The organism is Saccharomonospora sp. NPDC046836, assembly GCF_040645195.1.
Lineage (GTDB): Bacteria > Actinomycetota > Actinomycetes > Mycobacteriales > Pseudonocardiaceae > Prauserella_A.
Map to the genome: position 1 here is coordinate 354,470 of NZ_JBEYXW010000003.1, position 50,946 is coordinate 405,415.

At 68.9% G+C, this 50,946-nt stretch carries 46 protein-coding genes and 2 pseudogenes; 15 read left to right on the plus strand and 33 right to left on the minus strand.

The features are described 5' to 3' along the window. Positions 1–365: 365 nt before the first annotated feature. Positions 366–548 (minus strand): hypothetical protein, encoded by a 183-nt coding sequence (locus ABZ863_RS06420; protein WP_358531703.1) that lies wholly within the window; start codon positions 546–548, stop codon positions 366–368. A gap of 252 nt (positions 549–800) precedes the next feature. Here ABZ863_RS06420 and ABZ863_RS06425 point away from each other — a divergent pair, with 252 nt between their 5' ends. Further along, positions 801–4,505: a multifunctional oxoglutarate decarboxylase/oxoglutarate dehydrogenase thiamine pyrophosphate-binding subunit/dihydrolipoyllysine-residue succinyltransferase subunit gene (locus ABZ863_RS06425; protein ID WP_358531705.1), complete on the plus strand. Its 3,705-nt coding sequence runs from the start codon at positions 801–803 to the stop codon at positions 4,503–4,505. Between the two features lie 123 nt (positions 4,506–4,628). Here the strand turns inward: ABZ863_RS06425 and ABZ863_RS06430 are convergent, their stop codons facing one another. Genes ABZ863_RS06430 through ABZ863_RS06445 form a run of 4 tightly spaced genes read right to left on the minus strand, consistent with a single transcriptional unit; the run spans position 4,629 to position 7,997 of the window. Further along, on the minus strand, positions 4,629–5,519 hold the full coding sequence (locus ABZ863_RS06430; protein WP_358531707.1) for an ABC transporter substrate-binding protein: 891 nt from the start codon (positions 5,517–5,519) through the stop codon (positions 4,629–4,631). Continuing rightward, positions 5,516–6,214, minus strand: a complete 699-nt coding sequence (locus ABZ863_RS06435) for an ABC transporter permease subunit (protein WP_358531708.1) — start codon at positions 6,212–6,214, stop codon at positions 5,516–5,518. Before ABZ863_RS06435 ends, ABZ863_RS06430 begins: the two co-directional genes overlap by 4 nt. After that, positions 6,211–6,900, minus strand: coding sequence for an ABC transporter permease subunit (locus ABZ863_RS06440; RefSeq protein WP_358531710.1), 690 nt, complete (start codon positions 6,898–6,900; stop codon positions 6,211–6,213). Before ABZ863_RS06440 ends, ABZ863_RS06435 begins: the two co-directional genes overlap by 4 nt. Then, positions 6,897–7,997: an ATP-binding cassette domain-containing protein gene (locus ABZ863_RS06445; RefSeq protein WP_358531712.1), complete on the minus strand. Its 1,101-nt coding sequence runs from the start codon at positions 7,995–7,997 to the stop codon at positions 6,897–6,899. The genes ABZ863_RS06440 and ABZ863_RS06445 overlap by 4 nt, the downstream gene beginning before the upstream one ends. Positions 7,998–8,081: 84 nt before the next feature. On the opposite strand from ABZ863_RS06445, the gene ABZ863_RS06450 reads away from it, so the two are divergent. After that, positions 8,082–9,515, plus strand: a complete 1,434-nt coding sequence (locus ABZ863_RS06450; RefSeq protein ID WP_358531714.1) for a bis-aminopropyl spermidine synthase family protein — start codon at positions 8,082–8,084, stop codon at positions 9,513–9,515. On the opposite strand, the gene ABZ863_RS06455 is transcribed toward ABZ863_RS06450, so the two are convergent. Next, positions 9,512–10,678, minus strand: coding sequence for an NADP-dependent malic enzyme (locus ABZ863_RS06455; RefSeq protein ID WP_358531716.1), 1,167 nt, complete (start codon positions 10,676–10,678; stop codon positions 9,512–9,514). The two genes, ABZ863_RS06450 and ABZ863_RS06455, sit on opposite strands and share 4 nt — an antisense overlap. Positions 10,679–10,959: 281 nt before the next feature. Here ABZ863_RS06455 and rfbC point away from each other — a divergent pair, with 281 nt between their 5' ends. From rfbC to ABZ863_RS06470, 3 genes are all read left to right on the plus strand, one after another. Then, complete coding sequence (rfbC, locus tag ABZ863_RS06460; protein WP_358531717.1) at positions 10,960–11,565, plus strand: dTDP-4-dehydrorhamnose 3,5-epimerase; 606 nt, start codon at positions 10,960–10,962, stop codon at positions 11,563–11,565. A 97-nt stretch (positions 11,566–11,662) separates the two neighbouring features. Further along, entirely contained in the window at positions 11,663–12,253 is a 591-nt protein-coding gene (locus ABZ863_RS06465; protein WP_358531719.1) for an acid phosphatase, read from the plus strand. A gap of 14 nt (positions 12,254–12,267) precedes the next feature. Then, positions 12,268–12,759, plus strand: coding sequence for a GNAT family N-acetyltransferase (locus ABZ863_RS06470; protein ID WP_358531721.1), 492 nt, complete (start codon positions 12,268–12,270; stop codon positions 12,757–12,759). Between the two features lie 4 nt (positions 12,760–12,763). On the opposite strand, the gene ABZ863_RS06475 is transcribed toward ABZ863_RS06470, so the two are convergent. Further along, positions 12,764–13,186: a pyridoxamine 5'-phosphate oxidase family protein gene (locus ABZ863_RS06475; protein WP_358531723.1), complete on the minus strand. Its 423-nt coding sequence runs from the start codon at positions 13,184–13,186 to the stop codon at positions 12,764–12,766. An 82-nt stretch (positions 13,187–13,268) separates the two neighbouring features. Here ABZ863_RS06475 and ABZ863_RS06480 point away from each other — a divergent pair, with 82 nt between their 5' ends. After that, a complete protein-coding gene (locus tag ABZ863_RS06480) occupies positions 13,269–14,246 on the plus strand; it encodes an AraC family transcriptional regulator (protein ID WP_358531725.1) in 978 nt (325 codons plus the stop codon). 1 nt (position 14,247) lies between these two features. On the opposite strand, the gene ABZ863_RS06485 is transcribed toward ABZ863_RS06480, so the two are convergent. After that, a complete protein-coding gene (locus ABZ863_RS06485) occupies positions 14,248–14,736 on the minus strand; it encodes a hypothetical protein (RefSeq protein ID WP_358531727.1) in 489 nt (162 codons plus the stop codon). A gap of 336 nt (positions 14,737–15,072) precedes the next feature. Here ABZ863_RS06485 and ABZ863_RS06490 point away from each other — a divergent pair, with 336 nt between their 5' ends. Then, the gene (locus tag ABZ863_RS06490) at positions 15,073–15,999 is read left to right on the plus strand and encodes a diacylglycerol kinase family protein (protein WP_358531729.1); all 927 of its coding nucleotides are present in this window, start codon (positions 15,073–15,075) and stop codon (positions 15,997–15,999) included. A 291-nt stretch (positions 16,000–16,290) separates the two neighbouring features. After that, complete coding sequence (locus tag ABZ863_RS06495; RefSeq protein ID WP_112284299.1) at positions 16,291–16,545, plus strand: WhiB family transcriptional regulator; 255 nt, start codon at positions 16,291–16,293, stop codon at positions 16,543–16,545. A gap of 129 nt (positions 16,546–16,674) precedes the next feature. Here ABZ863_RS06495 and ABZ863_RS06500 read toward each other — a convergent pair whose 3' ends face one another. The 3 genes from ABZ863_RS06500 to ABZ863_RS06510 all read right to left on the minus strand — a co-directional run bounded on the left by ABZ863_RS06500 (position 16,675) and on the right by ABZ863_RS06510 (position 19,420). Further along, a complete protein-coding gene (locus tag ABZ863_RS06500) occupies positions 16,675–18,159 on the minus strand; it encodes a histidine kinase N-terminal domain-containing protein (RefSeq protein ID WP_358531731.1) in 1,485 nt (494 codons plus the stop codon). Between the two features lie 287 nt (positions 18,160–18,446). Next, the gene (gene rsrA / locus ABZ863_RS06505) at positions 18,447–18,788 is read right to left on the minus strand and encodes a mycothiol system anti-sigma-R factor (RefSeq protein WP_358531733.1); all 342 of its coding nucleotides are present in this window, start codon (positions 18,786–18,788) and stop codon (positions 18,447–18,449) included. Then, positions 18,785–19,420, minus strand: a complete 636-nt coding sequence (locus ABZ863_RS06510) for a sigma-70 family RNA polymerase sigma factor (RefSeq protein WP_358531735.1) — start codon at positions 19,418–19,420, stop codon at positions 18,785–18,787. The genes rsrA and ABZ863_RS06510 overlap by 4 nt, the downstream gene beginning before the upstream one ends. Positions 19,421–19,599: 179 nt before the next feature. Between ABZ863_RS06510 and ybaK the strand changes: the two genes are divergently transcribed. Continuing rightward, positions 19,600–20,076: a Cys-tRNA(Pro) deacylase gene (ybaK, locus tag ABZ863_RS06515; protein ID WP_358531737.1), complete on the plus strand. Its 477-nt coding sequence runs from the start codon at positions 19,600–19,602 to the stop codon at positions 20,074–20,076. A gap of 8 nt (positions 20,077–20,084) precedes the next feature. Here the strand turns inward: ybaK and ABZ863_RS06520 are convergent, their stop codons facing one another. Continuing rightward, positions 20,085–20,699 (minus strand): alpha/beta family hydrolase, encoded by a 615-nt coding sequence (locus tag ABZ863_RS06520; RefSeq protein ID WP_358531739.1) that lies wholly within the window; start codon positions 20,697–20,699, stop codon positions 20,085–20,087. Next, entirely contained in the window at positions 20,696–21,487 is a 792-nt protein-coding gene (locus ABZ863_RS06525; protein ID WP_358531741.1) for an SOS response-associated peptidase, read from the minus strand. Before ABZ863_RS06525 ends, ABZ863_RS06520 begins: the two co-directional genes overlap by 4 nt. Positions 21,488–21,602: 115 nt before the next feature. Here ABZ863_RS06525 and rsgA point away from each other — a divergent pair, with 115 nt between their 5' ends. Continuing rightward, entirely contained in the window at positions 21,603–22,610 is a 1,008-nt protein-coding gene (gene rsgA, locus ABZ863_RS06530) for a ribosome small subunit-dependent GTPase A (RefSeq protein WP_358531742.1), read from the plus strand. A 107-nt stretch (positions 22,611–22,717) separates the two neighbouring features. Then, a complete protein-coding gene (locus ABZ863_RS06535) occupies positions 22,718–23,542 on the plus strand; it encodes a hypothetical protein (RefSeq protein ID WP_358531744.1) in 825 nt (274 codons plus the stop codon). Positions 23,543–23,670: 128 nt separating this feature from the next. On the opposite strand, the gene pruA is transcribed toward ABZ863_RS06535, so the two are convergent. The 3 genes from pruA to ABZ863_RS06550 are packed head-to-tail and all read right to left on the minus strand — an operon-like array spanning position 23,671 to position 27,254. After that, positions 23,671–25,299 carry an L-glutamate gamma-semialdehyde dehydrogenase gene (gene pruA, locus ABZ863_RS06540; RefSeq protein ID WP_358531745.1) on the minus strand — a complete coding sequence of 543 codons (1,629 nt, stop codon included), beginning with the start codon at positions 25,297–25,299 and terminating at the stop codon, positions 23,671–23,673. Positions 25,300–25,350: 51 nt separating this feature from the next. Beyond that, positions 25,351–25,851 carry a hypothetical protein gene (locus ABZ863_RS06545; protein WP_358531803.1) on the minus strand — a complete coding sequence of 167 codons (501 nt, stop codon included), beginning with the start codon at positions 25,849–25,851 and terminating at the stop codon, positions 25,351–25,353. Next, the gene (locus ABZ863_RS06550; RefSeq protein WP_358531746.1) at positions 25,848–27,254 is read right to left on the minus strand and encodes a wax ester/triacylglycerol synthase family O-acyltransferase; all 1,407 of its coding nucleotides are present in this window, start codon (positions 27,252–27,254) and stop codon (positions 25,848–25,850) included. Before ABZ863_RS06550 ends, ABZ863_RS06545 begins: the two co-directional genes overlap by 4 nt. A 35-nt stretch (positions 27,255–27,289) precedes the next feature. On the opposite strand from ABZ863_RS06550, the gene ABZ863_RS06555 reads away from it, so the two are divergent. Further along, positions 27,290–28,048 carry an RNA methyltransferase gene (locus ABZ863_RS06555; RefSeq protein ID WP_358531748.1) on the plus strand — a complete coding sequence of 253 codons (759 nt, stop codon included), beginning with the start codon at positions 27,290–27,292 and terminating at the stop codon, positions 28,046–28,048. On the opposite strand, the gene ABZ863_RS06560 is transcribed toward ABZ863_RS06555, so the two are convergent. From ABZ863_RS06560 to ABZ863_RS06580, 5 genes are read right to left on the minus strand one after another with little or no spacing between them, the layout of a single operon-like run. Further along, positions 28,045–28,791: an ESX secretion-associated protein EspG gene (locus ABZ863_RS06560; RefSeq protein ID WP_358531750.1), complete on the minus strand. Its 747-nt coding sequence runs from the start codon at positions 28,789–28,791 to the stop codon at positions 28,045–28,047. The two genes, ABZ863_RS06555 and ABZ863_RS06560, sit on opposite strands and share 4 nt — an antisense overlap. Beyond that, complete coding sequence (locus tag ABZ863_RS06565; RefSeq protein WP_358531751.1) at positions 28,788–30,131, minus strand: hypothetical protein; 1,344 nt, start codon at positions 30,129–30,131, stop codon at positions 28,788–28,790. Before ABZ863_RS06565 ends, ABZ863_RS06560 begins: the two co-directional genes overlap by 4 nt. A gap of 1 nt (position 30,132) precedes the next feature. Continuing rightward, on the minus strand, positions 30,133–30,702 hold the full coding sequence (locus ABZ863_RS06570) for a DUF3558 domain-containing protein (protein WP_358531804.1): 570 nt from the start codon (positions 30,700–30,702) through the stop codon (positions 30,133–30,135). Between the two features lie 56 nt (positions 30,703–30,758). Then, positions 30,759–31,202: a hypothetical protein gene (locus ABZ863_RS06575; RefSeq protein ID WP_358531753.1), complete on the minus strand. Its 444-nt coding sequence runs from the start codon at positions 31,200–31,202 to the stop codon at positions 30,759–30,761. Positions 31,203–31,261: 59 nt separating this feature from the next. Next, positions 31,262–31,663 (minus strand): HAD-IA family hydrolase, encoded by a 402-nt coding sequence (locus ABZ863_RS06580; protein ID WP_358531805.1) that lies wholly within the window; start codon positions 31,661–31,663, stop codon positions 31,262–31,264. 211 nt (positions 31,664–31,874) lie between these two features. Here ABZ863_RS06580 and ABZ863_RS06585 point away from each other — a divergent pair, with 211 nt between their 5' ends. Further along, on the plus strand, positions 31,875–32,324 hold the full coding sequence (locus ABZ863_RS06585) for an Rv3235 family protein (protein ID WP_358531755.1): 450 nt from the start codon (positions 31,875–31,877) through the stop codon (positions 32,322–32,324). On the opposite strand, the gene secA is transcribed toward ABZ863_RS06585, so the two are convergent. The 7 genes and pseudogenes from secA to ABZ863_RS06620 all read right to left on the minus strand — a co-directional run bounded on the left by secA (position 32,321) and on the right by ABZ863_RS06620 (position 42,500). Then, positions 32,321–35,185 carry a preprotein translocase subunit SecA gene (secA, locus tag ABZ863_RS06590; RefSeq protein WP_358531757.1) on the minus strand — a complete coding sequence of 955 codons (2,865 nt, stop codon included), beginning with the start codon at positions 35,183–35,185 and terminating at the stop codon, positions 32,321–32,323. The genes ABZ863_RS06585 and secA overlap by 4 nt on opposite strands. A 207-nt stretch (positions 35,186–35,392) precedes the next feature. Beyond that, on the minus strand, positions 35,393–36,082 hold the full coding sequence (gene raiA, locus ABZ863_RS06595) for a ribosome-associated translation inhibitor RaiA (protein ID WP_358531759.1): 690 nt from the start codon (positions 36,080–36,082) through the stop codon (positions 35,393–35,395). A 459-nt stretch (positions 36,083–36,541) separates the two neighbouring features. Continuing rightward, a complete protein-coding gene (locus ABZ863_RS06600) occupies positions 36,542–37,210 on the minus strand; it encodes a ComF family protein (RefSeq protein WP_358531761.1) in 669 nt (222 codons plus the stop codon). Between the two features lie 38 nt (positions 37,211–37,248). Beyond that, on the minus strand, positions 37,249–39,000 hold the full coding sequence (locus tag ABZ863_RS06605) for an LpqB family beta-propeller domain-containing protein (protein ID WP_358531763.1): 1,752 nt from the start codon (positions 38,998–39,000) through the stop codon (positions 37,249–37,251). Further along, on the minus strand, positions 38,997–40,682 hold the full coding sequence (gene mtrB, locus ABZ863_RS06610) for an MtrAB system histidine kinase MtrB (RefSeq protein WP_358531765.1): 1,686 nt from the start codon (positions 40,680–40,682) through the stop codon (positions 38,997–38,999). The genes ABZ863_RS06605 and mtrB overlap by 4 nt, the downstream gene beginning before the upstream one ends. A gap of 107 nt (positions 40,683–40,789) precedes the next feature. Beyond that, a pseudogene (gene mtrA, locus ABZ863_RS06615) lies at positions 40,790–41,466 on the minus strand (MtrAB system response regulator MtrA). 74 nt (positions 41,467–41,540) lie between these two features. Further along, entirely contained in the window at positions 41,541–42,500 is a 960-nt protein-coding gene (locus ABZ863_RS06620) for a YafY family protein (RefSeq protein ID WP_358531807.1), read from the minus strand. Positions 42,501–42,589: 89 nt separating this feature from the next. On the opposite strand from ABZ863_RS06620, the gene ABZ863_RS06625 reads away from it, so the two are divergent. Further along, positions 42,590–43,951, plus strand: a complete 1,362-nt coding sequence (locus tag ABZ863_RS06625; protein ID WP_358531766.1) for an FAD-binding oxidoreductase — start codon at positions 42,590–42,592, stop codon at positions 43,949–43,951. Here ABZ863_RS06625 and ABZ863_RS06630 read toward each other — a convergent pair. Both ABZ863_RS06630 and ahcY read right to left on the minus strand, forming a co-directional pair. After that, positions 43,917–44,585 carry a dTMP kinase gene (locus ABZ863_RS06630; RefSeq protein WP_358531768.1) on the minus strand — a complete coding sequence of 223 codons (669 nt, stop codon included), beginning with the start codon at positions 44,583–44,585 and terminating at the stop codon, positions 43,917–43,919. The genes ABZ863_RS06625 and ABZ863_RS06630 overlap by 35 nt on opposite strands. A 141-nt stretch (positions 44,586–44,726) precedes the next feature. Then, positions 44,727–46,241, minus strand: a complete 1,515-nt coding sequence (gene ahcY / locus ABZ863_RS06635; RefSeq protein ID WP_358531770.1) for an adenosylhomocysteinase — start codon at positions 46,239–46,241, stop codon at positions 44,727–44,729. 107 nt (positions 46,242–46,348) lie between these two features. Here ahcY and ABZ863_RS06640 point away from each other — a divergent pair, with 107 nt between their 5' ends. Continuing rightward, complete coding sequence (locus ABZ863_RS06640; protein WP_358531772.1) at positions 46,349–48,661, plus strand: hypothetical protein; 2,313 nt, start codon at positions 46,349–46,351, stop codon at positions 48,659–48,661. Here ABZ863_RS06640 and ABZ863_RS06645 read toward each other — a convergent pair whose 3' ends face one another. The 3 genes and pseudogenes from ABZ863_RS06645 to ABZ863_RS06655 form a co-directional block, all read right to left on the minus strand. Next, on the minus strand, positions 48,662–49,450 hold the full coding sequence (locus tag ABZ863_RS06645) for a hypothetical protein (RefSeq protein WP_358531774.1): 789 nt from the start codon (positions 49,448–49,450) through the stop codon (positions 48,662–48,664). It abuts the gene before it with no gap. 251 nt (positions 49,451–49,701) lie between these two features. Then, positions 49,702–50,637 (minus strand): cation diffusion facilitator family transporter, encoded by a 936-nt coding sequence (locus ABZ863_RS06650; protein ID WP_358531776.1) that lies wholly within the window; start codon positions 50,635–50,637, stop codon positions 49,702–49,704. A gap of 54 nt (positions 50,638–50,691) precedes the next feature. Next, positions 50,692–50,946: pseudogene (locus ABZ863_RS06655) on the minus strand (mannose-6-phosphate isomerase, class I); the annotation flags it as partial.

A 50,946-nucleotide genomic window follows, 5' to 3' on the forward strand; every position in this document is an offset into this window, starting at 1 on the left:
GCCCAGGCACGCGAGTCCCCCGGCGCAGCACGCGAGTCGCCCGCCCAGGCACGCGAGTCCCCCGGCGCAGCACGCGAGTCCCCGCCCAGGAGCGCGACCTGCCCGCTCCCACACGGCCCGCGCGAAGGGAAACCCGAGGGAGCCTGCGCGACACAGGCACCAGACAGCCTTTGCGCCACCGTCTCGCAGCACGCAACTCACCGTGTACATCGTGATCGTGAGCGGCACTGAGCCTCCGTCGTCGTACCGGTGACCCGAGCACACTCCACGCGGACGTGTCCCTGCGCATCGCCGACTCGCACACGATCTAGCCGAGTCAGCTTGCCCAGAGCAATCGTCGATCGTCGGACGCGGCTCTGATCAGGTCACGGAGCCGCGGCCCGGCCTACCGCGCGGGAAGCGAAGCCGTCGATTGTGTTGTCAGGCGCGCCGATCCCGTTGACCAGACCATCGGCCGAGGTGATCGCGAGCAGGTGAGCCACCGAGTACCCAACCGACGGGATCGTCGGCCACCGGACGAGCATCCCCGCACCCGGGCCGTAGTTCATCCAGACCACCGCTGACGACCCCTGCGCATCACACCTGCCCCCAAAACCCGGCCAGCGTAGCCTGACCGAAGACCCCCAGCGAGTCGCATACACCCCGCGGAGACAATCTTGCCGGATCGATCCAGTGAGAAATCCCAAACCGCTGGCCGCCGCGTTGGCCTACTTCGATGACGTCGCGCAAGGCGAGGGGGTTAGCCTGGTATGCGCGTAATCGGACAACCAGATCGAGACGGATAGAGGCGAGTCCAAGCCGTGTCCAGCAGCAGCCCTGCGTCACAGTTCGGCCCCAACGAGTGGCTCGTCGAGGAAATGTATGACCAGTTCCTCGCCGACCCCTCCTCAGTAGACGCCGCGTGGCATGACTTCTTTGCCGATTTCAAGCCCACGCAGACCCAGTCGAAGCCGGACACCGCGACTGCAGAGCGTATCCCAGCAGCAAACGGACAGGCTGCCACCAAGCCCGCGCCCGCCCGTGCCCCGAAGCCTGCCCCGCCGGCTGCTCCCAAGGTCGAGCCGAAGCAGGCTCCGGCAGCCACGGCACCGGTCCCGACGCCCGCGCCGGTGAAGCCCGCCCCCGCCAAGGCCCCTCAGGCCCCCGCCGAAGCGACCGAACCCGAACGCAAGCAGCTGCGTGGCGCCGCCGCCGCGATCGCGAAGAACATGGACGCCTCGCTGACCGTCCCGACCGCCACCAGCGTGCGCGCCGTCCCGGCCAAGCTGATGGCCGACAACCGCATCGTGATCAACAACCACCTCAAGCGCACGCGCGGTGGGAAGATCTCCTTCACGCACCTGATCGGCTACGCCATGGTGCGGGCCCTGCGTGACTTCCCGAACCTGAACCGGCACTACGCGCTGGTCGACGGGAAGCCGTACTCGATCACGCCGGAGCACGTCAACCTCGGCCTCGCCATCGACATGAAGGGCAAGGACGGCCAGCGCACCCTGGTTGTCGCGTCCATCAAGAACACGGAGAACATGACGTTTCTCCAGTTCTGGCAGGCCTACGAGGAGATCGTCAAGAAGGCCCGCAACAACAAGCTCACCGCCGACGACTTCGCCGGCACCACGATCTCGCTGACCAACCCGGGCGGCATCGGTACGAACCACTCGGTGCCGCGGCTGCAGGCCGGGCAGGGCGCGATCATCGGCGTCGGCGCGATGCAGTACCCGGCGCACTTCGAGGGCACCAGCGAGAAGACCCTCACGGACCTGGGCGTCAGCAAGATCATGACGCTGACCTCGACCTACGACCACCGCATCATCCAGGGTGCCGAGTCGGGCGAGTTCCTCAAGTTCATCCACGAGCTGCTGCTCGGCGGCGACGGCTTCTACGACGACATCTTCACCTCGCTGCGACTGCCCTACGAGCCGATCCGCTGGGTCGAGGACATCCCCGAGGGCTCGGTCGACAAGACCGCCCGCGTCATCGAGCTCATCGACGCCTACCGGATGCGCGGCCACCTGATGGCCGACACCGACCCGCTGAACTACCGCCAGCGCCGGCACGACGACCTCGACATTCTCTCCCACGGTCTCACCCTGTGGGACCTCGAGCGTGAGTTCGCGGTCGGCGGGTTCGCCGGCAAGGAGCGGATGAAGCTGCGCGACGTGCTTGGCGTCCTGCGCGACTCCTACTGCCGTACGGTCGGTGTCGAGTACACCCACATCCTGGACCCCGATGAGCGGCGCTGGATCCAGGACCGCGTCGAGGTGCCTCACGAGAAGCCCGTGGCCTCGGTGCAGAAGTACGTGCTGTCCAAGCTCAACGCTGCCGAGGCGTTCGAGACCTTCCTGCAGACGAAGTACGTCGGCCAGAAGCGGTTCTCGCTCGAGGGCGGCGAGACGGTGATCCCGCTGCTGGACACGGTGCTGGACAAGGCGGCCGAGCACGATCTGGACGAGGTCGTCATCGGTATGCCGCACCGGGGCAGACTCAACGTGCTCGCCAACATCGTCGGCAAGCCGATCTCGCAGATCTTCCAGGAGTTCGAGGGCAACCTCGACCCGGGCCAGGCCCACGGTTCCGGCGACGTGAAGTACCACCTCGGCGCCGAGGGCAAGTACTTCCGGATGTTCGGCGACGGGGAGACGAAGGTCTCGCTGACCGCGAACCCGTCGCACCTGGAGACCGTCGACCCGGTCCTCGAGGGCATCGTGCGCGCCAAGCAGGACCTGCTCGACAAGGGCGACGCGGCCGGTGGCTTCACGGTGCTGCCCGTGCTGCTGCACGGTGACGCCGCGTTCGCAGGCCAGGGCGTGGTCGCCGAGACGCTGAACCTCGCGCTGCTGCGCGGCTACCGCACCGGCGGCACCGTGCACGTCGTCATCAACAACCAGGTCGGCTTCACCACCGCACCCGAGCACGCCCGCTCGTCGCAGTACGCCACCGACGTCGCGAAGATGATCGGCGCGCCGATCTTCCACGTCAACGGCGACGACCCGGAGGCCGCTTACTGGGTCGCCAGGCTGGCCGTGGACTACCGGCAGGCGTTCAACAAGGACGTCGTGATCGACATGATCTGCTACCGGCGCCGCGGCCACAACGAGGGCGACGACCCGTCGATGACCCAGCCGGCTATGTACGACATCATCGACACCAAGCGCAGCGTCCGGAAGACCTACACCGAGTCACTCATCGGCCGCGGCGATATCTCGATGGAAGAGGCCGAGGCCGCCCTGCGCGACTTCTCCAGCCAACTGGAGCACGTGTTCAACGAGGTGCGGGAGCTGGAGAAGCACCCGATCGCCCCGAGCCCCTCGGTCGAGGGGGAGCAGCAGGTCCCCGCGAAGGTGCCGACCGCCGTCACCCGCGAGGTCATCGAGCACATCGGCAACGCCTTCGTCGAGCTGCCCGATGGCTTCACCCCGCACCCGCGCGTCAAGCCGGTGCTGGAACGGCGGCACAAGATGTCCCGCGAGGGTGGCATCGACTGGGCGTTCGGCGAACTGCTGGCATTCGGCTCCCTGGCGATGGAGAACAAGCTGGTGCGGCTGTCCGGGCAGGACTCGCGGCGCGGCACGTTCACCCAGCGGCACTCGGTGCTGATCGACCGCAAGAACGGCCAGGAGTACTCGCCGCTTCAGCACCTCGCCGGCGAACAGGGCCGCGTGATGATCTACGACTCGGCGCTGTCCGAGTACGCGGCAGTGGGCTTCGAGTACGGCTACTCGGTGGCCAACTCGGACGCGCTCGTCATGTGGGAGGCGCAGTTCGGCGACTTCGTCAACGGCGCGCAGACCGTCACCGACGAGTACATCTCCTCCGGCGAGGCCAAGTGGGGCCAGGTCTCCGACGTCGTGCTGCTGCTGCCGCACGGCCACGAGGGGCAGGGCCCCGACCACACCTCCGGCCGGATCGAGCGGTTCCTCCAGCTGTGCGCCGAGGGCTCGATGACCGTCGCGGTGCCCTCCACCCCGGCGAACTACTTCCACCTGCTGAGGCGGCACGCACTCGACGGCGTCAACCGTCCGCTGGTGGTGTTCACCCCGAAGTCGATGCTGCGGAACAAGGCGGCCACCTCGAAGGTCGAGGACTTCGTCGGGCAGACCAAGTTCCTCTCGGTCATCGACGACAGCACAATCGACCCGGCGAAGGCTCGCAAGGTGCTGCTGACCTCGGGCAAGCTCTACTGGGAGCTGGTAGCCGAGCGCACCAAGCGGCAGGCCGAGGACGTCGCGATCGTCCGTATCGAGCAGTACTACCCGCTGCCGAAGCGGAAGCTGCTCGCGGCGCTCGAGCGCTACACCAACGCCACGGAGATCGCCTGGGTGCAGGAGGAGCCGGAGAACCAGGGTGCGTGGCCGTTCTTCGGGCTGAACCTGCCGCGGAAGTTCCCGGAGGCATTGGCCGGCCTGCAGGTCGTGGCTCGCCGTCCGATGGCTGCCCCGTCGGCAGGCTCGTCCAAGGTCCACGAGGTCGAGCAGAGGGCCCTCATCGCGAAGGCCTTCGAATAAGCCTGACTGAGTAAGCCCCCAAGGCCACCTTGGTTGCGTTGAATGCGCCCACCCGTCTCCCACCACCACCCAAACGGAGACGCTGCGCGCCGCTGCGTTCGCAAAAGGTGGCCTTGGGGGCTTCTAGGCGAGGTCGTTTTCGCGGAGGAAGCCCTCCGCGATGTCGATGGGGTTGCGCTTCTCCTCGGTGAACTCGACATTGAGGTCGGTCAGCTTCTCCGTGGTCAGCACCGCGGACACGGCGTTCAGTGCCCGCACCTCCCGCTCGGTGAGCGTTCCCCTGGCCACGAACGGCACGATGTTCTGCGCCGGGAACATGTTCTTGTCGTCTTCCAGCGCCACGAAGCCGTTGCTGCGAATCGTGGACGACGTGCTGAACAGGTCCGCCACCTGCACCTCGTCCGAGCGCAGCGCCTCGACGGTCACCGGGCCTCCGGTGTCGGTGGTCCGGATCTCCTTGAACTCACAGCCGTAGAGCTGCTTGATCCGTTCCTTCCACCGCTCGCCCCACTGACCAGGCCCGCCGAAGATCAGCTCGCCACACCCCGGCGCGAGGTCGGAGATGGTGCGTATTCCCTGGTCGGCGAGTTCCCGCCGGACCACCAGCATGTCGGTGTTCTCAGCCGGCGCCTGTTCGAGCACCTCGAAGTGCGCGGGCAGCGTCTGCCGCAGCTCGGCGTACACCTCATTCGGGGTGGTCGCGCCGGTGTTCTCGTTGAAGTAGCGCAGCAGGTTGCCACTGTACTCGGGCACGAGCGACAGCGAGCGGTCCTCCAGCGCCTTCACCACGACCTCGCGCCCACCGACCGGGGGCCGCACGGTGACGTTGTCGGCACCGGCGTTGCGTAGTGCCCCGGCGTAGATCTGGGCCAGCAGCAGGCTCTCGCCGACGTCGGAAGCGCCGATGACGATCTCGCCGGTGGGCCCGCCCTCGGCACCGCCTTCCAGCGGGTTCCCACACGCGGTCGCGAACAGACCCACCACTGCCAGCAAGCCGAGCAGTCGCCGCCTCATGCGGCCACCTCCTTCGTGCCCCCGCGGACGTCTGCCTGCGCCAGCCGCACCCCGCGGGGTGTCAGCACGCGCTGGGCCGTGGCGAGGAGGACGTCGAGCACGATCGCGAGCAGCGCCGTCAGCACCGCACCGGCAGCCACCTCGCCGTAGTCGAGAATGGCCAGCCCGTCGAGCAGGAACCGGCCGAGCCCGCCCAGCCCGACATAGGCGGCAACCGCGGCCGTCGCGACGAGCTGCAGCACGGCGTTGCGGACGCCTCCGATCACCAGCGGCAGCGAGATCGGTACCTCGACCTGCCACAGCCGCTGCCAGCCACGCATGCCCACGCCGACGGCGGCATCGACGACGTAGCGGTCCACCGCCTGCAGCCCGGCATAGGTGCCGGCGAGGATGGGCGGTACCGCCAGCACGATCAGCCCGATGATCGCCGCGACAGTGCTGTCGGTGAACAGCAGGAACAAAAACGTCACCAGGCCCAGCGTTGGCAGTGCGCGCACGGCGTTGCCCGCACCGACGAGCAGCAGCCCACCACTCCCCGTGTGCCCGACGAACAGGCCGACCGGTATCGCGATCGCCGCGGCGATCACCAAGGCGAGCGCGACGTAGCCGAGGTGCTCCAGCAGCCGGGTCGGGACACCGTCCGGACCCTGCCAGTTGGCGGAGTCGGAGAACCAGTTGACGATTTCGGTGATCATGCGGTCACCTGCACCTTCACCGGAGCCGCCGCACGATCCCATGGCGTCAGCACCCGCCGCAGCAGCACGAGCAGCATGTCCACCACGAGTGCGAGCAGCAGGGTCAGCACGATGCCGATGACGATCGGCGAGAAGTACTCCCGCTGGAACCCGTCGGTGAACAGCACCCCGAGTCCCCCGACCCCGATCAGCGCACCCACGCTGACGAGGCTGATGTTGCTCACCGAGGCGACGCGGACGCCCGCAGCCAGCACGGGTACGGCCAGCGGTAGCTCGACCGTGAAGAACCGGCGCGCGGGGCGGTAACCCATCGCTGTCGCGGAGGCGACCACATGCGACGGAACGGCATCCAGCGCGTCGAGCACCGGCCGCAGTAGCAACGCCGCCGTGTAGAGCGTGAGCGCGACGACAACGTTGATGCTGTCGAGGATCTTCGTGCCGATGATGCTGGGAATGACGACGAACAGCGCGAGCGAGGGAACCGTGTAGACGAGGTTGCCCAGCACCAGCACCACACCGCGTAACGACTGCCTGGTTCTGGTGAGCCAGCCGATTCCGATCGCGAGCACCACGCCGAGCACGAGCGGCACCAGCGCGAGGTAGCAATGCTCGGCCACAGTGGTCAGCAGCTGCTCGCGGTTGTTGGCACTGCTGAGGTAACGGCCGAGCTCGTCAAGAAAGCTCATGAGCCGCCCACACTCTGGGGATGGTTCTCGATCACGTCGAGCACCTGGCGTGCGGTCATGACACCGATCGCCCGCCCTGCCTCGTCCACGACCACGCCGAGTCCGGCAGGCGAGGACAGCGCCGCGTCCAGCGCCCCGCGGATCGGGTTGCCCTGGTGGTGGAGAGAGCCGCCCGCCACCAGATCGGACTCCCGCAGCTCTCCGTCCACTGTGGAAGAAGGTGGTAGCCAGCCGCGCGGTTCGCCGACTTCGTTGACCGCGAGGCGCCACTGCCCTTCGTCCACCGCATCGGGCACGCTGCCGACGCGGACCGTCGGCACCTTGTCGATCGGGACCTCCGCGGCGGAGACAAAGGACAGTCCGCGGTACCCCCGGTCGCGGCCGACGAAGCCGGAAACGAAGTCGTCAACCGGATGCCGCAGTACCTCCGACGGCGTGCCGTACTGGGCGAGCCGCCCGCCGACGCGCAGCACCGCCACCTTGTCGCCCAGCCGCACCGCCTCGTCGATGTCGTGCGTGACGAACACGATCGTCTTGCCCAGCTGCGACTGCAACCGAAGCAGCTCGTCCTGCAAACCCTCGCGCACCACCGGATCGACGGCGGAGAACGGTTCGTCCATCAGCAGCACCGGCGAGTCTGCCGCGAGTGCCCTGGCGACGCCGACGCGCTGCTGCTGCCCGCCGGAGAGCTGCGCGGGATAACGGGCGCCGAGCTCCGCGGGCAGGCCGACGATCTCCAACAGTTCGGCCGCTCTGGTGCGTGCCTTCCTACGGTCCCAACCGGACAGCAGCGGTACGGTTGCGACGTTACTCAGCACTGTCCGATGTGGAAACAAACCGGCGTGCTGGATGACGTAGCCGATTCCCCGGCGCAGCAGGGCCGCATCGGAATCACGGACGTCCTTGCCGTCCAGCAGAATCGTGCCGGATGTGGGCTCGACCATTCGGTTGATCATGCGTAGCGACGTGGTCTTGCCGCAGCCGGACGGACCTACGAGGACGGTGATGGTGCCGTCCTCGACCGTCAGGCTCAGGCCGTCGACGGCGATCGTGCCATCCGGGTACTTCTTCGTGACGTCGCGGAACTCGATTCCCATGCCGCTCCCCTCTGGACGGGCTCGCCCGACCGTAGCCGAGATCTGCCGCAGGAGCACGGTGTTCCAGCATCTAGGCTGCCTTTTGTGGAAGAACTCATCAGCCACGCCTCGGGCGTACAGGCGCGGCCACTGCAGCACGCGATCGCACTCCTGAGCGCGGGCTGGCAGGAGTTCGACGACCTCGTCCGCACGACCACCGCACCGCGCCGCGACATCGAGGAACTGCTGACCGCGCTGGGCGCGGACATCGAGCACGCCGGCACCACCGTGCGCCTGCGACCGGAGTCGACGCAACGGTACCGGGAGCTGGCAGGCGGTCCGGCTGAGCCGGCTTCGGACTTACTGGCCACGATGACGAAGTACGTCCGCGAGGTGCCGCCGCCGCTGCCCGCGCTGGATCATGTGCAGGCGACCCCGCAGACGGTCGTCGACCGCGCGCGCTGGCTCGACGAGCAGTACGACCTGCGCACGGCGCGCCTGACCTTCGTCGGCGACCACGATCTGACGTCGCTGGCGGTACGGCGGCTGCGCCCCGAGGCACAGCTCACCGTCGTGGACGTCGACGACCGGATCCTGGAGTACCTCGACCGGCTCAGCGGTCGCACGATCCACACCGTGCACGCGGACCTGCGGTTCGGGCTGCCACTGGCTGTGGCAGGCAATGCCGACGTGGTGTTCAGCGACCCGCCCTACACCGCCGACGGCATGGGACTGTTCGCCGCCCGCGGCATCGAGTGCCTTGCCGACCCGCCGAACGGCAGGCTGCTGCTCGCCTACGGCTACAGCCCGCGCCATCCCGCACTCGGGCACCAGGTGCAGCGCGCGCTGCTCGGGCTGGGGCTCACGTTCGAGGCCATCCTGCCCGGATTCCATCGCTATGCCGGAGCGCAGGCCATCGGCAGCGCAGCCGACCTGTACGTGTGCCAGCCGACAGCACGTGCCCGCAAAGGCCGCAAGGGCAAGGAAAAACAGACGATCTACACCCACGGCCCACAGTCGGTCGAGGCACGGGAGACTCCCACTGCGCTGCGCGAGGCGCTGGTGGCGATAGCAGCCGAGGGTGGGCGGACAGTCGAGGTGCAGGGTCCTGACTGGACCAGGCCGCGCACGGCACCGGCCGACACCGCGGTCGCACTCGACCTCAGTGCCGACCCCGGGCCGTGGCTGGTGCGCGTCCTGCTGGCGGTGAACGCCGAGCGGGTCGCGCTGCTGGTGCCCAACTCCCATCCCGATCTCGGCAACGCCGCTGCGCAGCAGGCGCTGCACGGGTTACTGGGCGAGAAGTACCGGCTGCGCCTGCTGCGCAGCACACCCGACAACAAGCATGCCGTGGTCGTCGCCGACGCGGTACCGGCCGGGAACGCGGCCGTGCACGCGGTATGGACCCGCGCACACGGCCGCATCGGCAACCTCGTCCCTGACGCTCCAGGCGACATCGCGGACCTGCGGCTGATCGATCTGCCCCGGCACCGCATCGCCGAGATCCGCAAGCAGCTGACCGGTGAGCAGGGCGTTTAGCGAGTAACCCCGTCCGACTCAGCAGCCTTCGCGACGGCCGCAGCCACCTCGACCGCGACCCGGGGGTCGAGCGGGCTCGGCACGATGTGGTCGGCAGCCAGCTTGTCGGCGGCCACCGAGGCGATCGCGTCGGCCGCGGCGAGCTTCATGTTCTCCGTGATCGACCGCGCACCGGCGTCGAGCGCCCCGCGGAACACACCCGGGAACGCCAGCACGTTGTTGATCTGGTTCGGGAAGTCGCTGCGCCCGGTCGCCACGATGGCGGCATACTTCGCCGCGACATCCGGGTGCACCTCGGGGTCCGGATTGGACAGTGCGAACACGATCGCGTCGCCGGCCATCGTCGGCAGCAGGCGCTCGTCGATGGTGGCGCTGGACAACCCGATGAACACGTCCGCACCAGCCAGCGCATCAGCAAGGCCGCCACGCAGGCCCGCCGAGTTCGTGGTGGCAGCCAACTGTTCCTTGATCGGGTTCAGCCCGTCGCGTCCCGCGTGGATGATGCCCTTGGAGTCGAGCACCGTGACGTCACCGACCCCCGCGGCCTGCAGGATCCGCGTGCAGGCGACACCCGCTGCCCCGGCGCCCGAGATCACGACGCGCTGGTCGCCGATCGCCTTGTCCAGCACCATGTTGGCGCCGCGGAGCGCGGCGAGCACCACGATGGCGGTGCCGTGCTGGTCGTCGTGCATGACCGGGCAGTCCAGCACCGCCTTGAGCTTGTCCTCGAGCTCGAAGCACCGCGGCGCCGCGATGTCCTCCAGGTTCACCGCACCGAACGATGGGCGCAGCCGCACGAGCGTCTCGACGATCTCGTCGACGTCGGTGGTGTCGAGGACCAGCGGGATCGAGTCCAGCCCGCCGAATGTCTTGAACAGCACCGACTTGCCTTCCATCACCGGCAGCGATGCACTAGCGCCGATGTCACCGAGACCGAGTACCGCCGTGCCGTCGCTGACCACCGCGACCAGCCGGTCGGCCCAGGTGTAGCGCTTCGCGAGCGCGGCGTCGTCCGCAATGGCACGGCTGACCTGCGCTACCCCCGGCGTGTACGCGATGGACAGGTCACGTGCCTGTGTGATGGGTCGGGTGGCGGTCACCGAGAGCTTGCCGCCCTCGTGACCGCCGAAGATCTCCTCGTCGCTCAGCTGAGCTTGAGACACATCAATCTCCCAGTGCTGGAAGTTCGGGGATCGCCGGCACGGGATCCCCGTTGTCAGGGCTCCTCTGCCATGCGAAGCGGCGCGGTAGCGCGGCTGGCCGGCGAGGTGTCCGTCAAGGCCCGTGGTCAAGGCTGCTGCCGCGGACGCGGCGGTCCGACCAGTGTGACAGGCTCCGGCCCCATCGTGCCGCCCTGGTGCGGTTCATCTCACAGTTTCCGCTGGTCACAGGGCTAATAGCAAGACGTCCGTCCGGCTTGGGATGGACTGGCTAAGCTGCCGCCATGGACGTGCGCGAGCTGGCCGTACGAGACGCCTACGAGTTCACCCCCCGCCTCTTCCCCGACCAACGGGGGCTGTTCAGCGCACCGTTTCAGGAGCGGGCCTTCCTGGAGGCCGTCGGGCATCGGCTGACGGTCGCGCAGACCAACCACAGCGTGTCCCGGCGCGGCACGATCCGGGGCATCCATTTCGCCGACATACCGCCCGGCCAGGCCAAGTACGTCTACTGCCCGCGGGGCGCGCTGCTCGACGTCGTCGTGGACCTGCGCGTCGGCTCGCCCACGTTCGGCCAGTGGGACGCGGTCCGGCTGGACAGCCGGGACTTCCGGGCGGTGTACGTACCCGAGGGCCTCGGCCACGGCTTCATCGCACTCGAGGACGACACCGCCATGGCGTACCTGTGCTCGACGGGGTACAACCCGGCCGGCGAGCACGGCATCACGCCCCTGGACCCGGACCTGAGCCTGCCGTGGCCCGCCGAGCTGGAGTTCACACTGTCCGAGAAGGACTCCACAGCGCCGACACTGGCAGAGGCGCAGGCCAGCGGCCTCCTGCCGAACTACGCCGACTGCGTGGCGTACTACCGCAAGCTACGCACGTCCGGCTGATCCTTCGGCCACAACGCGTGAGCCGGGTTCCGTTCGGTCACGGACGAGCACATTACCTTCCAGTAACCGAGGCGCCGCCCGGCTATATTCGACAACCGTGGATCAGCATGCGCTCCTGCTCCTTCGCCACGGCCAGACCGAGTGGTCCGCGACAGGCAGGCACACCGGCCGCACCGACCTGCCGCTCACCGCGATCGGCGAGCGGCAGGCGCATGCCGCGGGGCGCACCTATGCGCTCATGCACCGCGACGGCACGCCGACGCTGGTACTGAGCAGCCCGCGGGTGCGCGCGCTGCGGACGGCCGAGCTCGCGGGGCTGCACGTCGACGAGGCCACCGAGGAGCTGGCCGAATGGGACTACGGCGACTACGAGGGCCTGACCACCAAGCAGATCCGCCAGACCGTCCCCGGCTGGACGATCTGGTCCCACGCGGTACCGGGCGGGGAGTCCGCCGCCCAGGTGAGCGCACGTGCCGACGAACTCCTCACCCGCGTCCGCGGCGCCCTGGCCAACGGCAACGTCGTGCTCGTCGGCCATGGGCACTTCAGCCGTGTGCTCATCGCCCGCTGGCTCGGTCTCGCAGCCACGGCGGGTGTGCATTTCGCGGTCGACCCCGCCAGTGTCACCGTGCTCGGCGACGAGCGCGGGCAACCGCAGATACTGCACCTCAACGTCCCACCGTCCTGAAACAGGAGTTCCCCTTGGACCACCGGATCCGCCGCGTCCGCGAGACCGACGTCGACGCCGTTGTGCGACTCGTCCACGACCTGGCCGAGTACGAGAAGGCGCCTCAGGAATGCCACCTCATCCCTGAGCAACTGCACAGCGCGCTCTTCGGCGAGTCACCCGCACTGTTCGGGCACGTCGCCGAGGTGGACGGCGAGATCGCGGGGTTCACACTGTGGTTCCGGAACTTCTCCACCTGGCGCGGCGTGCACGGCATCTACCTCGAGGACCTCTACGTGCGCCCGGAACTACGTGGTTCCGGCCTCGGCAAGGCCCTGCTGGCCGCGCTGGCGGAGGAATGCGTGCACAACGGGTACGCGCGGCTGGAATGGTCGGTGCTGAACTGGAATCCCGCCGTGGGCTTCTACAAGTCCCTCGGCGCCCAGCCGATGGACGAATGGACGGTGTACAGGCTGACCGACGAGCCACTGCGGGCACTGGCCACCGAAGCAAGCCCGACGATCTGAGAGGTCAGTACGCGTAACGACTCACGGTCTCCGGGTGGATGACGAGACGAACCCAGTCCGCGGCCAGGATCCCGGCGAGGTCGTCGGCGCGGGCCGGGTCGTCGAGGTCCCAGTAGCGCGCGGCCAGGCGGGCGCACAGGTCGTGTGCTCCGTCGGGTTCCACCGTGGTGCGGCCGGCGACGGACAGCCAGCGTTCGCGTTCACCCACCGGGGCGGCGACGACGATCGAGGCGCGGGGGTCGCGGCGTAGGCGCCGCACTTTGAGCGAGTCCGGGGCCGTGAACAGTTGGATCGTGCCCTCGGCAGTGACCTCGAACCACACCGGCCTGGGCTGTGGCGGGAGTGGCCCCGCGGCCACGGACAGGAACCCGTGCAGGGGGCGTCGCAGGAACTCGAGGTCCTTGGTGGTCAGCGTGCCGTTGCTCATGACGCCGATTGAACACGGCCAAAGCGGACGAGCCCATAGGCAAGAAGCTGGATCGCCTGCGTATTCGTCTAACCTCGCTGCGGTGGACGTGTTCAGCGACCTGATCCGCGGGGTGCGAGCCCACGGCTCGTTGTTCGGCAGCTCGACACTGTCCCCGCCCTGGGCACTGAACTTCGTGGACGGCGCGCCGCTGACCCTGTGCACCGTCCTCACAGGGGCGGGCTGGATCGTGCCGGAGCACCGTCCGCCCGAGCCGCTTCGCGCCCGCGAGACGATCGTCGTGCGCGGCCCCGCGACGTTCACCTTCGTCGACGAGGTCGGCACCCGGGCCGAGCCGATCGCGTACGGCGAGCACTGCGCGACGCCCGAGCAGGGCGGGACCCGGCACCGGCGCGGCTGGAACGACCGCGGCGGGGACGCCGGTGACGGCAGTGTCGGCTCTGCTGCGACAACCCTGATCGTCGGCGCCTATCCAGTGCGCGGCGAGATCAGCCGCCGCCTGCTGGACGCGCTGCCCGTCGTGCTGCGGGTGGACGGCGGGGGCACGGCTGACGCCGTCCTGGACCACCTCGCCGCCGAGGTCACCGTCGACACGCCGGGGCAGCAGGTGGTACTCGACCGGCTGCTGGACTGGATGCTGGTCTGCACGCTGCGCGAGTGGTTCGACCGGCCCGGCGGCGAGCCCCCGGCCTGGTGGGCCGCCCAGCGGGACCCGGTGGTCGGCGACGCGCTGCGCCTGCTGCACGCCGAACCGGCGGCACCATGGACGGTCGCCGCGCTGGCCGAGCACACCGGAGTGTCGCGTTCGACGCTGGCCAAGCGGTTCGCCGACCTGGTCGGCGAACCGCCGCTGACCTACCTCACCCGCTGGCGCATGACGCTGGCGGCAGACCTACTGGTCGCTCAGCAGGCCGCAACCGTCGCGGACATTGCCCGCGCCGTGGGTTACGCCGACCCGTTCGGGTTCAGCGCAGCGTTCAAACGGGTCCGAGGCGCCAACCCGAGCGAGTTCCGCCGCACCGCGACCGGTGCCACCGACCACGACCAACGACCCGGCTGACCTAGCCTTCGTCGTGTTCGCGGTGCTCGCGGTCGGCGGCACGCCCCTCGGCGCCGCCGCGCCGGGCGGCCTCCTCCTCCGACTCGCCCTCACGCTGACCCAGCACCCAGGCCCGCGACGGCCTGCGGAACAGCAGGACGACGACGAGCGCGCCCGCGATCATGATGGGCACGCCGTAACCGGGTTGATGGGATGGGCCGGTGGCGTACCAGCCGATGCCGGCGAGCACCAGCCCCACGACGAGCGCAGGCGAACGGGCCCACGTCTTGCCGAGCAGCAGTCCGATCGCACAGGCCAGCACGCCGGCACCCAACACGAGGTAGTAGCCGACCTCGGCGTAGATGTTGTTGCGGCCCTCCGGGGCCTCCCCGAGGTAGGCGACAGCCAGGACGACGCCGATCGCCAGCAGGGCGAGCCCGGGCAGTGCGGTGATCGCGCCTGCGATGCGTACCTCGCGCGGGGCGGGGGAGATCTTGTCGGCGAGCGCCACGGGCTGACCTTCCCGTCTGTGACCGTGCGTGAACACTTTCGATGGTATGCCACCCGGTCGGCCGTTTTCGGGCGGCGGGCGCACGGGCAAAGATCTGGGTTGTCGTCGATGAGCCGGCGGTCGGCCGGGGTGCACTCGTCACGGTGATCGGAAGCGCGCCCGGCCACGCAGTCCGGGCGGCAGGCAGGGCGCCGGCCCGCGCAGTCGGGCCGGTGGCGTGGTCGTTCGGCGGAACGGAGGACAGCCACCCGCAGCAGGACAACGCAGTGACGAGATTCGCACGATTGCTTGGGCCAACCGGGTCGAGGTGGCTGCGAACTCACTTACTCTGCGGTAGTGCGCGCAGTCCTCATCGTGAACCCCCAAGCCACAGCGACGACGCCCGGCGGGCGGGACGTGCTGGCGCACGCGCTGGCCAGCGAGGTGAAACTCGACGTCGTCGAGACGGACTACCGCGGCCACGCGATGGCCATGGCCCGTGCCGCCGCACGCGACGAGTACGACCTGGTGGTCGCGCATGGTGGCGACGGCACGGTCAACGAGGTCGTCAACGGCCTGCTGGCCGACACCGATGGAAAGCCGGGCAAGTACGGGCCCGTGCCGATGCTGGGCGTCGTTCCTGGCGGGTCGGCGAATGTCTTCGCGCGTGCCCTCGGCCTTCCTGCTGACCCGGTAGAGGCGACATACGAGCTGCTGCGCGCGCTCGAAGAGGGGCGCAGCAGGCAGGTCGGCCTCGGGCTGGCAGGCGACCGCTGGTTCACCTTCAACGCGGGCCTCGGCTGGGACGCCGACGTGGTCGGCGAGGTCGAAAAGCGCCGCGGCAAGCACACGGGCCCGTCGCTGTACATGCGGACTGCCCTCGCCTGTTACCTGCGCCCGCCGCACGGCAGGCCACAGCTGACCGTCCAGACACCCGGCGCGGAACCCGCGCAGGTGCGCACGGTGTTCGTGTCCAACACCGACCCGTGGAGCTATCTGGGCGCCCGGCCGGTGCATCTCAACACCGAGTGCTCATTCGACACGGGGCTCGGGCTCTTCGCGTTGCGCGAGATGGGTGCGGTCGCCGTGCTGCGGCACGTCCGGCAGTCTCTGCGCACTCGGAGCAAGCACCGCGGCAAGCAGCTGTTGCGGCACGACGACCTGCCAATCATCGGCGTGACCGCAGAAGAACCGGTAAGCTTGCAGGTCGACGGAGATCTGGTCGGGCGGCAAACCCGCGTGGAGTTCATGAGTGTTCCCCGCGCGCTCACCGTGGCGATCTGAACGGTCGCTGTCGGTCAACAGCACTAACTGATCGCCTCCGGCAAACTCCATGTTGCCGTTCAGCGACGGAGAAGCTCCACTCACCGCACCGTTCCGCGAAAGCTGGGGCCGCGGGGAGCGCAAAGTCGCAGGTCAGGCTAGTCGCTCGGCCGGGTGAGCTGACTCACCGATCTCCAGAAAACCCTTGTCGAACTCGATGCTTCGTGAAAGCATTCACAAGCACCCCAAGAAAACGACCGCCATGACGACTGTGGCGCGGGACGACGCGCCAATAATAAGGAGCTCAAGGAAATGGACTGGCGCCACCGCGCGGCCTGCCGAGACGAGGACCCGGAACTGTTCTTCCCCGTGGGGACCAGCGGTCCTGCTCTGTCGCAGATCACCGCGGCGAAGGCCGTGTGCCACCGTTGCACCGTCGCCTCCGACTGCCTGGCCTGGGCATTGGCCAGCGGTCAGGACGCCGGCGTGTGGGGCGGCATGAGCGAGGACGAGCGGCGCGCGCTCAAGCGTCGCCGCGCGCAAATCGGCACGCGTAGCAACTTCTGATCCCCACGACGATTGCCTTTTGCCTGGTAATGCGCGGAACGCGCTGGGGGCCGAGGCGAAAGGTCTGAGGGCCGGCATCCCGCAAGGGTGCTGGCCCTCATGCTTTTCCAAGCCACTTCACAACACTCGCTAAACGCGACGGCTGAGCGGAATGCGCAAAGCGGCTTCTGTGCCGCCGGATTTGACCGAGCGCAATGACAGCGAGCCGCGCAGCTCCGATTCGACGAGGGTCCGCGCGATCTGCAGGCCGAGACCGTCCGCACGCTCCAGCGAGAATCCGGCGGGTAGGCCCTTGCCGTCGTCACGCACGATGACGTCGAGCCAGCCAGCTGACCTCGCCACCGCGATCTCGCCCCTGCCGGCCCGCCCTGACGGGAACGCGTGCTCCACCGCGTTCTGCACCAACTCCGCGACGACCATCACCAGCGGTGTCGCGATCTCGGCCACCACAACGCCGAAGGAACCGGACCGCGTCAGCTTCACCTGCGATTCGGCCGTTGCCACCTCGCCGACCATCGGCAGCACGTTGTCGAACAGCTTGTCCAGGTCCACTCGCTCATCGACCGACATCGACAGCGCCTCGTGCACCATCGCGATCGAGGACACCCGCCGCACCGATTCGCTCAGCGCCTGCCGGGCCTCTGCGCTCTGCGTGCGCCGGGACTGCAGCCGCAGCAGCGCCGCCACGGTCTGCAGGTTGTTCTTGACCCGGTGGTGGATCTCCCGGATCGTCGCGTCCTTGGACAACAGGGCCCGGTCACGACGCTTCACCTCGGTGACGTCACGGGCAAGCACGAGAGCGCCCGCCGCACGCCCAGCAGGCCGCAACGGCAACGCCCGGAACAGCACGACGGCGCCACGCCGCGACTCCACCTCGGTACGGCTGCCGGGCTTGCCGTCGAGGGCGTCCAGGATGCGGTGCGATACGTCGGTGGCATCGAAGGGGTCGCGGATGAGCGACCTCGTCAGCGGCGCGAGGCGGGTGCCGATCAGATCCGATTCGTAGCCCATGCGGTGATAGGCGGACTGGCCGTTGGGGCTGGCGAAGACCACGGTGCCGCTCTGGTCGAGCCGGATCAGCCCGTCACCGACGCGCGGGCTCGTGTGGACGTCCGTGCCGCCGTCCGGGCTCGGGAACGTGCCGTCGGCGATCATCTGGCACAAATCCGCCGCACTGCCGAGGTAGGCGATCTCCAGCGGGCTCGGCACACGTGGCGACGCGAGGTTGGTCTCGCGGCTCAGCACCGCGATGACCCGGTCGCCGAACGTCACCGGCACCGCCTCCCTGCGCATCGGCAGGTCGCGGTACCAGTGCGGCTCCTCTTCCCGGCAGAGCCTCGCCTCGCGCAGCGCCCTGGCCAGCTGCGGGTGCTCAGCTGTGGTGAACCGGGTACCGACGACATCCTCCGGATGTGCCGTGGGCCCCGTCGTCGGCCGTACCTGGGACACGCAGACGAAGTCGCCGTCGCCTTCGGCCACCGGAACCCACATCAGGAAGTCCGCGAAGGACAGGTCGGCGAGCAGTTGCCATTCGGCGACGACCAGCTGCAGATGGTCGACCGCCTCCCCCGGCAGCCCAGTGTTCTCGGCGAGCAGCTCGGATAGCGTGGACATCGTTTATTCGACCACCGCAGATCGTTCCCGGTCACGGCGCGCCGGGTGGCACGCCGTTCAGCGCCATGTAACCAGAGGCGGCGTCGTCGGCACACCTCAGGCGGGCAGCGTCACGCCCGCATGCCACACTAGGCGGAGCAAGTCATGGAGGAGTGAACATGTCGAAGCGTGCCCGGAAGCGCCGCTCCCGGAAGAAGAACGGCGCGAACCACGGCAAGAAGCCCAACGCCTGACGTGGCGAGCGAACGGCCCCGGGACTCCCGGGGCCGTTTTGCGTTCATGCCTTGTCAGGACAACTGGTCGCGGACCTCCGAGACCTGTTCGATCTCCAGCTGGGCCCTGGCGAACCGCAGACCACCACGCTCCTCGACGGTCTTACGGATCGAGGCCCGCAGCCTGCTCTTGAGCTCGGCTGGCGCATGGTCGCCGCCGCATTTGCGGGCGAGCAGCTGCTTGAGCTGCTCATCGATGCCGTACTCCTCGAGGCACGGCGGGCAGTCCTCGATGTGCTTGCGCAACTCGGCATCACGCTCGGCGCTGCACTCCCTGTCGAGGAGCAGGAAGATCTCGGCGAGTGCCTCGTCGCAGTTCACGTCGTCGGGCTTTCCGCTGCCGCCGCACATGTTCATCGGCCCGCCACCTCCTGCGCTGCGGTGCGGATGAACCCACGCTCCCTGGCGACGTCGGCGAGCAGGCTACGCAGCTGGCTACGACCGCGGTGAAGTCGCGACATCACAGTGCCGATCGGGGTATCCATGATCTCAGCGATTTCCTTGTAGGCGAAGCCCTCGACATCGGCAAGGTACACGGCGAGCCGGAACTCCTCCGGCAGCTGCTGCAGAGCCGCCTTCACGTCGGTGTCAGGCAGGTTGTCCATGGCCTCGACCTCGGCGGAGCGCAGGCCCCTCGAGGTGTGGCTCTCGGCCTGTGCCAGCTGCCAGTCGGTGATCTCCTCCGTCGGCTGCTGGACTGGCTGGCGCTGTCGCTTGCGGTAGCCGTTGATGTAGGTGTTCGTCAGAATGCGGTACAGCCAGGCCTTGAGGTTCGTGCCCTTCTTGAACGACGAGAACGCCGCATACGCCTTGAGGTACGTCTCCTGAACCAGGTCCTCGGCGTCGGCCGGGTTACGGGTCATCCGCAAGGCGGCAGAGTACAGCTGGTCCAGCAGCGGCATGGCCTCGCGTTCGAAACGCTCGGCACGCTGTTGCTCGTTCTCGGTCTCGACCGGGGTGGTGTCCGCGGAGTTCTCCGTGCTCGGCAAACCGTTCCCTTCCAGATCGGCGCGACCGCGCCGGCGGGTGGTACCCGCGCTCGACGGCGCGTGGGTCAGCTCCGAGGATACGCGGCTGCGGCGAACGCTTCTGGTCAGAGTGGTCGGCACACCGGGTGCAACGCCCGAGGCGACGCGCACATTCCGTGCCCCCGCTAATATCCGCCTCTGTGGCTGGTAAAGGCACTCCCGCGACCGTGTTGCTCACCAAGCGGAAGATCGCGCACACCGTGCACACCTACGAGCACGATCCGCGCCATGAGTCCTACGGCACCGAGGCCGCCGAGGCGCTCGGCGTGGAGCCGGCGCGGGTGTTCAAGACGCTCGTCGCCGAGGTCGACGGCACGCTGACCGTCGGTGTGGTGCCGGTGACCGGCCAGCTGGATCTCAAGAAGCTGGCCGCGGCCGCCGGTGGCAAGAAGGCCAGGATGGCGGACGCGGGGGCGGCACAGCGTGCCACCGGCTACGTCCTGGGTGGTATCTCACCGCTCGGCCAGCGCAGCAGGCTGCCCGTCGTGGTGGACGTCTCGGCGGAGCAGTTCGGGACGGTGCTGTGCTCCGGTGGCAGGCGCGGCCTCGAGATCGAGCTCCCCCCTGCCGATCTGGTGCGACTCACCGGCGCGACAGTCGCCGCGATCGCCGGCTAGCGACGCTTTCAGGGCTCGAGCGGCCGCAGCACCCTCGACAGCCACTCGGACGTGGCACGGAACACCTCGTCGAGGCCGGCCTTCAGGCTGTGGTCGCCCGGCACGACCACGATCTCGTGGTGCGGGCCCGGTTCCGGTCTGCCGAACGGGTCCCGCTCCCCCTGCACGACCAGCGTCGGCACGTCGACGCCGTCCAGTTCGGACTGCCGGGTCCGCTCCGGCTTGCCAGGCGGATGCACCGGGAAGGCGAGACAGAGCACCGCGACGGCTTGGCCCTGCGCCGCGGTGCGGCAGGCGACCCTGGCTCCGGACGACCTGCCACCGAACACCAGTGGCAGGTCCGCGAACCAGGTATCGGCGAGCTCGTCGACCACGGCGAGCCAGGCAGCGTCGAGTTGCTTCGCCGGTGCCGGAGCGCGACGGCCTGCCACCCGGTAGGGCTGTTCGACCAGTGCCACGTGCAGGCCGGCCTCGCGTGCCGAGCGGGTGACCGCGACCAGGTCTGCCGCCTCGATACCGCCGCCGGCGCCGTGCCCGAGCAGCAACCCCGCCGACCCTTCCTCGGCGCAGTGCAGCTCAGCCCGTGCCGGGCCGTGCGGAGTGTCGATCTTCTTGCTGGTCACTGGGGATTCGGTAGGTCGAACAGTGCATTGTCCAGGTCGGCCGCCTCCGCCTCGGCCCGTTCGACGAGCTCAGGACCGTTGTTCCGGACACTGTTGACCTTGGTCGACACCGGCCGCAGCTCCAGCGAGTCGGCCCAGTCCAGCGGCGGCGGGGCCAGCAGTTCGGTGGCGTCGGCGCGATCGGGGTCGAGCCAGGCCTGCCAGCGTTGCGGCAGCAGGACCAGCGGCATGCGGTCGTGGATACCGGCAAGCTGGCCCACGGCGTCAGTGGTGATCACCGAGCAGGTGATCAGCGGCGGCGAATCCGGCTCGCCCTTGGGGTCGCGCCAGGTCTCCCAGATGCCGGCGAAGGCGAGCGACGAGCCGTCTCGCGTGGTCATGTAGAAGGGCTCCTTCGGCGCCTTCTTGCCGGTGCCCTCGACCGCCCGCCACTCGTACCAGCCGTCGGCCGGGATGATGCAGCGGCGCCGCACGAGCGCCTTACGGAAGGCCGGCTTCTCCTTCGCGGTCTCCGCACGCGTGTTGATCATCCGGCTGCCGATGGCGGCGTCCTTGGCCCAGAACGGCACGAGCCCCCAGCGCATGACCCGTAGGCTGCGGACCGGCGGCTCCTCCTCGACCACGTTGCCGTCCTCGTCACGAGGATGCCGCTCCACTACGCTGACGATGTTCTTGGTCGGCGCAACGTTGTAGTTCTCCGCGGGCGCCTTGCCTTCGGTGCCGTCAACCGCGTCGAACTCCTTCATCAGCGTGGCCGGGTCCTTGGTGGCGGCGTATCGGCCGCACATGGCATCGGTCTCCCTGTGTTGTGGCTGTCAAGCGTCATCGTGGCACGGTTGCTGGGCCGTGGCGAGCACCATGGGGGATCATCATTGCTGGTAACCACGACAGGAGGGTGACGGTTTGGCCCGCAGCGACTGGCGCAGGCTCGACGAGAGTGACGTCCGGGTGCGCCCCGGCAAGGGAACCCGGCCTCGGAGCAAACGCCGTCCGGCACATGCCGACGCCTCCCCTGCCATGGTCACGGCGAAGGACCGGGGACGCTGGACGTGCGCGGTCGATGCCGATCCGGAGCGTGCCGTCACCGCCATGCGCGCCAGGGAGCTGGGGCGCACACCCATCGTCGTCGGTGACCGGGTCGATCTCGTCGGGGATGTCAGCGGCCGGCCGGACAGCCTGGCCAGGATCGTCCGCGTCGACGAACGCACGAGCGTGTTGCGCCGCACCGCCGACGACACCGATCCCTATGAGCGGGTCGTGGTGGCCAATGCCGAGCAGCTGTTGATCGTGACCTCGCTGGCTGATCCGCCGCCGCGCACCGGCTTCATCGACCGGTGCCTCGTCGCCTGTTACAGCGGCGGCCTGCAACCGGTGTTGTGTCTCACGAAATCCGACCTCGCCGATCCTGGTGAGCTGCTCGCCTCCTACGCCGACCTGGCGGTGCCGGCAATCGTCACCCGCCACGACGAGGAGCCCACCGAGCTGCGAGACCGGCTGGCCGGGCGGGTCTCGGCGCTGGTCGGCCACTCCGGCGTCGGCAAGTCGACGCTGGTCAACCGGCTCCTCCCCGATGCCGGGCTGGCCACCGGCGAGGTCAGCGCGATCGGCAAGGGCAGGCACACGTCGGTCAGTGCCGTGGCGCTGCCGCTGCCCAGCGGCGGCTGGGTGATCGACACGCCGGGCGTGCGCTCGTTCGGGCTCGCACACGTGAACCCGGACGACATCGTGCTGGCGTTTCCCGAGTTCGCCGAGGCCGCCGAGGAGTGCCCGTCGGGCTGCGGGCACCTCGGTCCCCCTGAGGATCCCGACTGCGCGCTCGACGATGTCGTGAAATCCGGCGAGGCGCGGCCGGGACGGCTCGCGTCGCTGCGGCGGCTACTGGCGTCACGTGCGGGCCTTGATGTTTTGTGAAGCCGCCGTGAAGCCCCCGACGCGGCCGTGGAACCCTGGGCGGCGTCCAACCGTCCGACTCATGCGGTCCCGACCCGCCTGACTCAACGAACTACGAGGGGATTTTCATGCGCAAGACGGCCACGGCGGCCAGCGGTTTGGCACTGGTCCTCGCCCTCACCGCGTGCGGCAGCGAAGACAACGCAGGCAGTGACGGCTCGTTCAGCGGAATGTTCAGTGACCCGCAGGCGCTGTTCCAAGCCGCCTCGGAGGGGACGTCGAAGAGCAAGTCGTCCAAGTTCCAGATGGATATGAACATGGCCGGCATGCAGCTGTCGGCCAGCGGTGAGGCGCTCTACGACGGCGCCGACACCGCCATGTCGATGACCATGGACGTGGCAGGCCAGTCCATGGAGATACGGATGGTCGACCAGACCATGTACATGAAGCTGCCCGACGCGATGTCGTCCCAGATGGGCGGCAAGGCGTGGGTGAAGATCTCCGCCGACGGCTCCGACCCCCTGTCGCAGCAGATGGGCAGCTCGTTCGACCAGATGGCGGAGCAGAGCGACCCGGCCAAGACGCTGGAGTACATCCAGAAGGCGGGCAAGATCGTCAACAGTGAGCAGACCAACCTGGACGGCCAGGACGTCACCCACTACACGATCGAGCTGGACTTCGCCAAGATCGCCGACGACATGGGCGCTTCCTCAGGCCTGACCGCGGAGCAGGCGCAGCAGCTGGCGAGCGAGGTCGGCACAGTGCCGATGGAGCTGTGGCTCACCAGCGACAACCTCCCCGTGCAGATCAAGCTGGAGATGTCGAAGGTCATGGAGGCCGCCGGCGCTCCGGGCCAGAGCGGCGAGATGGTCATGAAGTACACCGACTGGGGCGCCCCGGTCAACGTCGAAGCGCCGCCGGCCGACCAGGTCGGCGAGCTGCCCTCCAACTGACGGGCTGACTTTTGTCCCCCAAGGCCACCTTGGTTGCAGCTGTCAAACACCGCGACGCGAAGCGTCTCCGTTTGGGCGGTGGTGGGAGACGGGTGGGCGCAACCAAGGTGGCCTTGGGGGACCTTTTGTTACTCCATGTGGGGGTAGGCAATCGACTCGGGCGCGTCGAACGTCTCCTTGATCGAACGCGGGCTCGTCCAGCGCAGCAGGTTGAACATCGAGCCCGCCTTGTCGTTCGTGCCCGACGCCCGTGATCCGCCGAACGGCTGCTGACCCACAATGGAACCGGTCGGCTTGTCGTTGACGTAGAAGTTGCCAGCGGCGAACCGCAGCGCCCGGTGCGCCTGCCGGATCGCGGTACGGTCGTCGGCGAACACGGCACCGGTCAGCGCGTACGGCGCACTCGTGTCCACCAGCTCCAGCACCTGCTCGTACTCGCCGTCCGGATAGACGTGCACCGCGAGGATCGGACCGAAGTACTCGGTCGAGAGCACCTTGTGCGCCGGATCGTCGGTGACCAGCACGGTCGGCTCGACGAAGTAGCCGACCTTGTCGTCGCACCCACCGCCCACGAGCACCTCCAGCGCTGGATCACCGTCCACGCTCGACAGCAGCTCGCGGTGCCGGCCGAAGGCCTTCGCGTTGATCACCGCGCCGCCGAACAGCGAGAAGTCGGTGATGTCGCCGTAGCGCACGGTCCGTGTCACGTCGACCAGCCGCTCCCGCAGCCCCGCGTTCCACAGCGAGTGCGGCAGGTACGCCCGCGAGACCGCCGAGCACTTCTGTCCCTGGTACTCGAACGCGCCACGGACGAGCGCGGACACCAGCTTGTCCGGGTTCGCCGACGCGTGCGCGACAACGAAGTCCTTGCCGCCGGTCTCGCCGACGATCCGCGGGTAGCAGGCGTAGCTGTCCAGATGCTCGGCGATAGCGCGCCACAGTAGCTTGAAGGTCGCGGCGGAACCGGTGAAATGCAGTCCGGCGAAGCCGGGATCGGCGAGCGCGACCTGGCTGACCGCCTGCCCGTCCCCGGTCACCATGTTGATGACGCCGGGCGGCAGGCCCGCCTCCTCGAACGCCTGCATCGTGTAGTGCGCGGCCAGTTGCTGGGCCGGCGTGGGCTTCCACACAACCGTGTTGCCCATGATCGCTGGCGCGCTGGGCAGGTTGCCCGCAATGGCAGTGAAGTTGAACGGCGTGATGGCAACGACGAACCCGTCCAGCGGCCGGTACTCCATGCGGTTCCACGCACCCGGCACCGAGTTGGGCTGCTCGGCAAGGATCCGCCGCGCGTAGCTCACGTTGAACCGGAGGAAGTCGATCAGCTCGCAGGCCGCGTCGATCTCGGCCTGCTGCACCGACTTCGACTGGCCGAGCATCGTCGCGGCGTTGATCATGTCCCGGTACGGGCCCGCGAGCAGATCGGCGGCTTTGAGGAACACGGCGGCACGCTCGTCGAAGGGCAGCTCGCTCCACGGGCGCGCGGCGGCCTTCGCCGACCGCACCGCCGCGGCGACGTCCTCGGGGGTCGCCTGCGCGCTGACACCCAGGACGTGACCGTGATCGTGCGGCTGCACGACGTCGAACGGCTCACCGCCGGCCAGCCGGCGCCGCCCGCCGATGGTCTGGGTGAGCTCGTGTTCGGCGCCCTGCAGCTCGGCCAGTTTGCGTTGCAGCGAGGCACGCTCGGCAGTGCGCGGCGCGTACGTTCGCACCGGCTCGTTCGCTGGTACCGGAACGGATGTGACGGCGTCCATGGTCAGTCTCGCCTCCCCGTTTCCACATCGTGGGCGGTACTGATCTCATGGTTACATGAGCTCTAGCAGGAAGGGCAGTTCTTGCGGGGCGTACCAGGCCAGCTCGTGATCCTCGACGTCACCGAGGGTGAACTCCGCATCGGGATCTCCGAGGTCGGCAGCGTCGATCACCGCCGATGCCGCCAGCACCGCCTGTTCCGCCTCCGCGGCATCGACGTGGACCGCCGCGATGTCGTCGAGCGCGACGGGACCGGCCACCTTGACGACCGCATGGTCGAGGTCGGGGCGCAGCGTGACGTCATCGACATCGGCGGCCACCACGACCCGCCGGGGCAGCTCCTTCTCCTCGGCCTCGTGCCCCGCGAGCAGACGCAGTGACGCACGCGAGGCATCCAGGAGCGCGGTGTACTCCAGTTCCTCCGTCGAGCCGCTGACGTAGGACTCACGCAGTGCGGGAGTGAGCGCGAAGCCCGTCCCTCCCAACGGACGGAACTTGCCGTCCGTGACGAGTTGTCGCAGCATGCCGACGGTCGCAGGCAGGTAGACCCTCACCACTCAGTCCCCTTCAGTTCCTCCAGAGCTTCTTCGATCATCTCTGCGAGGACGTTGACATCGAACAACGCCTTCCGGTCGCCGTTCAGTCCGAAATAGACACCACCGTGATAGGACGTTACGCCGATCGCGAGCGCCTGGCTGCGCGCGAGTGGCATCACCGGGTAGATCGCCGACATCTTCGCCGGGCCGGCATAGCGGGGCTCCTGCGGGCCGGGCGAGTTGGCGATGAGCACGTTGAAGAAGTGCCCGGAGAACGAGCCGGCGGCACGGGCGGCCAGCGAATGCATGGTCGCCGGCGCGAAACCACCGACCTTGAGCATCGCTCGTGCGGCCACCGTGCGTTCCGAGTCGATCTGCTCGGCCATGGTGTGGGCGACGTGCTGCAGGCGCAGCACGGGATCGGCCTCGCCGACCGGCAGGTCGACCAGGTGCGGCTCGACGCGGTTGTTCACAAGGCCGGCCGTGGAGAACTCGGCGGTGCCGGGTTCGAGCACCGCAAGCGGCACGAGCGCGCGGACCGTCGACCGCGCTGTCAGCGTCTCGTCGCGCGAGGAGAGCCACGCCCGTAACGCGCCCGTGAGCACCGCGAAGACAGCATCGTTGACGGTACAGCCGTGCCGGCTTCTGATCGCACGGTAGTCGGCGAGGTTCGTCCGGATGCCGGCGAACATCCGGCCACCGGAGACAGGGCGGTTCAGCGGGCTGGATGGGGCCGGCCGCGCGGCGGAGAGCAGCGCAGAGGCCACCCCGCCGACGGCGGTCACCGCCTTCCCCGCGGTGGCGACCACGTCCCTGACCGCCGAGCACGCGGTCTCCACGAGTTCCCCCGGCCGCTGTACGGCTTCGCCGATCGCGTCCAGCACCAGTTGGCTGCGGTTGGGCGACCGGCGCGGCATCCACGTGTCGTGGTCGAGCTCGCGCTCGGCGGGGGCGGCGTCGAGGATCAGCTGGCCGATGTCGATGGTGCCGACGCCGTCGACCATCGCCTGGTGGGTCTTGGTGATGAGCGCGACCCGATCTCCCACGAGGCCCTCGACGAAGTAGACCTCCCACAGCGGGCGCTCCAGGTCGAGCGGGCGCGCCATGAGCCTGGCCACGAGCTCGAACAGCTGAGCATCGCTGCCGGGGCCGGGTAGCGCGGAGCGCCGCACGTGGTAGTTCAGGTCGAAGTCGGCGTCGTCGACCCACACCGGTCTGGCGAGATGACCGGGCACGGGCAGTACGCGCTGCCGGTAGCGCGGCAGGTAGCCAAGCCGATGCTGGATCAGCGCCAGGAGCTTGCGGTACTGGAAACGCTCGCTCGGCCGATCGAAGACCGCCACGCTCCCGACATGCATCGGGGTGGCGGGTTCCTCCACGTACAGGAACGAGGCGTCCAGCGCGGAGAGACGGTCGGGCATAAGGAGATCCTGACACAGGTGGGACACTTACCGCCGTGGGTGACGAGACCGCGGTGTCCCCGAAGGACCGCTTCCTGACCGTCTACGGGCGCAAACCGGTGCTCGAGGCACTCGGCGACCCGCAGCTCCAGGTCGACAAAGTGATACTGGCCGACGTTGCCCGCGGCCCTGCCGTGGCCGAGATCCAGCGCGCGGCGAAGGCCGCAGGGGTACCCGTCCAGCGGGCCAGCGCGCATCGGGTGAAGGTTCTGGCGGGTAACGGCAAGCAGGACCAGGGCGTGCTGGCGGATGTCGTCGCGCCGCGGATGCGGCCGTTGAGCAGCGCGCTGGCGGCCCAGCGCCCGCCCTCGCGGGTGCTGGTGCTGGATGGCATCACCACGCCGGCGAATGTCGGCATGATCCTGCGCACGGCAACGGCCGCAGGCGTTGGTGGGGTGGTGGTCCCGCGGCGGGGTGTCGCCGCGCTGGACCCGCTGGTCGTGAAGGCGTCAGCCGGGGTGGCGTTCCGGGCGCCGGTGCTGCGGTGCGGGAGCGCGGTGGAAGCTGTCGAGCAGCTCACCGAGGCCGGCTACGCGGTGTACGCGCTCGGGGCGTCGGGCGCACGGTCGGTGTTCGATGCGGAGCTACCTGCGCGGGCGGCGTTCGTGCTGGGCGGCGAGTCGCAGGGCGTCAGTGCCGAGGTCGCGCAGTACGTCGCCGAATGGCTGGCCATCCCGATGCGGGGCGAGGTCGAGTCGCTGAACGTGTCCGCCGCGGCCGCGGTGCTCTGCTTCGAACTGGTCCGGCGCGGTTAGCGGTCCAGCGATCCGCGCAGCTTCTCCAGCGCCGCGGCGATGGCTGACGGGCCAGCTGGCGCGATGTGCACCTCGGCTTCCAGGCCGGTTCCCGTTGTGTAGTTGAGATACCTGCCCCAGTCAGTGTCCACATAGTGCAGTGGTGAACGCAGCCGGACATAGCGGCCCAGTTCGTCGCGCTCGGCGACGTACAGCTCGCCGCCACCGGTGACCGGGCGCTGCACGACCTTGACGATCTCCTGCACCTCGGCGGGCAGCGCGCGGTCCTTGCCACCGCGTCGCGCGGCTTCTTCCAGGTCGATGACCCGCACCGACCATTCGGTACCGCCACCCGGGACGAGCTCCGGCAACTGCTCGGCGAAGGTGTCGGCGAGCCGGTTGCGGCTCACCGGTGCCAACGCGACCCAGTCGCCGCTGCGGACGGCGAGCAGACCCTGCACCCCGCGGGAAACGGCAAGCACACCCCAGGTGTCCTCGCCATGCGAGATCCAGCCGTAGTACTCGAGCGAGGCGCTGGTGAGAAGGGGCAGCCAGTCGAGGAAGTCGGCATCCACCCGGCCGCGCCCGTCGACAAGGCCGGCCTCCGCGAGGGCCCTGTCGATGCCGGCTTCGGCGGACTGCTTCTCACTTTCCGGAATCCACAGCGGCTCAGGCTGCAGGACGGGGTGCAGCGACCCGAGGCGTTCCCGCTCGACGACGCCGGCTAGCGTGCCGAGGCGGACGTCCACCCTGCCGGGTCTCACTCCCCGATCACCGGCGGCGCGGTCTTGCCAAGATCCCCGATGAACACCTCGTCGGGGTCGTTCTCCTGCAGGTATGCGGCACGCTGGTGTTCTTGGTCCTCGTCGCCCTTGGCGCGGCCGGCCCCGGCCGGGCCGATGCCCCCCATACCGGCACCACGAGCACCCGCGGTGGTGTTCTTGGCCGCCGACTCCGCCGCGGCGGCTGCCGCACCGCCGGGCAAACCGGTTCCGGTGCCCTTCCCGGCGGCAAGCGCCCGGGCGGCACCCTCGCTCGCCGTCCCGCCGCCGGCACCGATACCGCCGGCTGCCACGCCACGGCCGGCACCGGCTCCACCGGATCCTCCAGATCCGCCGGAGCCGCCCGTGCCGTAGAGGCGGCTACCCGCCCGCTCGCCGAGGGTGCTCCCGCGGGAGGTTCCGCTTCCCGTGCTGGTGCCCGGGGTCCGCGTGGTGCCACCGAAGGCGGTCCGCCCAGGACTGTTGGTCTGGCGGGTCGTACTGGTCGAACCGGTACCGCTCGGCGGGACATTGGTCGCCGCGGCGATGCCGGTCGGCGCGGCAGGGGGCGTAGTCCCCACGGCAGGTGGGCCGCCGGCAACGGGCACGCTCGGCGTGACCGCGTTGGCTGGGACTGCCCCGGAGTAACCGGGAGAGCTGACATTCGGCACGGCGCCGGTCACCGAACCAATCGCCGGCGTGGCGGTGCTGGTAGGCCCGACGAAGGTCGACGACCGAGTCGTCTGCGGCTGGGTCGACAGATCACCGGAGATGGCGTTCGGCGTGGACGTCTCGACCGAGATCGACGCGCTGCCCGGCTGCAACACGCCGTAGCTGCGCGGGAAGCCGGAGTTGCTGCTGGTCTGGTTCTCGTAGGAGCCCATGACCGTGATGTTGTTGACAACCGCCCGGTTGTGGGCGTCGACAGCGTCCTGATAGGACTGCAGGTCGTTCGACGCCATGAACGGACCCGCTACCGGAATGGCAGCCTTGAGCCCGGTCGTCCAGGGGTTCGGCTTCTCCGGCACCGGCGGAACGGGCTCGACGGAGTTCGCCGCGACGTGCCACGAACTGGCCTGGTGCATTGTGGAGTTGAAGGTCGAATCCATGTTGGTAGCGGAATCCAACAACGCGGCGCTTAGCGGACCGGCCCCCTGCCGTGCTTTGGCACCAGCGTCGCCACTCCACGCCGACTCCATCGCGTCCTGGATGCCTTTGATGGACTCCGCGCGCTGGCCGTAGGTCTTCTGCAGCTTGACCAGCTCGGCGGCAATCTGCTGCAGCGGTGTCGTACCTCGGCCCTCTTGGAAGTTGTCGTAGATCTCCTTACCACCCATAGCCATGTCAGGACCCCCTCTTCAACGTCTGGATGATCTCCCCTGCCACTGCTTCTACGTCCTCGCATGCGCGTGTCGGCTCGTCGTAGCCGTCCGCTGTAACGGCGAACGACAAGTCATCGGCGATACCCACGACGATGCGGCAGCGTCCCTCGGCACGTGCATCAGTCAAGTCACTGAATGCCGCAGGGTACTGATCAACGGTCGTCGGCTCCCAGAACGAGTATTGGCCCCGTATATGGGCATCGTAGTTGCCCTCCAGCCCGCCTAGGCCGTTCGTTTGGTTACCAGTCTGGATAGTGAACCCGAGCCCAGCAATCCCTTCGGATTGATCCCAGTCACAGCCTGGCCCCGACAACGCTGCCGTGCTGTTGTTTTCCTCGGTTGCAGCTTGGCCTGCTTCGTTGTAACCGATGCTGTGCATGAACTCCTGCTCGACCAGGCGGCACGGTTCGTTCAGATATGCGGCAGCGTCCAGCGGTACGTCCACAGCGGGAACCACACTGTCTGCGGTCGTCGAGCCACTCGCCGTCGGCGAAGCCGTACCGGGTTCAGATTGGGAGCAACCCGCGATCATCGCACCGGCAAATATTGCAAGCGCCGTAACGGCCCGCGCACGGCTGCTGGCTGCTATCAACGCCGCACCGCCGCCTGGAGGGCTTCAGCGTTACCCGAGTCACTCTGATCAATCGCATCCCGGGCCTGTGACAGTCGCTCGATGAAGTCCTCGACGTAGCTCAGCATGGAGGCATTGGACTCGCGCAACGATTGCATCCCGTCGACAACTGCACCTATGAACCGCCCACTCGGGTCATCCTCGGAGGGTGGGACAGCATTATCGATCATGAGCCTGATCGCATGACGATCGGTCTTGATCTCGTCGAGAAGAGCCTCCCACTTACCGATCACGGAGTCGAGCTGTTCGGGATCAAAGGTCCAACGACCCGTGGCAGCGTCGCCAGCAGCCTGGACCCAGTTCTGCGTCCCGTACACCGCCTGCACAGCCTCGACTGCACTCACGCGGTCGGCGAACACATCGTCCAGGCGCTTGTTGGCTGTGAACCCGTCCTCGGCCATCCCCGTCTCCCTCACCGCACTGATCCAGTACCCGAGGGTAGCGGACCACACCACGGCCGTCAGGCGTTCTCGCCGATCAGGCCCTGGAAGAGGGCCTCCAACTCGACCAATGTCTCCGCAACCGAGGTGTGGTGCACACCAACCATGCCCGCCGCCACCGCGCCCGCGACGTTGCGCGCTGCGTCATCGACGAACACGCACGCCGCGGTCGGCAGGCCGAGCCGGTCCGCTGTGAGCCGGTACACCTCCACCGCAGGCTTCGCGACACCGACCTCACCGGAGAAGACCAGCGCATCGAACCAGCCCGACAGCCTCCGCCGCACGGCGCCGCCACTGGCGGCATTGGAGAGCAACGCGGTACGCACACCATGGTCCCGGGCCGCGTCGAGCACATCGAGCAGCCGTGGTGCGTCGGCGTCGGTCAACACGCCGGCATGGTCCAGCACAATTCCCCGCAACAACACCCTGCCAGCTTACGTAGCGCACATCGCGCGATCGGGGTGCCTTATTCGCCGGTTTCACTAATTGGTGGGTCTGTTGAGTCGGATTGGCCTTTTCGTCCCTCTATTTCGAGGGGCGACCGCCCCAATGAAATCGGAAATCATCTGGGGGGTAAGTATGATTACCTATTCGGCTCGGTGTGGATTACTCCCACTGACACCGTATGAACCCGTGGAATGCGGGAAATCGGTTGCGGAAAACGAATTACCGGAAGGTCAGCTGACACTCGACGACCTGCTCGCCGAAATACCGGCACAGCTGGGGGCTACTCCGCCACGCCCGTCGCTCGACAGACGTCGGCTGCACCGCATCCTCACAGCTCTGCTGGAAGTGCATGCCGGACGTAGACCGGCGACCCAGCTCGGCTCCTGGCTCGCGCCCGCCCTGCAACGGCGGCTACGCGATCGCGCACGCACCACCGGCCCTCGCTACACCCTGCACAAGGTGTACCTGTGCCGGCCAACGGACAAGGCACTGGAGGTGTGCGGCACCGCCGACACCGGCGAGCGGGTGCTCGCCGTCGCCGCCCGGTTCGAGCACGATGACAGCAGCTGGCGCTGCACGTCGTTCACGATCCTCGAACCGGGCGGCTGGGGTGCGAAGCCGATGCTGACCGGTTAGCGGCGGGGGGCGCCCTTCTTGTTCTTCTTCGCCTGCTCACGGGCGGCGGCGCGGCGCTCGCGCCGGGTACCGCCGCCGGCGGCCCCGCGCTTCTCCTCGCCCGCATCGGTACCGCGCGACTGGACGCCGCCGCCCTCGGCGGGCCCGGAGTAGGTCAGGGCCTGCTGACCGTCGCCGCCGAGGCCCTTCCCCCGCAATGCAGACGGCACGGCTTGACGCTCGTCGGCGTCCGGCTCCGGCTGCGGCGGGACCGGCCGTGCATGCCGGCCCGTCGGGGCCGCGGCCTGCCCGTTGCCAACGGCGGGCGCCGCGGCGGCCGGGACCGCGGCGGCGGGCTGCTCGGCCTGCTGCGGCTCGGCCTGCTCAGCCTGCTCGACCTGCAGGTTGAACAGGAAGCCGACGGCCTCCTCCCGCAGCGAGTCGAGCATCGCACCGAACATGTCGAAGCCCTCACGCTGGTACTCCACAAGGGGATCGCGCTGCGCCATCGCACGCAGCCCGATGCCTTCCTTGAGGTAGTCCATCTCGTAGAGGTGTTCACGCCACTTGCGGTCCAGCACCGACAGGACGACGCGGCGCTCGAGTTCGCGCATCGCGCCCTCGCCGACCTTGGCGTCGATGTCGGTCTCGCGCTGGGTGTAGGCGTTGTCCGCGTCGTCGAGCAGTGCCTCCCGGAGCCGGTCGGCGTCGAGATCGTCCTCCTCCTCGGCGATGTCCTCCCACCGCGCGCCCACCGGGTACAGCGTCTTGAGCGCCGTCCACAGCTTCTCGTGGTCCCAGTCCTCGGCGTAGCCGTCAGCCGTCGCGCCATCCACATACGCGGTCACCACGTCGCGGATCATGTGCTCGACCTGTTCGCGCAGGTCCTCGCCCTCGAGAACCCGGCGGCGCTCGGCGTAGATCACCTTGCGCTGCTGGTTCAAGACCTCGTCGTACTTGAGGACGTTCTTGCGGATCTCCATGTTCTGCTGCTCGACCTGCGTCTGCGCGCTCTTGATGGCCCGGCTGACCATCTTGTGCTCGATCGGCACGTCGTCGGGCAGCCGCATGGTGGTCATGACCCGCTCCACCATGGCGGCGTTGAAGCGGCGCATCAGCTCGTCGCCAAGCGACAGGTAGAACCGGGACTCGCCGGGGTCACCCTGCCGGCCGGACCGGCCGCGCAGCTGGTTGTCGATACGGCGGGACTCGTGGCGCTCGGTGCCAAGGACGTAGAGGCCACCCGCCTCGCGCACGGCCTCGGCCTCCGCCTCGGACTCGGCGGTGACCTCCTCCAGCACCTTCGACCATGCGGCCTCGTACTCGGCGGAGTTCTCGACCGGGTCCAGACCGCGGTCGCGCAGCACCTCATCGGCGATCATGTCGGGGTTGCCGCCGAGCACGATGTCGGTACCACGACCGGCCATGTTGGTCGCGACGGTCACGGCGCCCTCACGGCCGGCCTTCGCGACGATCAGCGCCTCACGGTGGTGCTGCTTCGCGTTCAGGACCTCATGCGGAACACCCAGCTTGACCAGCAGCTTCGACAGGTACTCGGACTTCTCGACGCTGGTCGTGCCGACGAGGACGGGCTGGCCCTTCTCGTGGCGCTCGGCGATGTCCTCGGCGACGGCCTCGAACTTGGCAGGCTCGGTCTTGTAGATGAGGTCCGCCTGGTCGGCACGGACCATCGGCCGGTTCGTCGGGATCGGCACCACACCCAGCTTGTAGGTCTGGTGGAACTCGGCGGCCTCGGTCTCGGCCGTACCGGTCATGCCCGCGAGCTTGTCGTAGAGGCGGAAGTAGTTCTGCAGCGTGATCGTGGCGAGCGTCTGGTTCTCGGCCTTGATCTCGACGCCTTCTTTGGCCTCGATCGCCTGGTGCATGCCCTCGTTGAAGCGGCGGCCGGCAAGGATGCGGCCGGTGAACTCATCGACGATGAGCACCTCGCCGTTGCGGACGATGTACTCCTTGTCGCGGTGGTAGAGCTCCTTGGCCTTGAGCGAGTTGTTCAGGAACCCGACCAGCGGCGTGTTGGCCGCCTCGTACAGGTTGTCGATGCCCAGCTGGTCCTCGACGAACTCCACGCCCTGCTCGGTGACACCGACGGCGCGCTTGCGCTCGTCCACCTCGTAGTGCACGTCCCGCTTCATCAGCGGCGCCATGCGGGCGAACTCGGTGTACCACCGCGAGGACTGGTCGGCGGGCCCGGAGATGATCAGCGGCGTCCTGGCCTCGTCGATGAGGATGGAGTCCACCTCGTCGACGATCGCGAAGTTGTGGCCACGCTGCACGCAGTCGTCCAGGCTCCACGCCATGTTGTCGCGCAGGTAGTCGAAGCCGAACTCGTTGTTGGTGCCATAGGTGATGTCGGCGTGGTAGGCCTCCCGGCGCGCAGGCGGCGGCATCTCGGACAGAATCGCGCCGACCTCGAGGCCGAGGAACCGGTGGATACGTCCCATCCACTCGGCGTCACGTTTCGCGAGGTAGTCGTTCGTGGTGACGACGTGCACGCCCTTGCCGGAGATCGCGTTGAGGTAGGCAGGCAGAACCGACGTCAGCGTCTTGCCCTCACCGGTCTTCATCTCGGCGACCTGGCCGAGATGCAGCGCAGCGCCACCCATGAGCTGGACGTCGAAGGGCCGCTGACCGAGGACGCGTTTGGCGCCCTCTCGCGCGACGGCGAACGCCTCGGGGAGCAGGTCGTCGAGCGACTCCCCGCCTTCCTGGTTGCGCTTTCGGAACTCGGCTGTCTTCGCCCTGAGCTCGGCGTCCGAGAGGTCCTTGACGTCGTCTTCGAGGGTGTTGATGTGGTCCGCGATGCGGCGCAGCCGCTTCACCATCTTGCCCTCGCCCGCGCGGAGCAGGCGGTTCAGAAGCATCCGGTTCGACCTCGCTAGCTGTATCCGGTGAGTCGTCGCAGCACCCATACAGGGCGCCGGGCAGCTTGACACGCACGGCCCTGGGACCGCAGCACTTCCCATCGTAGAGGCTCCCCGAGCGGGAGGTGGCAGCACTCGGAACAGCCGCATGGCAACGGCCCGCACGCTCTCGCGTACGGGCCGTTGGTCAGCTTGCGCGGCGGGCGGTCAGCCCAGCCGGATCACGCCGTAGTCGAAGCCCTTTCTGCGGTAGACGACACTCGGCTTTCCGCTCGCGGAGTCGTTGAAGAGATAGAAGTCGTGTCCGACCAGCTCCATCTGGTAGAGAGCCTGGTCGAGCGTCATGGGCTCCGCGGAATGGTGCTTCTCGCGCACCACCAGGCCTGGCTCTTGGTCAGCCACGCCGTCGTCCCAGCGCTGCTCGGGAAGCACGATCCCGTCGGCCGATACCGCGGCCATGGGTTCTGCGGGGGCCTCCAGCACGGCGGTGCTCGCCACGAGCTGGCGCCTTCCCATGGCCGGGCCGGACGCTTCGGCGGCCGGTGTTCCCGCAGAGGTCGCCTCCGCGACCGATTCGGGGCAGCGGCGGCCGTAGTGCACCCGGCGCCGATCGTGCATCCGGCGCAGCCGGTTCTCGAGCTTGTTGATCGCGGAATCGAGCGCGGCGTAGAAGTCGCCGGCCGATGCCTCCGCTCGCACGACAGGGCCCTTGCCCTTGCCGGTGATCTCGACGCGCTGGCAGTTCTTCGCCTGCCGCCGGTTGGGCTCGTGGAAAAGTTCGACGTCGTAGCGAATGACTTTCCTGTCGTAGCGCTCGAGACGCGCTAGTTTCGCGCTGACGTGAACCCGATAGTGATCGGGCACCTCCACGTTGCGACCCTTAACGACGATGTCCATACACGACCTCCCTCGCGGAATTTGCGAGTTACTTTCTGGACCACAAGCGCCGGGGGGACTGGGTGGAAAAACGCCGACACGACGTCTCGCGCGGGGTCTTCACGAGTTCAGCATTCCGCCGGCGCTAGGGACATCGGCTCTTCACCTCCCTACGTGCCGGGATAGCTGTTAGCGGAGCACGTTAGCCCGCTGAGCGCGGTTAGAACAGCCCCCGGTGCGGGGGACGTGCGACGGTGAATGGCCGTCACGATCCGCAGTGGACGCGCGGAAACGGCGTCGCAACCGTGCCACGTTCGGAGCAGCGCACCAAGGGTTTTGTCACCCTCCCGGACCGACGGCTCGGTCCTCACCTGTCGCACGGTGACAGTGGGCTGCGTCATATCCGATCAACGCCCGACCCCCGCACGACGGTTCCCGCCCACTCGATCGGATGAAATTTTCCGACAGTGCGGCCCGTGGTCACACGGCGGTGAGCGCGAGCGCGGCCGTCACCTCCAGACCGCCGGCCGTCAGCGTCCGCAGACAGGCGTCGACCGTCGCGCCCGTCGTGACGACGTCGTCGAGCAGCACCACCGGAGTACCGGGCGGGGGCGCACCGGCGGGCCGCAACCTCAGCCGGCCGGCGAGGTTGGCCACCCGCTCGGCACGGGCGAGCCCGACGGCATCCCGGGCTCCCGCGCCCAGTTCCAGCGCCGGAGCGACGGCCACGGCATGGCCGTCGGCTGCCAACTGCGCGGCGCAGTGCCTGGCGAGACGCTCCAGGTGCGAACCGCCGCGGGCGCGTGCCGCTATCCGGCGCGAGGGCACCGGCACCAGCCACCAGGTGCCGGTGCTGTCCGGGCCCGCCCTGGGCAACAACGGTACGGCCGTGGCGAGCAGCTGCCCCAGCGGCGCGGCGAGGTCACGCCTGCCCTGTTCCTTGTAGGCCAGTACGAGCCGCCTTGCAACGCCGTCGTAGCGGGCGAGCGCATGCACTCGCTCGCCCCTGGCGAACAGCCGCGCGCCGTCGAACGCCGCGGCACACGCCGGGCAGCATGGCGAGCCCAGCTCACCACAGCCTGCGCAGGCGGCGGGCAGCAGCAGATCGAGCGCCGCCCGGCCGATCGTGGACAACCCCCAGCCGGTCATGACGCCACGATGCCGGGGACCACCGACAGTTTCGTGGCTCAGCCCGGGTAGAACGGCTTCGCCGCCGCCTGGCTGTGCGCGTGTGGACGCCACACGTCGCCGACGTCGCTCGCCGTCCACAGGCCGGTGGCGTCGGCCACCACGATCGGCCTGCCGGGAGCGGCCGTGATGGCCTGCACCGGCGGAGTCAGGTTCGAGCTGTTGAACTGGTCGAGCCGCAGACCGTCGACGGGGACCCTGGCGACCGGGATCGAGTCGGAGCCGGTCGCCACGATGAGGGTGTCCTGGCCGATCCAGTCGAGATCGACGACGTTGCGTAGCTCGCCCGCCTGCAGGATGCGCGGCGCGCGCAGGGTCACCGACGTGCCGTCGGCCCCGCGCACCACCGAGGCCACCACGACGTGCCCGCCCGCGATCATCGCGACGCGGGTGCCGTCCCTGGACAGCCGGAGCCCGGTGATGGGCCCGACGGTCAGCACCTCGCTGGCGTTCACCGACTGCGGGATCCACCGCCCGTCCGGACCACGGAGGACCCGCACCACGTTGTTGTGGTCGACGGCCGTCCACAACTCGCCGGACGGGCCGCCGCCGGTGCCCGGCCGCCAGCTCGGCCGCGTCATGGTCATCCCGCGCAGGTCGACGACCTGGCTTTCCGCGCCGTAGTCGCCGACGCGTAGCTGGACGAGCGGACCGACGCGCTCGACGACCACGAGCTGGTTGCCGCTGATCGACTGTGCCGCGCTCTCCACGTTGTAGGCCCCGGCACCGGCTGGACCGTCGATCGGTGCTCCCGACCCGAGGGACAGCAGCTTGCCGTTGACGGTCATCAGCCCTGGCAGCTCCGAGCTCGGCGACGACTGCGCCTCGTAGGCCGGGAGGTCACCGGGCCGCCAGTCGATGTGTCCCTGCACGAGCGACGTACCGTCCGAGAGCAGGCGGATCCGGCTCGTCGTGACGCCCTGCAGCGAGCGCACCACCTGCGCCGCGATCAGCTCCTTGTGCTGCTGGCTCTGGTCCTCGACACCCGACAGCGGCACCACGAGCGCACCGTCGTTGGCCCCGGCGACGTTGCTCTCCAGCGTGGCCTCATCGCCGAGCGGGTTGCGGACAGCGCCGGTGAGACTGTTCGACGGCCCCGCGAGCAGCAGGTCCATCACCCGCGCCGGCAGGCCGGACTGCGGCCGGGCGACGACATAACGCAGATCCGGCACCAGCACGCTCGAATCGGGCGCGAAGAAGTAGATCGGCACCCGCAGGTAGTTCTCGGTGAAGTCGCTATAGGTGATCAGGATGCTCTCGGGCGGATCCACGATGCGCCACTGCCCGTCCTGCTGCAGCCGTAGCCGCACGGGTACCTCGACCGGGTCCTCGGACGGAATGAACGCACTGTCCGGGCCGAGCCTGCCGACGTGGGTTCCCCGCACCAGCACGAGCTTCTCGTCCTGGTCTGGCGACTGCTCACTGCTGGGGGGATAGACCGTGCTGAACTCGTCCTGGATGATCGTCAGGCTCTGATCCGGTTTCCAGCGCTTGCGCGAGTCCCCCGACAGGTAGGCGCGGGCTGCCGCATGGTCGTTGCCGGGATCGGCGCTGGCGCTGACGAAGTCGCGCACCACCGACAGCGGGTCGAGGTCGGCGGCGGGGGCAGGCACCTCCTGGCTCGGCTGCGGGCCCACCCGCTCACGCGGGATGGCTTCCGGCTGCGACTGCGCGGGGATGGCGGCGCACCCCGCGAGAGCGAGCAGGCCGGCGAACAGGGCCAGCAACGCCCTGGTCCTGCCCCGGATCACCGGACTTCCTCGTGTTCGACTGCGAGCAACGCGATCTCGGCGTGACCGTTTCCGAGGGGCACCGTGACGACTGCGTCGGTGGGCGGCAGCGGCAACGGGCTGCGGTCAACGGGGTCACCCGCGTGGCGCGGCAGGGTGAGCCGGAAGCAGGAGCCCTTGTCGACCTCACCCCACGCGTCGAGGTGGCCGCCGTGCAGCCGCGCGTCCTCCTGGCTGATCGCCAACCCGAGCCCGGTGCCGCCGGTCCGGCGGTTCCGGGACGGATCGGCACGCCAGAACCGGTTGAACACCAGGTCAGCCTCTCCGGGCCGCAAACCGACCCCGTAGTCGCGGACGGTGATCGCCACCGCGTCCTCATCCGCCGCGAGGCGCAACCTCACCGGTTTGCCCTCGCCATGGTCGACGGCGTTGGCGAGCAGGTTCCGCAGGATCCGCTCGACCCTGCGCGCATCGACCTCGGCCGTCACCTCCTCCTCGGGCAGCTCCAGCTCGATCGGGCTGCCCGCGGTGCCCGCGATGACCCTGACCTGCTCGACCGCTCGGCGCGCGATCGGCCGCACGTCGATCAACTCGGCGGACAGCTCCTCGACACCGGCGTCCAGCTTGCTGATCTCCAGCAGGTCTCGCAGCAGGGTCTCGAAGCGGTCGAGCTCGTCGACCAGCAGCTCGGTGGAGCGGGCAAGGCCGGCGGGGAACTGCTCGCGGGAGGCATGCAGGACGTCGGCCGCCATCCGCACCGTGGTCAGCGGGGTACGCAGCTCGTGCGAGACGTCGGAGGTGAACCGCCGCTGCAGCTGGCCGAACTCCTCCAGCTGGCGGATCTGCCGCTGGATGCTGGCGGCCATCGCGTTGTAGGACATCGCGAGCTTGGAGAGGTCGTCCTCACCGACCACGTCGAGCCGGCGATCCAGGTCCCCTTCGGCGAACCGTTCCGCGGCCGCGGCCGCCCGGCGCACCGGCCGCACGACCTGCCGGGTGACCATGTTCGTGATGCCCGCCAGCAGCAGCAAGAGCACAAGGCCACCGACCAGCAGCGTGTTCTGCACTGTCGCGACCGTGTTCTGCTCGGTGGCCAGCGGGAAGAGCAGATACAACTGCACCGGCCGGGTCGTGGTCGTGACCGGCGCGCCGACGATGAGGTAGGTCGCGCCGTCCGCGGTGTGGATCTGCTTGGCCTCGGAGTTGTTCTCGACGAAGTTGCGCAGCCCCGTGGGCACCTTGTCGTAGGGACCGGCGTAGACGGCGTGCATGGACGCCTGGTCGGGGTCGCCCGCGGCGAGCACCGGCTCGAACGCACCCGCTGCCGAGTTCGCGGCGTCCTGTGTCGCGACGGAGCTGCTGGTGATCTTCTTGATCGCATTGGTGAGCCGGTTGCGCAACGCCTCGTCCTGGCCTGCGTCGCCGGCGAGCTCGGTCTCCGCCGTCTGCACGACGACATGGAGCTGCGCTGTGGCCGCCCGCTCCTTGGTGTCCACCAACCGCTCGGTGATCTGGTTCTGCAGGACCATGCCGAGCACGAAGACAACCGCCGACGACAGCGCGAGCGTCGACACGGTCACCCGGAACTGCACCGAGTGCCGCCACAGCTCGCCGAACGCGACGGCCTTGCGCCGGCCGTACGCCGCCGCGCGGCGGGCCAGCACCATTGCCGACCAGCCGAACCTGGCCAGCCGATCCTTCATGGCTTCGTGCCTGTTCTCGAATGCGCGACACGACCGTGTCGCCGGGACTTGGACTCCGCTAGGTTATCCGTTCCCGCTGGCAGAGCACGCCGCCGCCCGCGCGCCGGTTACGGCGGGCCTGCCTTGTAGCCGACGCCGCGCACCGTCAGCACGACCTCCGGGTGCTCCGGGTCCTTCTCGACCTTGGAGCGCAGGCGCTGGACGTGCACGTTCACCAGGCGGGTGTCGGCAGCGTGCCGGTAACCCCACACCTGCTCGAGGAGCACCTCGCGGGTGAACACCTGGCGTGGCTTGCGCGCGAGCGCGACGAGAAGGTCGAACTCCAGCGGCGTGAGCGGGATGGCCTTGCCGTCCCTGGTGACCTCGTGCCCGGGCACGTCGATGCTGAGGTCGCCGATCGTGAGGCTCTCGGCAGGCTCGGACTCGGTGCGCCGCATCCGCGCCCGCACCCGCGCCACCAGCTCCTTCGGCTTGAAGGGCTTGACAACGTAGTCGTCGGCGCCGGATTCGAGTCCGAGGACGATGTCCACGGTGTCGCTCTTGGCGGTCAGCATGACGATCGGGACGCCGGACTCCGCCCTGATGGCCTTGCAGACATCGATGCCGTTCATGCCGGGCAGCATCAGGTCGAGCAGGACCAGGTCGGGCTTCAGCTCACGCAGCGCGGGCAACGCACGTGAACCATCGGCCACCACCGCGGTGTCGAACCCTCGCCGCGGAGCACGATGGTCAGCATCTCAGCCAGAGCGGGGTCGTCGTCGACGACCAACACACGTGCCTTCATGAGCACATATTCGCACTGGCGCCGCCGTCCGCGCGCGGGACCCGGCTTTGCCCGCCACGACTAGTCCGATCGGACTATTCGTACGGGGTGGTCAGCCGCACGCCCAGCTCGCGCACCCTGTCCTCGATCTCCGCCGGCGCGTCCAGCTCGAACCCGGCTTCGAGCGCGGCGATGGCGGCCACGTACTGCACGATCAGCTCCGCGGAGTCGGCACTGAGCCGGACAGTGCAGCGGGCGGGGCCCGCATCGGCGATCTCGCCGGGAACGTGGGCGAACAGCCGCGCTCTGAGGTCGGCGGCCGGCAGGTCCACCGTCAGCCGTGCGGTGTAGCGGTAGGAGGCGTTCGCGAACGAGCTGCTCACGTACCCGGCGGGGTCGGGCACCGGCAGCTCGCGCCGGGTGAACGGCCTTCGGGTCGGGAGGAGCTCCGCCATCCGGTCGACGCGGAACGTGCGCCAGCCGTCGCGGCCGGGGTCGAAGGCGAGCAGGTACCAGTGGCCCCGGACGGTGACGAGGTTGTGCGGCTCCACCCTGCGCTCGCCGCCGTCGGCGTTCCGGCCGCGATAGTGGAAGGACAGCAGCTCCGCATCCCGGCACGCCGCGGCGAGCACCGCCAGCACGCCGGGATCGACGCGAGGGACGTCCCGGTGCGGAACAGCGGCGGCCACCCCACCGAGCGCGCCGAGCCGTGGCCGCAGGCGCGCGGGTAGTACGCGCTCCAGCTTCGCCAGCGCCCGCATCGAGCTCTCCTCGATACCGGCAACGCTGCCACCCGCCGCGGTCACCAGGCCTACGGCAACGGCCACGGCCTCGTCGTCGTCGAGCAGCAGTGGCGGCAGGTTGCGCCCCGACGTCAGCCGGTACCCACCAGCGGTGCCGGTGGTGCTCTCCACGGGGTAGTCGAGCGCACGCAGCCGATCAATGTCGCGACGTACCGTGCGCACGGTGACGCCCAGCCGCTCCGCGAGATCGGTGCCCGACCACTCCCGCCGGCTCTGCAGCAGCGACAGCAGGCGCAGCAGCCGCCCCGGCATGTCCTTGCGTGCCGACCTCTCGTTCACTCAGAGCAGACTGCCATTTCTCGAGGACAAGATGCGTCCTCAACGGTTCCTACCGTGGCCGTATGACCGAGACGATCAACGAGCTGCGCACCGCCGGACCGCTGTTCCTGCCCGGCGGACAGGACTACGACGAGGAGCGAACAGGCTTCCAGCGATCCGGCGCGCACCGGCCCACCGTGATCGCGGGCGCGACCGGCGAGGACGACGTGCGTGCCGCCGTCGAGTACGCCACGACGCGGGGCCAGCAGGTGACCGTGCAGGCCGGCGGGCACGGGCTGAACCGGCCGCTGGACGGCGGCGTCCTGATCAGCACCCGCCGCATGGCCGGCGTACGGGTGGACCCGTCGGCGCGAACCGCGTGGGTCGAGGCGGGTGCGAGCTGGCAGCAGGTGATCGATGCGGCTGCACCACACGGCCTCGCACCGCTGTCCGGCAGTGCGCCAGGGGTGGGTGCGGTGTCGTACACGCTGGGTGGCGGCATCGGCCTGCTCTCCCGGCGCTACGGCTTCGCCGCCGACCACGTACGCAGCCTGCAGGTAGTGACCGCGGACGGACGCCTGCGGCAGGTGACGCCGCACAGTGAGCCGGACCTGTACTGGGCACTGCGGGGCGGCGGCGGGAACTTCGGCGTGGTCACCGGGATGGAGATCGATCTGATGCCGGTGCGCCACCTCTACGGCGGCGGGCTCTTCATCGACGCCGAGCAGGCGCCGGACGTGCTCGCCGGGTGGCAGCGCTGGACGGAGACGGTGCCCGACGAGATGACCTCGGCGGTGGCGATGCTGCCGTTCCCCGACCTGCCGATGGTGCCGCAGGCCCTGCGCGGCAGGCATGTCGCTCAGCTGCAGATCGCCTACACCGGCAGTGTGGCCGATGGCCGGCAGCTGGTGGAGCCACTGCGCGCGCTGGGGCCGATCCTGCGGGACACGCTGCGCGAGCTGCCCTACTCCGAGTCGGGCACGGTGTTCGACGAGCCGGACGTGCCGCATGCGTACTGCTCGGCGAACAGGCTGCTGAGCGAGCTCGACCCGGCCGCGCTCGCCGCGCTGACCACATTGGCGGGGCCATCGGCGCCGGTGTTGTGCGTGGTGGGGCTACGGCACCTCGGCGGCGCGCTCGCCGGGCCACCGCGGGTGCCCAGCGCCGTCGGGCATCGGCGCGCCGCGTACTCGCTGGGCGTGCTGTCACTGGTCGAGCCGGGTGCCGAGGACACCGTGCGCGCAGTGCACGGCGATGCCATCGCGCCGTTCGCCCCGGCCACGCTCGGCCGCCTGCTGAACTTCAGCTTCGGCCCCCTCAACGAGGAGGAGGTGCGTTCGGCCTACGAGCCGCACGACTATCGCAGGCTCACCGAGCTGAAGGCCCGCTACGACCCGCGCGCGACGTTGGTCAGCAACCACCCGATTCCGGCGGCTCGGCGGTGAGCACCGTCGCCGCGAGCCGGGCGAAGTCGATGTCCACGGTGCCGTCGACGACGTACCAGCGCGACAGCCAGCCGGCCGCGGCCAGCTCGTCGTAGACGCGGGCGCACCGGGCCTGCAGGCCGTCGTCGGCTTCGAACGCGTCCTTGGGGCGCTCGGCGTCAGCCGCGGCCCGGTGCTCTGCCCGCGCGGCGGCGACCTCCGGCGCGACCCGGAGCAGGATCTGCGTGTCGGGGACCGGCAGGCCGAAGCGGTCGATCTCGATCGTGCGGACCCATTCGACCACCGCGCTGTCGGCGCCCTCGTGCAACCGAGCGGCCTGGTAGGCGGCATTGGACGCGACGTACCGGTCGAGCAGCACCACGTCGTGGACCCGCAGCGCGGCGCGGAGCTCCTCGGCCGCGCCGCGCCGGTCCAGGGCATACAGCAGCGCCATGCCGTAAACCGACTCGCCGAGGTCGCCATGCGCACCATGCAGGGCCTCGCGCACCAGATCGGCGTGCACGCTAGTGCCGTACCGGGGGAAGGCGAACGTCGCCACACTCGCACCCGCGTCGTGCAGCGACTTCGTCAGCGCATCGGTCAGCGTGCGCTTACCCGCCCCGTCGAGCCCTTCGATGACCACCAGTCGACCCACACGAGCACCCTATGCCGCGCGGGCTTTCGCTCCCCAAGGCCACCTTGGTTGCGTTCAACGCGCCCACCCGTCTCCCACCACCACCCAAACGGAGACGCTGCGCGCCGCTGTGTTCGCACAAGGTGGTCTTGGGGGCAGTTTTCAGTAGCGGTAGTGGTCGGGCTTGTAGGGGCCCTCCACGTCGACGTCGATGTACTCCGCCTGCTCCTTGGTGAGCTTGGTCAGCTCACCGCCGAGAGCCTGCAGGTGGATACGGGCGACCTTCTCGTCCAGCTTCTTCGGCAGCCGGTAGACCTCGCGGTCGTACTCCTCGGGCTTGGTGAAGAGCTCCACCTGCGCGATGACCTGGTTGGAGAAGCTGTTCGACATCACGAAGCTGGGGTGCCCGGTGGCGTTGCCCAGGTTCAGCAACCGCCCCTCGGACAGCACGATCACGGAGTGCCCATCCGCACTGTGTCCATCCCGGGCGGCGGCCCCCGGACCCCCGGCGGGGAATACCCACTCGTCGACCTGCGGCTTGATGTTGATCCGCCGGATCCCGGGGTACCGCGCCAGCCCGGCCATGTCGAGCTCGTTGTCGAAATGCCCGATGTTGCCCACGATGGTCTGGTGCTTCATCCGGGCCATGTGCTCGGCCATCACCACGTCCTTGTTGCCCGTCGTGGTGATCACGATGTCGGCCTCGGGCAGCACCGATTCAAGCGTCCGGACCGGGTAGCCGTCCATCGCCGCCTGCAGCGCGCAGATCGGGTCGACCTCGGTCACCACGACACGCGCGCCCTGGCCGCGCAGCGACTCGGCCGCGCCCTTGCCCACATCGCCGTAACCACACACCACGGCGACCTTGCCGCCGATCAGCACATCGGTACCGCGGTTGATGCCGTCGATCAGCGAATGCCGGATTCCGTACCGGTTGTCGAACTTCGACTTCGTCACTGAGTCGTTGACGTTGATCGCCGGGAACAGCAACTGTCCCTGCGCGGCGAGCTGGTACAACCGCAGCACACCGGTGGTGGTCTCCTCGGTGACGCCGCGGATACCCTCACCGACCTTCGTCCACTTTCCACTGTCCGCCACGAGCGATTCCCGCAGCAGCGCCAGGAAGACCTTCCACTCGTCGGAGTCGTTGTCGTCCGCAGGCGGCACCACGCCTGCCTTCTCGTACTCGGTGCCCTTGTGCACCAGCATCGTCGCGTCGCCGCCGTCGTCGAGGATCATGTTCGGGCCCTCGTCGTCCCAGGTCAGCATCCGCTCGGTGCACCACCAGTAGTCCTCGAGCGACTCACCCTTCCACGCGAACACCGGCACGCCCTTGGGCTCCTCCGGCGTCCCGTACGGGCCAACCACCACCGCCGCGGCGGCGTGGTCCTGGGTGGAGAAGATGTTGCACGACGCCCACCGCACCTCCGCCCCCAGCGCGACCAGCGTCTCGATCAGCACGGCCGTCTGCACCGTCATGTGCAGCGATCCCGACACCCGCGCGCCGCGCAGCGGGAACACCCCGTCGTACTCGCGACGCAGGGCCATCAGCCCGGGCATCTCGTGCTCGGCCAGCCGGATCTCCTTGCGCCCGAACTCCGCCAGCTCCAGATCCGCGACTGCGAACTCGACACCATTACGCGTGTGGTGTCGTGGAGCAACGCTTTCAGGGGTCATCTCGGAACAATCCTCCAGACTCGCTGTGCCGCAAACCGGCCTCACCGTCACTCGCACATTACCGTGGTTTGCTCCGCCACCGTCCGCCCGAGCAAGGAGATGTGCAGGTGCCCCTACCCGGCCCCGATACTCGCGTCGTTGAACTGCGTGTTCCAGGGCTGATCGGCACCAGCGGCGAGTCACTGCTCGACTCGGTCGGCACCGTCGAGGTGGCCGGCGACGGCGTCGGCCGGATCATCCGGCCTGCCGACCGGCTCCGCAGGCCGGCGCCCGGCCCTGTGCTGCAGGCACTGGGCCGATCGGTGCCCCGCACGCTCGAGGGTTACCTCTGGAGCCGGATGACCTCCGGCGGCGCCGCGAAAGCCACCTGGGCGCTGCTGTTCCCGTTCTCACTGGCGAACGTGGCGCACTGGATGCTGCCGCCGGTGCCGGAGGGCAGGAAGCTCGCCGCCCTGCTGGGCGTGCTGTGCCGTGCGTTGCTGCGTACCGCCGCGCTGCTGTTGACCATGCTGCTGATGAGCCAGCTGGCTGTGGTGACGCTGGACCTGTTCGCCGCGCAGTGCCTCGCGCCCGGTGCCGCGTGCCTGGCCTCGGGGCCGTCGTGGCTACGCGACGTCGCGGGCGTCCGCACGGCGATCGGGGTGGTGCCCCTTTTCTTGGTCGTGCTCGTGCTGCACCGGGTGTCCTCGGCGAAGTGGCGGATCAACGCGCCGGAGCGCTCCACCGAGCCGGGTCCGAAGCTGCCCGGTGACGAGCTCACCGACGGCCCCGACACCGCGGCACTGCGCTGCCTGCACACGGTCGCCGCACTCGCGACCGTCGCGTTGCTCCTGCTCGGCGGACCGCTGCGGGTGCCGCAGCCGACCGCGGACATGGTGCTGTGGGTGCCCACGCTGGTGCTGCTCGGGATCGCCGTGCTGGCGACCGCGGTCCGCGCGCACCGGCTGTTCGGCGCGGTCACGCGCGCGGTGTTCCTGCTGGTGGCCGCCGCGCTCGCGGTTGCCGCCGCTGTGGTGCGGACCCCGCTTCCTGCGGCGCTGCCCGGTACCGACGACACCGTCGAGGGCATCGGCGCCGTTTTGCTCGCGGTGTGCGTGGTCTTCGCGGTGCTGTTGGCGCCGGCGGCGCTGCTCGCCAGGCCCGCCTGGGCGGCACTGCCCCGCCGGCTCCGGCCGTGGGCGGGTGGCTGGGCAGCCGCGCCGACACTCGCATTGGCCGGCCTGCTCGGCGGCGGATTCGGCGCTGGGCTCGCGATCGCCCTGCGCCAGCTGCTGCGGGTCGACGGCCTGCGGCTACCGGAGAGCTACACGCTGATCACGGTGCTCTGGGGCGGGGCGCTGGCGGTAACGGCCCTGTTCACGGTGTCCGGGTTCGCGATCGCGGTGCCCCTGCGGCGAGCGACCCGCGGTGTTCCGGACGTGGTCCGGCTCATGGAGACCAGCGAGGGCGACGCGCGGGAGGCCGCGGCGGCATGGGCGAGAGCCAGCTGGGAACGCAAGTACCTGCATCGCATCGTGCTCGCGATCGTGTTCCTGATGGCGCTCGGTGTCGCGGTGTTGCTGGCGGTGCGTTTCAGCTACGGGTCGGTGCCCGGCTGGCTCGATCCGCTGTCCGGACTGGGTGTGGTGGCACTCTGGGCGCTCGCGGCCGGGCTACTGCGAGTGGTGTACACGGCAGCGACCGGGCCGCAACGCAACCGCCACCTCGCCGCGTTCACCGATCTCGTCTGCTTCTGGCCACGGGCGGCGCATCCCGCGGTGCCGCCGTCCTATGCGCTGAAGGTGGTGCCCGAACTCGCCGAGCGGGCACGGCACCACCTGGCCGAACCTTCCACGCGTGTGGTGCTCGCCGGTTACCACGTCGGCGGCCTGCTCGCGGTGCTCACCGCGGCGCGGCTGGCCGCCGAACTGCCCGAGACCGACCGCTCGCGGGTCGGGGTGCTGACGGCGGGAGCGCCTTTGCAGTGGGGGTACCAGCGAGCGTTTCCCGCGCTGTTCCCGCACGACTCGCTCGCGCGCCTGTACGGCGAACTCGACGGGCGCTGGCGCGGCCTGTGCCGTGGCACCGACACCTTCGGTGGCGGCGCAACGACCTGGCGGCACCAGGTGGCGCACGACAAGCTGCTGGGCGTCGGGTACCTGCCCGATGGCGGTGTCGGCGCACTGAAGCCCGCGATCCAGGGGCCCACCGGTGTGCTCGTGCTCGGCGGTGATCACTGGCTGCCCGACCCGATGCGGGAGCCGATCAACGGTCGCCGGTGGGTTGCCGGTGTGCGCCGCCACGCCGACTACGTGGCCGATCCGGAATGGGACCGCGCCATTGTGCTGGCCGCCGGCCTGGAACGTGCTGACATGACAACGCGGCTGGCCGAGCAGGTGCCCCTGTTCGGGGACCTGCTGGGCCAGCCGCGTAGGCGCTGATCAGGCCTTGCTGCGACGCATCCTGGTCAGGAACAGCAGCGCACCACCGCCGACCAGCAGCAGCGCGCCGAGGCCGAGCAGCCACGCACCGCTGAAACCGGTGGACGCCAGGTCGTCGCTCTCGCCGGCAGGCGACACCGCGGCCGCGCTCGTTGTTGTTGTTGTCACGGCACCGTCGATACCAGACGTCCTGGTGGCCGGACCGCTCTCGCTGGTGGTCGGCTCACTGCCGGTCGTCGACTCGCTGGTGGTCGTGTCGCTGGTCTCGGTGGACTCCGTGGTCTCGGTGCCCTCGCTCGGCTGCGGCGGCTCGGTGGTCGTCTCCGTGGTCTCGGTGTCCGTCGTCGTCGTGGTGGTGGTCGGCGTCTTGTCGCCGCAGACGTACCAGTGGCTGATGACCGGGATGTTGCCACCCCTGTTCAGCGGCGAGCGGAGCTTCTCCCACGGCGGCGTCACGGCAAGACCGCGCTCCCCCGGAACGTAGATGTTGTAGGCGGGGCCGCCCTTGACGACGATGCCGCTGACGGTGACCCCGGCGGCAACCGTCTCGATCGTGACGAACTGATCCTCCTGGCCACCCTTCACGAACGTGAAGTCGACGCCTTTCTCCAGGAGCGTGCCAGCGAGTCCGGCGTCCGCACAGGTCGTGGCGTTGCCGGGCGTGATCTCGGCGCGCGGATCTTCTTTCGAACCGGTGGCGGAGGCCAGACCGGCTGTTCCGGCCAGCAGGCCGAACGTCATGGCGGCCACGGCGAACGTGCGCAGGCGGGATCTCGAACTCACAGACATGCAGGACTCCGTGCGAGGTGGTGGGGACGGAAGGTGGCGACGCCAGTCCCGGCGTACAAGCCGCACGGAGGTTATCTCGATCAGGTGACCACACTTCACCCAAATCGGTAACCGGTGATCTTACTGGTCCCGTTCGGTTACCTTCTCGATCTCAATTGCGGCCGGATCGCAACCTCACCTGGAGCAACCTGTCCGCAATGGACTGTTCAACCGATTTCGTACGCCAGATCCCCGTCCGAGACGTGGCGTTACTACCGCTGCGGCACCACGTCGTCAGGCACAGTGCGGTCGAGATCGGGTTCGAGATAGATCAACCGGGCGGCGGGTACCTTCGCCCTGACCCGGCTCTCGGCTTGGTCGATCGCGCGCGCCACGTCGGCGAGTGGCAACCCCGGCCGCATGGCCAGTTTCGCGGCGACCAGCAGCTCGTCCGGGCCGATGTACTGCGTGCGGATGTGGATGACCCGGTCGATGTCGCCCACCGTGAGCTCGCCGACGATAGTCGCCAGTTCGGTCTCGCCGGAACCCTCGCCGATCAGCAGGCTCTTCATCTCGATGATGAGGATGATCGCGATGACGCCGAGGAGAACACCGATCATGATCGTGCCGATGCCGTCCCACACCGGGTCGCCGGTGAGCACCGAGAGGCCGACACCGGTCAGCGCGAAAACGAGGCCCAGCAACGCGCCGGCGTCCTCCAGCAGCACAACCGGCAGCTCCGGCGTCTTGGACTGCCGGATGAATGCCCACCACGACTTGTCGCCCTTGACCTTGCGCGACTCGACGATCGCCGTGCGGAAGCTGTAGGTCTCCAGGCAGATCGCGAGGACCAGGATGACCACCGCGACCATGGGCGAGGACAGTTCCTCGGGATGCTGGACCTTGTGAATGCCCTCGTACAGCGCGAACGCCGACCCAAGGGTGAACAGCATCAGCGCGACGATGAAGGAGTAGAAGTACCGATCGCGGCCGTAGCCGAACGGGTGCTCGCGGGTGGCCTTGCGCTGTGAGGTCTTCTGTCCGAGCAGCAGCAAGCCCTGGTTGGACGTGTCGGCGACCGAGTGGACCGACTCGGCGAGCATCGACGATGAGCCGGTGATCAGAAAACCAACGAACTTCGCCACCGCGATACCGGCGTTCGCGCCGAGCGCCGCCAGGATCGCCTTCGTACCGCCGCTTGCCGCCACTTGTCCTCCGCGAGCCGCACCAGTGAGATCGCGTGCAGCTTAGAGCGCGGCTGCTCAGTCCGCGCAGGTACCTGCTGTGGCGCGGTAGAGGTGTGTGGTTTGGGTGCCGGTGGGGCGGATGTGGATGGTGGGGTTGGTGGCGGGGAGCCAGGCGGATTGGCCGGTGTGGAGTTCGATTTTGGTGCCGTCGTCGCTGTCGAGGAGGAGTTCGCCTGCGGTGCAGAGGAGGATTTCGGGGCCGGTGGTGGTGAGGTGGTGTTCGCCGCGGTCGTGGGGGGGCCAGTGGATGCGGGAGAGTTCGAATTCGGG

Coding starts and splice junctions, on each gene's coding strand:
- ABZ863_RS06570 (WP_358531804.1), bottom strand. CDS start 30,702: ATGATCGCGGGTTGCTCCCAATCTGAACCCGGTACGGCTTCGCCGACG.
- ABZ863_RS06575 (WP_358531753.1), bottom strand. CDS start 31,202: ATGGCCGAGGACGGGTTCACAGCCAACAAGCGCCTGGACGATGTGTTC.
- pruA (WP_358531745.1), bottom strand. CDS start 25,299: ATGGACGCCGTCACATCCGTTCCGGTACCAGCGAACGAGCCGGTGCGA.
- ABZ863_RS06625 (WP_358531766.1), top strand. CDS start 42,590: ATGACCGAGACGATCAACGAGCTGCGCACCGCCGGACCGCTGTTCCTG.
- ahcY (WP_358531770.1), bottom strand. CDS start 46,241: ATGACCCCTGAAAGCGTTGCTCCACGACACCACACGCGTAATGGTGTC.
- ABZ863_RS06550 (WP_358531746.1), bottom strand. CDS start 27,254: ATGCCCGACCGTCTCTCCGCGCTGGACGCCTCGTTCCTGTACGTGGAG.
- raiA (WP_358531759.1), bottom strand. CDS start 36,082: ATGGACATCGTCGTTAAGGGTCGCAACGTGGAGGTGCCCGATCACTAT.
- ABZ863_RS06440 (WP_358531710.1), bottom strand. CDS start 6,900: ATGAGCTTTCTTGACGAGCTCGGCCGTTACCTCAGCAGTGCCAACAAC.
- ABZ863_RS06600 (WP_358531761.1), bottom strand. CDS start 37,210: ATGACCGGCTGGGGGTTGTCCACGATCGGCCGGGCGGCGCTCGATCTG.
- ABZ863_RS06535 (WP_358531744.1), top strand. CDS start 22,718: ATGCGCAAGACGGCCACGGCGGCCAGCGGTTTGGCACTGGTCCTCGCC.
- mtrB (WP_358531765.1), bottom strand. CDS start 40,682: ATGAAGGATCGGCTGGCCAGGTTCGGCTGGTCGGCAATGGTGCTGGCC.
- ABZ863_RS06420 (WP_358531703.1), bottom strand. CDS start 548: ATGAACTACGGCCCGGGTGCGGGGATGCTCGTCCGGTGGCCGACGATC.
- ABZ863_RS06430 (WP_358531707.1), bottom strand. CDS start 5,519: ATGAGGCGGCGACTGCTCGGCTTGCTGGCAGTGGTGGGTCTGTTCGCG.
- ABZ863_RS06445 (WP_358531712.1), bottom strand. CDS start 7,997: ATGGGAATCGAGTTCCGCGACGTCACGAAGAAGTACCCGGATGGCACG.
- ABZ863_RS06565 (WP_358531751.1), bottom strand. CDS start 30,131: ATGGCTATGGGTGGTAAGGAGATCTACGACAACTTCCAAGAGGGCCGA.
- rsrA (WP_358531733.1), bottom strand. CDS start 18,788: ATGAACATGTGCGGCGGCAGCGGAAAGCCCGACGACGTGAACTGCGAC.
- ABZ863_RS06525 (WP_358531741.1), bottom strand. CDS start 21,487: ATGTGCGGCCGATACGCCGCCACCAAGGACCCGGCCACGCTGATGAAG.
- ABZ863_RS06620 (WP_358531807.1), bottom strand. CDS start 42,500: ATGCCGGGGCGGCTGCTGCGCCTGCTGTCGCTGCTGCAGAGCCGGCGG.
- ABZ863_RS06495 (WP_112284299.1), top strand. CDS start 16,291: ATGGACTGGCGCCACCGCGCGGCCTGCCGAGACGAGGACCCGGAACTG.
- rfbC (WP_358531717.1), top strand. CDS start 10,960: ATGGACGTGCGCGAGCTGGCCGTACGAGACGCCTACGAGTTCACCCCC.
- ABZ863_RS06475 (WP_358531723.1), bottom strand. CDS start 13,186: ATGAGCAACGGCACGCTGACCACCAAGGACCTCGAGTTCCTGCGACGC.
- ABZ863_RS06645 (WP_358531774.1), bottom strand. CDS start 49,450: ATGTCTGTGAGTTCGAGATCCCGCCTGCGCACGTTCGCCGTGGCCGCC.
- ABZ863_RS06435 (WP_358531708.1), bottom strand. CDS start 6,214: ATGATCACCGAAATCGTCAACTGGTTCTCCGACTCCGCCAACTGGCAG.
- ABZ863_RS06500 (WP_358531731.1), bottom strand. CDS start 18,159: ATGTCCACGCTATCCGAGCTGCTCGCCGAGAACACTGGGCTGCCGGGG.
- secA (WP_358531757.1), bottom strand. CDS start 35,185: ATGCTTCTGAACCGCCTGCTCCGCGCGGGCGAGGGCAAGATGGTGAAG.